Raw genomic sequence first — 56,565 nt, forward strand, 5'->3', positions numbered from 1 at the left:
GAGAAAAACGAGACACACAAAAGAAAACAAACACAAACACCCCCCCCCCCCCCCCCCCCCCCCCCCCCCCCCCCCCCCCCCCCCCCGCGGCGTTGTCACGTCTGCGCGTTCCTCTTACGGCGTCAGAGGGCGTCCCTCTTTACGGCTTTACGGCGTCAGAGGCGGCCGGGGCTCCTGGGCCCGCCGCGGGCCCTGAGGGGTGTCGTCCCGGATGACCTCACCCTGGACGACCTTTCCGTCGGGCCGGTGCATACGGGCCTGCTGGAAGGCGTCCTGGAGGCTGCCGGGAGGGGCCTCGCTCATCCGGCGCTCGGCGACCTTGTCCGCGTACCGGCCGAGGAGGGAGCGGACCGGCGGCACGAGCAGCAGCAGACCGGCCACGTCGGAGATCAGACCCGGGATCATCAGCAGCAGACCGCCGAGCATCAGGAAGCCGTTGCGGTCGCGCGCGCCGGCCCGCTCGGCCGCCGTCGGCGGGACGCCGGCCTGCGCCGCCGCCTGGGCCTGCTGGAAGGTCTCGGAGAGGTTCTTGAAGGCACGGCGCCCGGCCCGCTTGATCACCACGGCGCCGAGGACGGCGCCGCCGACCAGCAGGCCGAAGACCGTCAGCCCGCCGGCCGCATCCGCCACCACCGTGAGCAGCCAGATCTCGAGGACCAGCCAGGCGGCGAGGGCGAGCGGGAGGAACGTACGCGCGCGGGAGCGCTTCGGGGCGAGGGGAGGCGTGGAGCCTGTCGTCATGTCCCCCAGTGTGCCTGGCCCGTCGCAGGAACGTCGTAAAGGGGAGATCAGCCCCGACAGACGGTCTTCAGCTCGTGGACTTGCGGCCGAGGAGCTTGCCGACCTTGTTCGCGCGGGCCGTCAGGCCCCAGCCGGTGACCCGCCAGAGCGCCTCGACGACGATGTTGCGGCTCATCTTGGAGTCGCCGATCTCGCGCTCCACGAAGGTGATGGGGACCTCGACGACATGGAAGCCGGCGGCGACGGCGCGGCGGGCCAGGTCGACCTGGAAGCAGTAGCCGGCCGAGGCCACGTCCTCCAGACCGAGGCCCTCCAGGGTCTCCTTGCGGAAGGCCCGGTAGCCGCCGGTGACGTCGCGGATCGGCACGTCGAGCATGACGCGCGAGTAGAGGCTGCCGCCGCGGGAGATGAACTCGCGGGACTTGGGCCAGTTCACGATGCGGCCGCCGGGGACCCAGCGGGAGCCGAGCACGAGGTCGGCGCCCTTGAGGGCGGTCAGCAGCCGGGGCAGCTCCTCGGGCTGGTGCGAGCCGTCGGCGTCCATCTCGACCAGGACCCCATAGCCGTGCTCGATGCCCCAGCGGAAACCGGCGAGGTAGGCGGCGCCGAGCCCCTCCTTGCCCTTGCGGTGCAGGACGTGGACGTGGTCGTCCTCGGCGGCGAGCTCGTCGGCGAACTTGCCCGTGCCGTCGGGGCTGTTGTCGTCGGCGACGAGGATGTGCGCCTCCGGTACGGCCGCCCGCACGCGCGAGACGATCGGCTTGATGTTCTCCGCCTCGTTGTAGGTCGGAATGATCACCAAGGCTCTGCCGAGCGGGCCGTAACGCCTCTGGCCACCGTCGTTCACTGCTGCCCCTTCGGATACATACGCGAACCCCCACCATAGCGAGCCCTTCCGCCTGCTCGGTCGCGGCGGGGCTGGTTGCGGGCGGAAGTGGGGCCGGTCGGGGCGGAAGCAGCACGGACGGCGCCGCGCACGGCGTGCGGATCGGGGCCCGGCGCCCTTCGGGCCGACCTGGAACCCGCTGGCTGCGGGTCGACCGAGAGCCGTTGTCTACTGAACGTCCGGGCCCCACCCGGGTCGCACCCTCCGCCGGAAAAAACCTTCCCTCGCCCCCGAGGCGCGGGTGCAGAACCTGAGGTTTGAAACCGGTCGGACGTCCTGTGGTGGACGCGGGAGAACCTACCCGCCCCTGACCACAGGCTGTCAACACTCACTTGACCTGCGGAGATGACCGATACTGCCAGGTCAGTGGGGAAGATCCGCAGGTGGCCCACAAGCCGGTTGATCATCGATCGGCGGTACGAAATGTCCCTACATCACTCGTTCGGCCGCGCGAAGACCGTTTGTCCGAATACCACCGTGCGCAGGCAGACCGGAAGGTCACCGCCGGGGGTCAGATCGGGCAGACCGGGCGTCCCGGAGCGCGGATCGGTCGACCAGCGGGCCACCCGGTCGTCCGGGGCCTGGACCACGAGCTCGTCGGCGCGCCAGATCGCATAGTCGGCCGGGGCGCCCGGGACGAGCGTGCCGGCGTCGTCGCGGCCGACGGCCCGCCAGCCGCCCCGCGTGTGGGCGGTGAAGGCGGCGCGGACGGAGATCCGGTGCTCGGGGGTGCGGTGGAAGGCGGCCGCGCGGATGGTGCCCCAGGGGTCCAGCGGGGTGACCGGGCTGTCCGAGCCGAAGGCCAGCGGCACACCGGCGCGGAGCAGGGCGGCGTACGGGTTGAGGGTGCGGGCCCGCTCGGCGCCGAGGCGCTCGGCGTACATGCCGTCCTCGCCGCCCCAGGCCGCGTCGAAGGCCGGCTGGACAGAGGCGGTCAGGCCGAGCTCGGCGAAGGCGGCGATCGTCTCGGGGGTGAGCATCTCGGCGTGCTCGACGCGGTGGCGCGCGGCGCGGATCCGGGCGAGGCCGAGCTTCTCGGAGGCGGCCCGGACGCCGTCGACCACGGCGGTGACGGCGGCGTCGCCGATGGCGTGGAAGCCGGCCTGGAGGCCCGCCTCGGTGGCGGCGACGACATGGGCCGCGATCGCGGCGGCGTCGAGGTGGGAGACGCCGGTGTGGGCGGCGTCCTGATAGGCCTCGTGGAGGCAGGCGGTGTGCGAGCCGAGCGAGCCGTCGGCGAAGAGGTCGCCGGCCGCGCCGACGGCGCCGAGCGCGCGGGCCCGTTCGACGTCGAGGTCGGCCCAGTAGCCGACGACGCGCGGGCCGGGCTCGGAACGGGCGAGGTCGAGCAGCCCGGTGAAGTCGGCCTCGGAGGAGATCTCCGGCCCGCCGCACTCGTGCAGGGTCCCGATGCCGAGCGAGGCGGCGTGCCGGCGGGCCTCGCGCTGGGCCTCGGTGCGCTGCACGGGCGAGAGGGCCGCGTAGGCGGCGGCGCGGACGGCGTGGTGCGCGTCGCCCGTCAGCGGTTCGCCGTCGCGGAAGCCGGTGAGGCCGCGGACGCCGGGGACGAGGTCGAGCAGGGCGGTGGTGACGACGGCCGAGTGGACGTCGATCCGGGTGAGGTAGAGCGGCCGGCCGCCGGTGAGCTCGTCCAGCTCGTCGCGGCGCGGGGCCCGGCGCTCGGGCCAGCGCGCCGCGTCCCAGCCGTGTCCGATGAGGATCCGGTCGGCGGGGCGGGCGGCGGCGTAGCCGCGGATCAGCTCGGCGGCCTCGGCGAGCGAGGCGGCGGAGGACAGGTCGAGGCCCGTCAGCGCGAGACCGGTCGCGGTGGTGTGCACATGGGCGTCGACGAACGCGGGGGTGACGAGCGCGCCTTCGAGGTCGATCACCTCGTCCACGCCGGAGGCGAAGGCGTCGGCCGCCCCCTCCGAGCCCACCCAGGCGACATGTCCCCGCTCCACCACCATGGCGGTCGCGAAGGGGTCGGCGGGGCTGTGGACGTCTCCACCGCGCAGCAGCACGGTGCGGTGTGCGTTCTCTGAGAGGGTCTCGCTCATGCGACCAGGCTAGAGGCGCGGCGGGGCCCGGCCGAACGCCGGGCCCGCGGCCGCGTGGACCGTACGGTTAAACGCGCGGCGGCCTGGCTTCGTACGGGGTCGAGAGGACGACCGTCGTCCGGCTGGAGACGCCCGCCTGGGAGCGGATGCGGCTGAGCAGGTGCTCCAGCTCCAGTGGGGTCGCGACGCGGACCTTGAGGATGTAGTTCTCGTCGCCGGCGACGCTGTGGCAGGCCTCGATCTCGGGGATGTCGGCGAGCCGGTCCGGGGTGTCGTCGGGGGCGCTGGGGTCGAAGGGTTTGACCGAGATGAAGGCGGTCAGCGGCAGACCGACGGCCTCCGGGTCGACGACGGCGGCATAGCCGCGGATGACCCCACGCTGCTCCAGTCGGCGGACGCGCTGATGTACGGCCGAGGTGGACAGGCCGGTGGCCTTGCCCAGGTCGGTGTAGCTCATGCGCCCGTCTCTGACGAGCAACTCGACGATCTGACGATCCAGCTCCTCCATGCGGTCAACCTATTGCCCCGGGGTGCCATAGGCACAGCCGGGGGCCGGTCTCTATAGGCGTCTATGGGCATCCGCGGGGCACCTGCGAGGGGCATGTGACGAACGCCACAGGCTTGCGGGAAGCTCGATCGAGACCTCACGGTTATGCGGGTGGGCGTATGGGAATTGCTTGCTGTGGTCGAGGCCATACGTACTTCGGTCGACCCACCCGAGGGGGAGATTCTCCATGCAGGAGCCTGTTGATTCGGTCGAGACGACCGACGAGCTCGACGCGTACGACACGTTCGAAATGTACCGGGTGATCTGCCCGGACTGCGTCCAGCCGATCGCGCTGCTCGCGGACGAGGACGTACTGCCGGAGCACGCGCTGTGCCCGACGCCCTGGAACCCGTTCGTGCTGACGGTCTGCCCGGGCACCGGTCGGGCCGCCTCGGAGGCGCGCCCCGCCGACGAGACGCTGGAGGTCCAGGAGCAGGACACCGCACTCCTGCTGACGCTGCCTCAGGGTCTGGACTGGCGGACGCAGCCCTTCTCGCACGTCGGCGGTCCGGGCTCGCGTCCCATCAAGGTGCCGCAGATGCGGCGCGCGGCGTAACGACGCCTGTCAGTAGCGCCTACCAGTAGCTTCCCCGCACCATCGCCGCGAGCGTGGCGTGGTGCAGGATCAGGCTGTCGGGATTCTCCGGCACCTGCACCTCTCCGAAGTGCGCCTGGCGGTACGCGACTCTGAGCATGACGATCGCGTGCCGCAGCGCCGCGTAGAGGGTGTGGAACTCCATGTCGCGCGGCGTGTGCCCGGTCAGAGCGGCGTACCGACGCTCGACCGCCTCGCGCCGCAGGAACCCCGGCAGGCCCGGCTGGCCGAAGCTCACGGTCAGATCCTGGAAGAAGCGGTGCAGGTAGACGGTCCAGCCGAGGTCGACCTCGCGCGGGGCGAAGCCGGCCATCTCCCAGTCGAGGACGGCCGCGGGCCGGAAACCGTCGTAGACGATGTTCCCGATGCGCGCGTCGCCCCAGTTGAGGACGGCGGGCCCCTCGTCGGCGGGCCAGTGCGCGTCCAGCCAGTCGAAGGCCGACTCGATGAGCGGGGACGGCGCGAGTCCCCGCACGACCCAGGCGTAGTAGGCGCGTTGGGCGTCGACATGGCGGCGCAGCGGGGTTCCCATCCCCTCGGGAAGCAGGAACTCCGCCTCCTTCGCGGGGAACTGGTCGTGCAGCCGGGCCAGGACGGAGACCGACTCGGCCTCCAGGGAGGCGCGTTCGGCGTCGGTGGCGGAGTGCAGCCAGTTCCCCTCGTACGTATAGGGCATGACGTCCGGCGGGACGCGGCCCTCGGCGCGGGCCATCACGAAGAACGGGGCACCGAGCGGGCCCGGGTCGCTCTCCAGCCACAGGACACGCGGGACGGGGATGTCGGTGTGTTCCCCCACCAGGCGCATCACCCGGTGCTGCCGCTCCATGTCGTAGACCGGGAAGATCGTGTACGCGGCGGGGTCGGCGGCCAGCCGCAGGGCACAGCCGCGCACGGGGGCGTCGGGGTGCTCGATGTCGAAGAGCAGGGTCTCGCTGGACATGCCGTTGGAGCCGGGGACGGCGAGGTCGCCGATTCGGGCGCCGGGCAGATGCCGGTCCAGCCAGACGGTGAGCCGCCGGCCGAGTTCCTCGGGGTCGCGGGTGGAGGTGCGGGGTCTGGGAGCGGTGGCCATGTACGGCCCCTTCCTACTGGGCGGTCGACGTGTAGTCCGTGAAGCCGCTGGGGTCGTGGCGGCCGAAGGAGCCGTGTTCGAAGATCCCGTAGCCGGTGCGGCCTTCGAGGGTGAAGCGGGCGGCGTGGTCGGTGACGCCGTAGGCGGCCATCGGGTGGGCGGCCGGGTCGGAGAGGTCGTAGACCCTGCGGTCGGTCCAGTCGCGGCCCTGCCAGGTGCCGTGCTGCCAGTCGGTGGCGGGCGGGTAGCCGGCGCCGACGGCGAGCGGGGAGGACGCGAGGATCTCGACGTCGACCTCCAGGGGCTTTCCGGACGGGTCGGTGAGATGGACGACGGCCCGTTCGGGGTGGCGGGTGCCGCGGCGGTACGTGATGTCGGTGCGGGGCCAGCCGAGTTGGGCGTCGCGCTGACCGTTCCGTACCAGCAGGGCCTCGTTGAGGGTGCGGTAGCCGTCGGCGTCCTCCTGGGCGATGACCATGAGGAAGCGGTCGTCGAAGCGCATGGGTATCCAGAGCCAGTGGAAGCCCTCGGGGCGGAACTCGTCGGCGCGGCCGGGCTCCTCGCCGGGGATCGGCCGTACGCCCCAGCTGCGGTCGCGGGTGCCGGTCCACTCCCCCGCGGTGACGGGGAACTCCTCGCCGCCGGCCCGGATGGTGCCGGTGCAGTGGCCGGCCTGGACGAAGCGGCGTCCTTCGAGGGTGAGCCGGTCGCCGCGCCGCTGGGTGTGGTGGGGCTCCCAGACAGCCGGGAAGTCACCGGTCCAGGTGAGCGCGAAGGAGAGCCCTCCGGGGTCGGCGGGGTCGGCTTCGCAGCGCAGGGTGAGCGTCTTCAGGGGCTCGTCGACGGTGATGCGGAGCGGGCCGACGGCGAGGTTCATCCGGTCGTCGCCGAGGGCGTCGGAGGCCCGGACGGCGTGGAGCCGGTCGCCCACGCGGAGGGTGGCGTAGGCGTCCACGACTCCGGCGTTGGGGTAGACGCCGAGTCCGGCGATGAGCAGGGCGCGGCCCTGGTGGTCGAAGACATGGAAGATGCACCGGTCGTAGGCGTTGCGGTCGCCGCTGACGTGGTGCTTCATCGAGAGCGGCGCCTGGTGCACGGGATACTCGTCGAGCGCGACGGGCCGGTCCTCTGACACGTGTGACCTCCTGGTCGGCAACGGGATCTGACGGTACGTCAGAGGACCCGCCGGGGGCCAGAGTCGTGCGGAGGCCGATCGAACGCGCGCGAAGGACGTCCGGGGCCCCGGGCCGCCGGCCGCGCAGCACGTCCTGTGCGTCGGCCCGGCCGCCGGGTAGCTCCCGAACGCCTCCTCGAATCCGTCCGGCGGTGACCCCGGCCGGGCGGGCCGCGTTGGGACAGGCATGACCACGCTGTACACCGCCTCCATCGGCAGCGGACGGCGGCGCCTCGCGGAGCCCCGTCGTGAAGAATCGGTTCCGCAGCCGCCGGCGCACGTCTCCGACCCGCCCATCTACAAGGCGCTGATCAGCCAGTGGGCCAGCCACGGCCGGACGCTGCCGGGCCGTACCGACCAGGAGTGGAACCGGCTGACCGCCGCCCCGGTGTGGGCGGACCGGACCGTGCGGGTGAGCGGGGTCAGCGGCACGCTCGTCAGTGGGACTCTGGTCCGACAAGGTGGCGTGCGATGACCATCCGCTGGATCTGATTCGTACCCTCGACGATCTGCAGCGCCTTCGCCTCGCGCATGTACCGCTCGGCGGGGAAGTCCGCGGTGTAGCCGTAGCCGCCGAGCACCTGCACCGCGTCCGTGGTGATTTCCATGGCCGCGTCCGTGCAGAAGAGCTTCGCCATGGCGGCCTGCCGTCCGAAGGGCCGGCCCTCGTCACGCAGCCGCGCCGCCTCCAGGTACAGCGCACGGCCCGCCTCGATCCGGGTGGCCATGTCCGCGAGCAGGAACCGGAGCCCCTCGAAGTCCGCGATCGGCCGGCCGAACTGCCGCCGCTCCCTGGCGTACGGGACAGCGACGTCGAGCGCGGCCTGGGCGACCCCCACGGCGCAGGCCGCGATCCCGAGCCGCCCGGAGTCCAGGGCGGACAGCGCGATCGCGAACCCCTGCCCCTCCTCCCCGATACGGCGCACGTCGGGGACCCGTACCCCGTCGAAGTGGAGCTGGGCGGTGGGCGAACCCTTCATGCCCATCTTCCGCTCGGGCGCGGCCGCACTCAGCCCCTCCGCGTCCCCGGGGACCAGGAACGCGGTGATCCCCTTCGGGCCCTCGCCGCCCGTGCGGGCCATGACCGTGTAGAAGTCGGCGATCCCGCCGTGGGTGGTCCACGCCTTGGTTCCGGTGAGCACCCAGTCGTCGCCGTCCCGTTCGGCCCTGGTCCGCAGCGAGGCCGCGTCGGAACCGGAGGCCGGTTCGGAGAGGCAGTACGCGCCGAGGAGACCGCCGCCCAGCATCGCCGGCAGGTGGGCGGCCCGCTGCTCCTCGGTGCCGAAGTTCGCGAGCGCGTGGCACGACAGCGAGTGGACGCTGACGCCGAGCCCGACGGTGAGGCGGGCGGCGGCGAGCTCTTCGAGGACCTGGAGGTAGACCGCGTAGGGCTGGTCACCGCCGCCGTACGCGGAGTCGTACGGAAGTCCGAGCAGGCCGGAGGAGGAGAGCAGCGCGAAGAGTTCGCGCGGGAAGTGGCCGGCCGCCTCCTCCTCGGCGGCGCGTGGCGCGATCTCCCGTTCGGCGATCTCACGGACCAGGGCAAGCAGTTCCCGGGCCTCCTCGGTGGGCAGCCGGCGTTCGACGGTGTGCGGGGCGCGGTCTGGCATGGGCGGGCGCCCTCCTCCCTCTCAGGGCCCTCTCGGGCGCTGCGGCGCTGCGACGGTGCGCGCGGGGTGGTGCGGCACGGCCGGCGGTCACTGCTGCGCCGATGCTGCCCCCGGCGGTTCACGCGCGGGGGCGCCCGGCGCCCGTGGCGCGGGGAGTATGCCCATTCGGCGGCGCCCGGCCACCCGGGGCGGCGCCTCAGCGGATGCCGACGGCCTCCAGGGCCTTGCGCTGGGCGGGGGTCGGGCGGTCCGGGAAGTAGAGGTAGCAGACCCCTCCTGTTCCGGAGACCACCTTGCCGCCGGCGTTGTACCGCTTCGTCCGCAGCCAGATGTTCTCCCACTCGCGTCGCCGGTAGACCCGGCGCACGGCCTCGTTGCTGGGTGAGGCGGGGTCGTTGGCGATCACGTCGCCTTCCGGGGTGAAGCCGATCACGGTCATCAGGTGGCCGGAGGTGCCGTAGCCGGCGCCCGTCAGTTCCTCCTTGCGGAAGGACTGCGACGTGATGGCCGCAATGCCCGCCCCGATCAGGGTCTCCAGTTCCGAGAGCGAGCGCAGCCGGGTCACGACGGCGTTCATGCCGGGGTAGGTGGCGGCGTAGGCGGCGTTGAAGGGCCAGTTGCCGCAGCCCTTGTACTGGTGGTCGAACGTGAAGCGGGCGGCGTGGCAGACCTGGGGGTCGGCGAAGGCCGGGTTCACCCAGGCGAGGTCCTCGGCGCTCGGCCGGCGCCCCCAGTACTCGACGATCATCTGCGAGGAGGTCGGGCTGCACCAGGCCTCGCCGCCGTTGTCGTACTCCGGGTACTGGCCGACGTGGGTGTTCTGCGAGTAGCGCGGCACGGTCAGTTCGCGGGCGAGGCCGGGCGTGGAGGCGGGGACGGTGAAGCGGTCGGGGATGTCGGAGGCCATCGCGCCGAGCCGCCACACGACGGGCGTGAGCACGGTGCCGGGCGTGCGGTACAGGGTCAGCCGCAGCTGGTACGCGGCCAGGCGCAGCCCGCTCGCGGGGTCGTCGACGGCGAACGTGTCGGTCCAGATCGAGCTCCTGCCGTCGCTCTGGTCGTCGACCGAGGTGCGCCGGATGTCGCCGTCGCCGGCCGCCCAGCGGCCCATCACGTACCAGGGGGTGGCGGTGGCGTCGTTGTAGGTGCCGCGCAGCTCGATCTGGATCCAGGTGCCGGGCGGGGTGTCGGCGTTCCAGGAGGCGACGACCTCGGTGGCGGGGACGGTCGAGGTGTGGACCGGGGAGGTCCAGCTCGCGTACTCCCAGGTGGAGGTCGTGCCGGTGTGCGGGTCGGTGTAGTCGGTGACCCCTACGGGCGTACCGATCACCAGGCCGGGCCGGTAACCGGGGACGGCCCGGGTGCCGGTGCGGTCACCGCCGCGCCAGTCGGTGAAGGAGACCCAGAAGCGGTTGTCGACGAGCGCGGGTTCCGGCGCGTGACCGTAGTCGTCCGCGGTGTCGTTCGCGGCGGCGGCCGGCGCGGTGGATGCCATGGCCGTGCCGGCGACGGCGGCGAGGGCCGCGGCGAGGACGGTTCTGCGCGGGGTGGAGTTGGTCATGAGCGGTGACGACCTCCAGTCGAGAGCGGCGAATGACGACGACGGACGCGCGAGCGTGGACCACTATCGCGGCTCGCGGAGCGCTTCGGCCAGCGATTCGACACGCGTCGGCGCACCAATATGGGTCTCTACCAATGACATCGCCACGCCCCTGACCTGCGGCGCCTCCGCGCGGAATCGTTACGCTTGCCCCATGACCCACGGGACTTGCGGGAAGACCGGCCTCGACCGCGCCGCCGACGCGCTGCGCGGCCTGCCGCCCTCCTGCGGACCGGTCCGGCTGATCGCGGTCGACGGTCACGCGGGCTCGGGCAAGTCGACCTTCGCCGCGCGCCTCGCCGCCCGGCTGGTCGCGCCCGTCCTCCACCTCGACGACCTCGCCAGCCACGAGGAGATGTTCGCGTGGACGGAGCGGGTGCGGGACCAGGTGATCGGGCCCCTCTCCCGGGGCGAGGTCGCGCGCTATCACCCGTACGACTGGAATCTGCGGACCTTCGTGGCACCCCGGGAGCTGCCGCCCGCTCAGGTCGTCCTGATCGAGGGGGTCGGCGCGGGAAGGCGCGCTCTGCGGCCGTTTCTCGCCGCGCTGCTCTGGATGGAACGGGGCCCCGAGGAGTCCTGGATGCGGGGCCGGCACCGGGACGGACCTGCCCTGTCGGAGTTCTGGGAGGACTGGACGGTGGCGGAGACTCGCCATTTCTCCGCGGACCCTTCGCGCCCCTTCGCCGACGCGCTGGTACGGGAGTGTCCAGAGGGGTACGAGTGGCTTCCCGGGCCCTCAGTGAAAGCGGGCCCGAACCAGATCATTACGGAACGTGATGGCTCGCAAGCACGGAAATGAGTCGCCGGAATCCCACTTCCGCAAGTGCCTCAACTCGGCTTGACCCAAGGGGCGTACAGGTCCTACGTTCTCAATGTGCGGCTTTCCGAAGCCGCCGCGGACACGAAGCCCCCGGTTGTTCCCCCGTGATCGGGGGCTTCGTTCTGCCCTGATCATCCCTTTCTCAGGCCCGTCGCCGACCGTGGTGCTTACCCAGGGTTACGGCCACCGGATCATGTGCTTCTCCTTCGTCGCGCCCCCTCTGCGCAGGTACGATGCCCTTCGGTGGGGTCAATTCCCGTCCACGAGAAGGCGGTTCTGTACGGCTTCCGGCGGGCACCCGCCCGCCGGGACAGCAACGGGGGCACGTTTTGTGGGGGACCCGATGGACATCGGCACGCAGGGCGGACAGGCCCCGGCCGAGCTCGCCTGGCTGCGGGGAGTCGACGCCTACACGATGGGCGCCTATCCGCAGGCGGAGGAAGAGTTCCGGACGGCGGTACGGACCGATCCCGGCATGGCGGACGCCTGGCTCGGACTGCACGCGCTACGGGTGGACACCACCACCGCGCTGCTCCGGATGTACCGCAACCGCGACCGGTTCGGCGAACAGCGCGCCCGCCACCGCCGGACCCTGAACTCCTGGTACTGGCTGGGCTGGTGGGTCCAGCCCGTCCTGGAGAGCCCGCGCGACCTGCTCCTCGCGCACGCCTCGCACTGGCTCGACGGCCGCCATGTGCCGGAGCTGGACCGGGCGTTGGCCGGACTGCCGCCCGTCGACACCGATCCCCAGGTGCGCTTCCTGCACGCCTGCCGGTCCTATCTCGTCAAGGACTGGGACCAGTTGGTCCGGTACACCGAGACCCTGGTCGACGATCCCCTGCTCGGCATCGAGGCCGGACTCTTCGGCGGGATGGCCCGGGTCCGGCTGGAGATGTACAGCCAGGCGGAGCCGCTGCTTTCGGCGGCCCTGATGCGCTGCCGCAGCGAGCAGCCGCAGCGCAAGGAGCTGCGCTACTGGCTGGCCAGGGCCCACGAGGGCACCGGGCGGAGCGCCGCCGCCCTGCCGCTCTACCGGGCGGTGCACCGGATCGACCCGGCGTTCATGGACACGGCCGCCCGGCTGGCGGCGATCACCGAATACGACGGGTTCGAGGGACCGGACGACACGACGGGGCTCGCCACGGTCGCGCTGAGCGGGGTCGGACAGGACACCGCCGCAGCCGCCGACGCGACGCAGACCGACCTCGACGGGCCGGCCTCCGACGGGCTCCGCCTCGGCACGGAGCCGGGGGCCCCGACCGCTCCCGCCGGACCGCCCGAGCCGCCGGACGTCGTACGCCAGAAGGCGTCCCTGCCCGTGCAGCCGACGCCGCCGCCCTTCCCCGCCAGCCCCACCGACCCCGCCCTGCTCGCCGAGGCGCTCGCGGAGCTGGAGCGCATGGTCGGGATGGAGCCGGTGAAGCGGCAGGTCAAGGCGTTGTCGGCGCAGTTGGAGATGGCCCGGCTGCGAGCCGGACAGGGACTCCCCGTCCAGCCGCCGAAACGTCACTTTGTCTTCTCCGGCCCCTCCGGCACCGGGAAGACCACCGTCGCCCGCATCCTCGGCCGCGTCTTCTACGCGCTCGGGCTGTTGGGCGGCGACCATCTGGTGGAGGCCCAACGGGCCGATCTCGTGGGCGAGTTCCTGGGCCAGACCGCCGTCAAGGCGAACGAGCTGATCGACTCGGCGATCGGCGGGGTCCTCTTCGTGGACGAGGCGTACTCGCTCTCCAACACCGGCTACAGCAAGGGCGACGCCTACGGCGACGAGGCGCTCCAGGTGCTCCTCAAGCGCGCCGAGGACAACCGGGACCACCTGGTGGTGATCCTGGCCGGCTACCCGGAGGGCATGGACCGGCTGCTCGCCACCAACCCGGGGCTCTCCTCCCGCTTCACGACCCGGGTCGACTTCCCCTCGTACCGCCCGCTCGAACTCACCGCCATCGGCGAGGTGCTCGCGGCGGCGAACGGGGACGGCTGGGACGAGGAGGCGCTGGACGAGCTGCGCTCGATCAGCGGCCATGTCGTGGACCAGGGGTGGATCGACGAGCTGGGCAACGGGCGCTTTCTGCGCACGCTGTACGAGAAGTCGTGCGCGTACCGGGACCTCCGGCTGTCCGGCTACCCGGGCACCCCGACCCGCGAGGACCTGGCCACCTTGCGCCTCGCGGATCTGATGCAGGCGTACGGGGAGGTCCTCTCGGGGCGCCGAGGGCCGCAGGAGCCCGGGGGCCTGTGACGCGCAGGCGGCCGGTCCGGTGGGTGGCGCGGAAGCGGGCCGGGTGCGGCCCGGGGGTGGTTGTGCCCACCCGTCCCGCCCTGCGGGACGATTGCCCACAACCACCCCTGGCGTCAGGCTGTCAGTGCCTGCTCCACCGATGCCGAAGGCACCGGTGCCCTGTGCGCCGGGTCCCGGACCTCGCCCACCAGCATTTCCAGGACGTCCTCCAGGGCCACCAGGCCGAGCACCCGGCCCGAGCCGTCCGCGACCTGGGCGAGGTGGGTCGCTGCGCGGCGCATCACGGTGAGTGCGTCGTCGAGCGGCAGCTCGGCGCGGAGCGTCGCCATGGGGCGCCAGACGTGCTGCGGCACCGCCCGCTCCCGCTCCTCCAGGTCCAGGACGTCCTTGACGTGCACGAACCCCATGAACGTCCCGCCCCCCTCGGCGCACACCGGGAAGCGCGAGTAGCCCGTGCGGACCGTGAGCTCCTCGATCTCCCGGGGCGTCACCGACGGCGTGACCGTCACCAGCGCCGACCGGGCGATGAGGACGTCCGTGACCGTGCGGCTGCCCAGCTCCAGCGCGTCCTCCAGGCGCTCCTGCTCGACCGGGTCGAGCAGTCCGGCCTGGCCCGCGTCCTCCACGAGCCGGCCGAGCTGGGTGCTGGTGAAGACCGCCTCCACCTCGTCCTTCGGCTCGACGCCGAACGCCCGCAGCACCAGCCGGGCGCACGCGCCGAGCGCACGCGTGACCGGCCGGCACAGCCGGGCGAAGCCGACCAGGGCCGGGCTGAGCCAGAGCGCGGTCCGCTCCGGCGCGGCCATCGCCAGGTTCTTCGGGACCATCTCGCCGATGACGAGATGGAGGAAGACGACCGCAGCGAGGGCCACGACGTATCCCAGTGGATGGATGAGCCCGGCCGGCACGCCGACGGCGTGGAAGACCGGTTCGAGGAGGCGCGCCACCGTCGGCTCGGCGACCGCGCCCAGGGTGAGAGAGCAGACCGTGATGCCGAACTGGGCGGCCGCCATCATCTGTGGCAGGTTCTCCAGGCCGTACAGGACCTGTCGCGCCCGCTTGCCACCGAGCGGCTCGATCTGGCTGCGGCGTACGGAGACGAGCGCGAACTCGGCTCCGACGAAGAAGCCGTTGGCCACCACGAGCAGGACGGCGAACAGCAGTTGGAGCAGGCTCATCGGACCGCCTCCGGCACCGGGGGGACCTCGGCGGTCCTGACGATCCGCACGCGCTCGGCGCGATAGCGGTCGACCTGCCGCACCAGGAGCCGCCAGCCGGGCAGTTCGGCCCGGTCGCCGGGGGCCGGGATGCGGCCGAGGAGATCGGCGACGAGTCCGGCGACGGTCTCGTACGGCCCGTCGGGCACGTCGAGTCCTATCCGATGCAGGGTGTGCACCCGGCAGGAGCCGTCGGCCTCCCAGGCGGGGTTGCCGTCCTCGGCGGCCACGGCGGTCAGCTCGGGCCGCTCGTCGGCGGCGGTGTCGTGCTCGTCGCGGACCTCGCCGACGAGTTCCTCCACGATGTCCTCCAGGGTGACGACCCCGGCCGTGCCGCCGTACTCGTCGACGACGACGGCGATCGGCTGCTCGCGCCGCAGCCGCTCCAGGAGCGCCTGGGCCGGCAGGGTCTCGGGGACGAGCAGCGGCGGGACGGCGATGTGGACGACCGTCGTGCGCTGCCGCTCCTCGGGCCGCACGGCGAGCGCGTCCTTGAGGTGGACCATGCCGACGATCTCGTCGATGCGCTCGCGGTAGACGGGGAACCGCGAAAGTCCCGTCGCCCGGGTGAGGTTGAGGACGTCGGCAGCGGTGGCGTCCGACTGCAGTGCGCTCATCCGCACGCGCGGTGTCATGGCCTGCTGCGCGGTGAGTCCGCCGAGCGTCAGGGTCCGTACGAAGAGGTCGGCGGTGTCCTGTTCCAGCGCGCCCGCCCGGGCCGAGTGCCGGGCCAGCGCGACCAGCTCGCCGGGGGTACGGACGGAGTCGAGCTCCTCGGTCGGCTCGACGCCCATGAGCCGGACCAGCCGGTTGGCGACCCGGTTCAGCAGGGCGATGACGGGGCGGAAGAGGGACGAGAAGAGGTGCTGCGGCCCGGCCACGAACCGCGCCACCTGGAGCGGCCGGGAGACCGCCCAGTTCTTGGGGACGAGTTCGCCGACCACCATCTGGACGGCGGAGGCGAGCAGCATCCCGATCGCCACCGCGACGCCGGAGACGGCGCCCTCGGGCAGTCCGGTGGCGGTGAGCGGGCCGTCGAGGAGCTGGGCGAGCGCGGGCTCGGCGAGCATGCCGACGACGAGGGAGGTGATCGTGATGCCGAGCTGGGTGCCGGAGAGCTGGAAGGACAGCTCGCCGAGCGCCTTGACGACCGTGCCGGCGCGCCGGTCTCCGGCGGCCGCGGCCCGTTCGGCCTCGGGGCGTTCCACGGTGACGAGGCCGAATTCGGCCGCCACGAAGAAGCCGTTGGCGAGGATCAGAAGGAAGGCTGCGGCGAGCAGCAGAAGGGGGATGATCATGCCGCCGCCTCCGCGGAGGGGGCGGCGCAGGTACTACCGGACGATCCGTCCATTGCCGGAGGGAGTCACTCCTCGGGTCGCAGGGTGGCCCCGCGGGCCGCGGCAGCGGCCCTGCACATGCGAGGCGGTGGTGCCACGCGGCACCACCGCCTCCAGAGTAGTCACGCGGACCGTGCGTGGGGCAGGGGGTCGGCCCCGTATGGGGGACCAATGGCCCCCATGGGGTTCAGCCCGCGTCCGGTCCGGTGCCGCGGCTGTCCGCCAGGGCGCGCAGGGCGCGGGCGTCGCGGATGGCCTGCTCCTTGGCGATGCCGGGCTGGATGCCGAGCGTGGGCAGGCTGGTGCCGTCGCTCAGGTCCAGGAAGACCCAGGGGTCGCCGGGGCGCAGGTTGACCCGCAGGATCTCCGCCCACTCCAGCCGGCGGGTGCGGGTGATGTTGACGACCGTGACCCCGCTCTCGTCGGCGACGACCTTGGGGCGGCTCAGCATCGCGAGGACGCCGAGGAAGAGCGCCGCGGTGAAGATGAAGCTGATCCGCTCCCCCGTGCCGAGCTTCTCCAGCATCAGCGCGACGGCGGTGATGACGGCGAACATCACCGCCCCGACCGTCAGCAGGACCGCTCGGGTGCGGCCCGGCCGGAAGGTGACCGGGAGGGTGGGCGTCGGGGAGTCGGACATCGGTGTTCCTCGGTACGTCGGAGCGTGCGCGGCCGTCAGAGACGGCAGGCGTGGATGGCCGTCGTCAGGATGGCGCGGGCACCCAGCTCGTACAGGTCGTCCATGATCCGCTGGGCCTCCTTGGCCGGGACCATGGCCCGGACCGCGACCCAGCCCTCGTTGTGGAGGGGCGAGATCGTGGGCGACTCCAGGCCCGGGGTGAGGGCGACGGCCTGCTCCAGGTGTTCGGCGCGGCAGTCGTAGTCCATCATCACGTAGCTGCGGGCCACCAGGACGCCCTGGAGGCGGCGCAGGAACGTCTGGACCTGGGCGTCCTCGGTGTCGGCGCCGTTGCGACGGATGACGACGGCCTCGGACTTGAGGATCGGCTCGCCGATGACCTCCAGGCCGGCGTTGCGCAGGCTGGTGCCGGTCTCGACGACGTCCGCGATGACCTGGGCGACACCGAGCTGGATGGCGGTCTCGACGGCGCCGTCGAGGTGGACGACGGAGGCGTCGATGCCCTGGTCGGCGAGGTGCTTGGCGACGATGCCCTCGTAGGAGGTGGCGATCGTCATGCCGTGGAAGTCCTCGGGGCCCTTCGCGGTGCCGGGCTTGGTGGCGTAGCGGAAGGTCGACCGGCCGAAGTTCAGCGGGAGGATCTCCTCGGCGTTGGCCCCGGAGTCGAGCAGCAGGTCACGGCCGGTGATGCCGATGTCCAGCTTGCCGGAGGCCACGTAGATCGCGATGTCCTTCGGGCGCAGGTAGAAGAACTCGACCTCGTTCTCGGGGTCGATGACCACGAGCTCCTTGGACTCCTTGCGCTGGCGGTAGCCGGCCTCATGGAGCATCGCCGACGCAGGTCCGGACAGTGAACCCTTGTTGGGGACGGCGATGCGCAGCATGGGGAGAGCTTCCTTTGTCTGGGGAGTTTCGGGGAGGGGGGTGGTTCGTGCGCTCAGAGGTGCTCAGAGATGGGCGTAGACGTCGTCGAGCGAGATCCCGCGGGCGACCATCATCACCTGGACGTGGTACAGCAGCTGCGAGATCTCCTCGGCGGCGGCTTCCTTGCCCTCGTACTCGGCGGCCATCCAGACCTCGGCGGCCTCCTCGACGACCTTCTTGCCGATCGCATGGACGCCCTTGTCCACCAGTTCCGCGGTGCGGGAGGTGGCGGGGTCGCCGTTCTCGGCCTTGAGCTTGAGCTCGGCGAAGAGCTCTTCGAAGGTTTTGTTCGCCATGATGGTCCTAAGAGTACGGGGTAAGGGTCGCGTACTTAGCGCCAGGGTTCGCTGACCGTGCGCAGCGTGGTCGCGGTGGCGACAGCGGCGGTGACGGCCTCGTGGCCCTTGTCCTCGCTGGAGCCTTCGAGGCCCGCCCGGTCGAGGGCCTGCTCCTCGTTGTCCACGGTCAGGACGCCGAAGCCGACGGGTACGCCGGTGTCGATCGAGACCTGGGTGAGGCCGTGGGTGACGCCCTGGCACACGTACTCGAAGTGCGGCGTTCCGCCGCGGATGACGACGCCGAGCGCCACGATGGCATCGTAGCCGCGCCCGGCGAGGACCTTCGCCACCACCGGCAGCTCGAAGCTGCCGGGGACGCGCAGCACGGTCGGCTCGTCGATGCCGAGCTCGTGCAGGGCCCGCAGCGCGCCGTCGACGAGTCCGTCCATGATCTTCTCGTGCCACTGTGCCGCGATCACGGCCACCCGCAGGTCGCCGCAGTTCTTCACGCTGAGGACGGGTGCGCCCTTGCCGCTCATGTCTCTCCTTGCTCGGTATTCGATGAACTACTGGTTCGCGCAGGTGGACGCGGTGCTCGCGTCCAGCCACGGCAGGTCGTGGCCCATCCGGTCCCGCTTGGTGCGCAGGTAGTGGAGGTTGTGCTCGCCCGCCTGGACCGGCATGGGTTCGCGGCCCTCGACCTTCAGGCCGTGCCGGGTGAGGGCGTCGATCTTGTCGGGGTTGTTGGTCATCAGCCGGAGGCTGCGGACGCCGAGGTCGACGAGGATCTGCGCGCCGGCCGCGTAGTCGCGGGCGTCGGCGGGCAGGCCCAGCTCCAGGTTGGCGTCCAGGGTGTCGCGGCCGCGCTCCTGGAGTTCGTACGCGCGCAGCTTGGACAGCAGGCCGATGCCCCGGCCCTCGTGGCCGCGGAGGTAGACCACGACGCCGCGGCCCGCCTCGGTGACGCGGTCCATGGAGGCCTCCAGCTGCGGGCCGCAGTCGCAGCGCAGCGAGTGGAAGATGTCGCCGGTCAGGCACTCGGAGTGGACCCGGACGAGGACGTCCTCGCCGTCGCCGATCTCGCCGTGGACGAGGGCGACGTGCTCGACGCCGTCGACCGTGGAGCGGTAGCCGTACGCGGTGAACTCGCCGTGGGCCGTGGGCAGCCGGACCTCGGCCTCGCGGCGGACGGTGGGCTCCCCGGAGCGGCGGTAGGCGATCAGGTCCTCGATGGAGATGATCGTCAGGCCGTGCTTGCGGGCGAACGGGACGAGTTCGGGCAGCCGCAGCATCACGCCGTCCTCGCCCGCGATCTCCACGATCGCGCCGGCCGGGCGCAGGCCCGCGAGGCGGGCGAGGTCGACCGCGGCCTCGGTGTGGCCGTTGCGGGCCAGGACGCCGCCGGGCTTGGCGCGCAGCGGGAAGATGTGGCCGGGGCGGACGAAGTCGGACGGCTCGTGCTCGCCGCTCGCGAGCATCTGCAGGGTGGTGGCGCGGTCGGCGGCGGAGATGCCGGTGGTGACGCCGTGGGCGGGTGCCGCGTCGACGGAGACGGTGAAGGCCGTCCGCATCGACTCGGTGTTGTGCTCGACCATCTGCGGGAGCTGGAGCCGCTCCAGCTCCTCGCCCTCCATGGGCGCGCAGATCAGGCCGCGGCACTCGCTCATCATGAAGGCGACGATCTCGGGGGTGGCCTTCTCGGCGGCGATGACGAGGTCGCCCTCGTTCTCGCGGTCCTCGTCGTCCACGACGACGACGGGGCGGCCCGCGGCGATGTCACGGATGGCCTGCTCGACGGGGTCGAGGGCAAGGTCGGTGACGTCCCAGAGGGCGTTCAGAGGCGTTGCGGGGAGCGCGTCGGGCAGGGCGGTGGCGGGCAGGGCGGTGGCGGGCGACGGGCGGGAGCTCATGCGTGTGCTCCTTCCAGAGCGACGGGAGTCGTACGCGTCCGGAGCCACCAGTCGCGCATGCCCCAGATGACGAGGGCGAAGTAGATGACGTAGACCAGGCCGGAGAAGGCCAGGCCGCTGCTGAAGGCGAGGGGGACGCCGACGAGGTCGACGAGGAGCCAGGCGAACCAGAACTCGATCAGGCCACGGGCCTGGGCGACCATCGCGACGAGCGTGCCGACGAAGATGTACGCGTCGGCCCAGGGGCTCCAGGAGAGCGACGGGTAGAGCGTGAAGAGGCCGCCGACCGCGAGGGTGCCGAGGACGGCGCCGGCCAGGAGCACACCGCGCTCCTTCCAGCTCGCGAAGCGGACGGCGATGGAGCCGTCCTGGGCCTGCTGCTTCCCGCGGTTCCACTGCCACCAGCCCCACGCGGCGACGCCGATGACCAGGAGCTGCTTGCCGACTCCGCCGCTGAGGTGGGCGGAGGCGTAGGCGCCGACGAGGATGACGCCGGAGAGCAGCTGCGCGGGCCAGGTGAGTATGGAGCGGCGCCAGCCGAGCGCGAGGGCGATCAGACCGATCGTGTTGCCGATCATGTCGGACCACATGATGTGCTGGTCGAGGACGGTGAACGCTTCGGAGTTGAGCCAGTTCACTTGACGTTCTCCCGGGCGTTGGGGCCGAGCAGCCGCTCGACGTACTTGGCGATGACGTCCACTTCGAGGTTGACCGGGTCGCCGGCCTGCTTGAGGCCGAGCGTGGTCAGCGCGAGGGTGGTGGGGATGAGGCTGATGGTGAACCAGTCGTCGGCGGCCTCGACGACGGTGAGGCTGACGCCGTCGACCGTGATCGAGCCCTTCTCGACGACGTACCGCGAGAGGTGCGCGGGCAGGGCGACCTTGACGATCTCCCAGTTCTCGGAGGGGGTCCGGTCGAGGATCGTGCCCGTACCGTCGACGTGGCCCTGGACGATATGTCCGCCGAGGCGGTCGCCGACGGCCATGGGCCGCTCCAGGTTGACGCGGGAGCCGACGTCGAGCGCGCCGAGAGAGGACCGCTTGAGGGTTTCGGCCATCACGTCGGCGGTGAACTCGCCGTCGCCATGCTCGACGACCGTGAGACAGACACCGTTGACGGCGATGGAGTCGCCGTGCTTGGCGCCTTCCGTGACCAGGGGGCCACGCAGGCGGAAGCGGGACGCGTCGGCCAGCTTCTCGACGGCGGTGACCTCGCCCAGTTCTTCGACGATTCCGGTGAACACGGTCAGGCTCCCTTGAGGGTCGCGGTGATACGGAGATCGGATCCCATACGCACGGTCTCGGTGACGTCGAGCCGCAACGCTTCGGTGAGGGTGGTGATTCCGGCGTCGGCGAGGGCGTTCGGGCCCGCGCCGAGGAGTACGGGGGCGAGATAGCCGACGACCCGGTCGACGGCTCCCGCGGCGACGAAGGCGCCGGCCAGGGTCGGGCCGCCTTCGAGGAGTACGGAGCGGACGCCGCGCTCGTGCAGCGCGTCCAGGAGCGCCGGGACGGACAGGCCGCGGTCCGCCCTGGGGAGCCGTACGACGTCGGTGAGTGAGGTCTCGGCGTCCTCGGCGATCGCGATCAGGGTGGGCGCGGCGTCGTCCAGGACCCTGGCCCCCGGCTTCACGGCGCTCGCCTCGGTGTCGACGACCACGCGGAGCGGCTGGACGGCGGCAGCGTCTGTGTCTGCGACGACTCGTACCGCCAGATGGGGGTCGTCGGCGCGGGCCGTGCCGGAGCCGACCACGACGGCGTCGGCCTCGGCGCGCAGCCGGTGGACGTCGGCGCGGGACTCGGCGGAGGTGATCCAGCGGGAGGTCCCGTCGGCGGCGGCGATCCGGCCGTCGAGGGTGGCGGCGTACTTCCAGAGCACGAAGGGGCGGCCCAGGCGTACGGAGGTGAGCCAGGCGATGTTGCCCTCTTCGGCCTCGTCCGCGAGCAGGCCCCCGAGAACCTCGATCCCGGCGGCGCGCAGGGTGTCCGCACCGCCCGTGGCCTGCGGGTTCGGGTCGCCGACCGCGTACACGACGCGGCTGACGCCGGCCTCGACGAGCGCCTGGGCGCAGGGGCCGGTGCGGCCGGTGTGGTTGCAGGGTTCGAGAGTGACGTAGGCGGTTCCGCCGCGGGCGAGGACGCCGGCCTCGCGCAGGGCGTGGACCTCGGCGTGCGGTCCGCCGGCGCGCTGGTGGTAGCCGGCGCCCACCTGGTGTCCGGAGGCGTCGAGGACGACGCAGCCGACGACCGGGTTGGGGCTCGTGGAGCCGAGGCCGCGGGCGGCGAGCGCGATGGCGCGTCGCATGGCGGTGATGTCGGCCGGGTCTGCCACCGGGTCCTCCTGCCTCTTCGGGCACGGACTCCGGGGCCTGTCGATGACGACAGGAGCGGGTACGACGCTTCGCACAGGGATGCCGAGGCCGGACACACCGGTCGCCGACGAGGGCGACCAGCGGCGATACGGCCGAAGCTCCCCCTTGAAGGGTCGCCCGCCGCGCACTGCCTCCCATCCGGACTTTCACCGTCGGTCCAGGAATCTCACCTGGTCAACCGGCCGCTGGCTGCGGACGGGTCGCGGACTATACCGCCGGTTCGGAATTACACCGACCCCGGAGTGCGCTGCTGCTGATACAGGGCCAGTGTGCCACGGCCGGTCCTCGGCCATGCGGGCGATGCCCTGTGGGCTGGCTCACAGATTGCCATGAACCCCTCAGGAACTCTTCACTTGGTCCAGACCTATTGACGCACTGGTCTAGTCCTCTTAATCTCCGTGTCACCTCCGAGGTACGGCCCGCCGGTGTGCGCACTCCACGGGCCCAACACGACCCACCCCTTTGTTCGTTGTGTTCTGCCGACCTCCCTTGGAGGAACCGATCGTGTTGTCCCCCACGAAGACGAGGGCCTCCCTGCTCGCGTCCGGCGCGGCCGTCGCCGGGCTGCTGATCAGCTCCCTCGCGGGCGGTGTCTCGCACGCCGCCGACAACGAGAGCTGTCGCCCGGACGGGCTGTTCAAGACCCCGGGCGTCGACGTCCCGTACTGCTCGGTCTACGACACCGAGGGCCGCGAGAAGATGGGCGCGGACCACCAGCGCCGGGTCATCGGCTACTTCACCGGCTGGCGCACCGGCAAGAACGGCGAGCCTGCCTATCTCGCCAACAACATCCCGTGGGACAAGATCACCCACATCAACTACGCCTTCGGACACATCGGTTCCGACAACAGGCTGTCGGTCGGGACGGACGGGCCGGACAACGCGGCCACCGGGATGACCTGGCCCGGTGTCGCGGGCGCGGAGATGGACCCGGCGTACACCTACAAGGGCCACTTCAACCTGCTGAACAAGTTCAAGAAGCAGCATCCGGACGTCAAGACGCTGATCTCGGTCGGCGGCTGGGCGGAGACCGGCGGCTACTTCGACGACAACGGCACCCGGGTGAACTCCGGCGGCTTCTACTCGATGGCCACCAACGCCGACGGGTCGGTCAACCAGGCCGGGATCGACACGTTCGCGGACTCGGCCGTCGCCTTCATCAAGAAGTACGGCTTCAACGGCGTCGACATCGACTACGAGTACCCGACGACGATGAAGGACGCGGGCAACCCGCTGGACTGGCAGCTCTCCAACGCCCGCCGCGCGGGCCTGGTCAAGGCCTACGACGTCCTGATGAAGACGCTGCGCGAGAAGCTCGACCGGGCCGGCGCCGCCGACGGCAGGCACTACCTGCTGACCGTCGCCGCGCCCTCCTCCGGCTACCTGCTGCGCGGCATGGAGACCTTCCAGATGCAGAAGTATCTGGACTACGTCAACATCATGTCCTACGACCTGCACGGGGCCTGGAACGAGTACGTCGGCCCCAACGCCTCGCTCTTCGACGACGGCAAGGACGCCGAGCTGGCCGCCGCAGGCGTCTACGGCTCCTCGCAGTACGGCGGCATCGGCTACCTCAACACCGACTGGGCGTACCACTACTTCCGCGGTTCGATGCCGGCCGGCCGGATCAACATCGGCCTGCCATACTACACCCGCGGCCACAAGAACGTGCAGGGCGGCACCGACGGGCTGTGGGGCAAGGCGTCCGCGACGACCTGCCCGGCGGGCTCGGGCCTGACCAAGTGCGGTGACGGCGCCGTCGGCATCGACAACCTGTGGCACGACAAGGACACCGACGGCGCCGAGTCGCCGGCCGGCTCCAACCCGATGTGGCACGCCAAGAACCTGGAGAAGGGGATCGTCGGCGACTACGTCACGCGGTACGGCTTCCCCGCGAACGCCACGCTGACCGGCACGTACGCCCGCAAGTACGACGCGACGCTGGTCGCCCCGTGGCTGTGGAACGCCGAGAAGAAGGTCTTCCTGTCCACGGAGGACGAGCAGTCGGTGGCCGCCAAGGCCGACTACGTGGTCAGCAAGGGCATCGGCGGCACGATGGTCTGGGAGATGGCCGGTGACTACGCCTGGAACGCCGCCAAGGGCCAGTACGAGATGGGCTCCACGCTCACCTCGCTGATGTACGACAAGTTCAGGTCGGCCAGCCCGTACGGGGCGAAGAAGTCGAACGCCACGCTGCCGACGCAGGCCGTGAACGTGGGCGTGGAGTTCACCGAGTTCAAGCTGGGCGACTCCAACTACCCGATCACGCCCAAGCTGAGGATCACCAACAACACGGCCACCGCGCTTCCGGGCGGCACGGAGTTCCAGTTCGACTACGCGACCGCGGCGCCGGGCAACGCCTCCGACCAGTCCGGCTTCGGTACGAAGGTGATCAGCAGCGACCACACGGGCAGCAACGTGGGCGGGCTGAAAGGCGACTTCCACCGGGTGTCGCTGAAGCTGCCGAGCTGGCAGTCGCTCGCCCCGGGCGCGACGGTGGACCTGGCGTTCAACTACTACCTGCCGGTCTCGACGCCGTCGAACTGGACGGTCACCATCGGCGGCACCACGTACGCGCTCGCCGGTGACCTGGCGCGCGGTACGACGGTGGTGGAGCCGGGCGGCTCGACCCCGACGCCGACGCCGACGCCGACGCCGACGCCGACGCCGACGACCCCCACGCCGACGCCGACCGGCCCGACGCCGACCCCGACTCCCACGCCGACGGGTGGCACCTGCACCGCTCCGGCGTACGTGGCCGGCACGGTCTACACCGGCGGCAGCCTCGTCTCCCACAAGGGCCACACCTGGAAGGCCCAGTGGTGGACCCAGAACGAGGAGCCGGGCACGACCGGCGAGTGGGGCGTCTGGAAGGACCAGGGCGCCTGCTGACGCGCTGACCTCCCTCCGCAGAACGCCCGGCGGCGGAACTCACGGCCCTTGCCGCCGCCGGGTCCTCACCTCCTTCGCCGCGGCCCGCACGTGCGGGCCGCGGCGAAGGCGTTCACGCTGGAGACATGACGACCCTTCTGGTGACCGGAGGCACGGGGACGCTCGGCCACCCCGTCTGCGAGCGGCTGCGCGCGGCCGGACACGAGGTGCGCGTCCTGAGCCGGCACGCCCCGCCCTTCGCGGTCGATCTGCGCCGGGGCGGGCCGCTTCTGGACCGGGCGGTCCGGAACGTGGACGCGATCGTCCACTGCACGAACATCCTGCGGGGCGACGACCAGGCCGTCCGCAACCTCCTCGACGCCGCGCGCCGGGCGGAGGTCCCGCACCTGGTCTACATCTCGATCGTGGGGGTGGACCGGGTCCCGCTGCCCTACTACAAGGCCAAGTACGCGGCGGAGCGGCTGATCCAGCAGTCGGGCATCGACTGGACGCTCCTGCGGACCACGCAGTACCACGACCTGATCCTGCGGCTCCTGGAGGGCCTGGCGAAGCCGCCGGTGATGCTCGTCCCGAAGGACGTACGGGACCAGCCGATGGACGTCACCGAGGCCGCCGCGCGCCTCGCGGAGCTGGCGACGGCCGCCCCGGCGGGCCGGGTGGCGGACATGGGCGGCCCCGAGATCCGGACCTTCGCCGAGCTGGCGGGCGCGTATCTGAAGGCGAGCGGAAAGCGCCGCCGCGTCGTCGAGGTCCCCCTCCCGGGCAAGGCCTACCGCGGCCTGCGCGACGGCGGCCACCTGGCTCCCGAGCAGGCGGTGGGCCGGGTGACGTTCGACGAGTTCCTGACGGCCCGGTTCGGAGCGGGGGCGGAATCGGACGCGTAGGGCTGCTCGGCAGGGGGCCGTCCCGCGACCGGCAGGTGTCGTGGGCGCCCGGGCCGGCGGGGCCGGGCTGCTCGGCGGTCCGGCGCGTGGGCGGCCGGGCGGTTCGGCGGGCCGGCGGCCCGGCGGCCTGGCGGGCAGGCGGCGCGGCGGCCTGGCGGGCAGGCGGGCAGGCGGCCCGGCGGCCAGGCGGGCCGGCGGCCAGGCGGCGCGGCGGTCGCGCAGGCTGGCGGCGCGCAGGCGGGTGGTGGCTACGGGAAGAGCGCGTCCTGGGCCGCGTCGCGGGCGGCCAGCAGGGCGCCGCGGAGGACTGCCGTGTCGCCGAGGGTGGTGGCGCGGACTTCCGTACGGAGCGGGGAGAGCGCGGCGAGTTCGGTCTCGACGCGGGCGGCGAGGGCCGGGCCGCCGAGGTGGCCCGTCTCGCCGCCGAGGACCAGGCAGCCCGGGTCCAGGACCGAGGCCACGGCCGCCGCCCCGACGGCGAGGCGGCGGGCCAGGGTGTCGAGGAAGGGGCCGTGGCCCGAGGCGAGCGCGTCGGCCGGGTCCAGGCCGTGCTCCACGGCGAGGGCCTCCACCGCCGCCGCGCAGGCCAGCTCGTGGAAGCCGCCCTCGCAGCCGTTCGCCGACGGCAGCCCGGAGGTGCCGGGCACCGGCAGGAAGCCGAGTTCGCCCGCCCCGCCCGAGGCCCCTCGGCGCAGCCGGCCGTCCAGGACGACGGCCGCGCCGACGCCCTGGCCCAGCCAGAGCAGTACGAACGTGTCACGGTCGCGGGCCGCGCCGACCCGCTGCTCCGCGACGGCCGCGAGGTTGGTCTCGTTCTCGACGAGCACGGTCGCCGGCAGCCGTTCCTGGAGCGCGGCCATCAGCCGCCGGTGCCACTCGGGCAGCCCCGTCGAGTCCCGCAGCTCCCCCGTGGCCGGGTCGATCAGCCCAGGCGCGCCGACGACGACGCTGTGGAGCCGCTCCGCGCCGGCCGCCTTCGCGGTCCGCTCCAGGAGCGCGACGGCCTGCTCGACGGCGGGTCCGGTCCCGTCCTCCCCGCCGATCGGGGCCGAGGCCTCGGCGAGCGTGGTGCCGAGCAGGTCGGCGACGGTGAGCGAGACGGAGTGCGTGCGGACGTCGAGCGCGGCGAGATGGGCGCGGTCGGCGACGATCCCGTACAGCTTGGCGTTGGGGCCGCGACGCTCCGCGCCGGACTCCCCCACGACCCGGACGAGTCCCGAGCCCTGGAGCCGTTCGACGAGGTCGGCGACGGTGGGGCGGGAGAGTCCGGTCAGCGTCTTCAGCTGAGTCGCCGTCAACGGCCCCTCGTCCTGGAGCAGTCGCAGGGCGAGCCGGTCGTTGATGGCCCGGGCGGTGCTCGGGGATGCGGCCATGCCGGGATCCTCTCAGACGCGTGCCGACGTCAGACGTGTGCCGACGCTCTCGGCCAACCCACCCCACTATTTATCAGGCAGGGTTCCTGATAGTTTACCGCCCACCAGACCGAGGGAGGGCTCATGGCGGGCGAGACCGTCTTCAGTACCGAGCGACTGCGGCGGGCCCGGTTCGCCGTCGCCGCCGTCTTCTGCGTCCACGGCGCCGTCACCGGCAGCTTCGCCACCCGCATCCCGTGGATCCAGGACCACGCGGGCGTGAGCGCGGGCCAGCTCGGCCTCGCCCTCGCGTTCCCCGCCATCGGCGCCTCGCTCGCGATGCCGCTGGCCGGCGCGATCAGCCACCGCTTCGGGGCCCGTACGGCGCTGCGTGCACTGCTCGCACTCTGGACCGTGTCCCTCACGTTGCCGGCCCTCGCCCCGAACATCTACGGGCTGTGCGCGGCGCTCCTCGTCTTCGGCGCCACGGCCGGCATGTCCGACGTGGCGATGAACGCTCTCGGCGTCGAGACCGAGAACCGCCTCGGCAAGTCGATCATGTCGAGCCTGCACGGCATGTGGAGCGCGGGCGCGCTCCTCGGCTCCGCCGCCGGCACCGTCGCCGCCCACCTCGGCGGGGACGCGCGCCTCCACCATCTGATCGCGGCACTGGCCCTGACCGCACTCGGCCTGGTCTTCTGCCAGGGCGTGCTCGATCTGCAGAGCGCCCCCGAGGAGGAGGCGCCGCCGCGCTTCTCGCTGCCGCCGAAGTCGGCTCTGGTCATCGGCGCGATCGGGTTCTGCGGCGTGTTCGCGGAGGGCGCGAGCCTGGACTGGTCGGCGGTCTACCTGCGGGACGAGCTCGGCTCCTCGGCCGGTGTCGCGGCGGCCTCCACCACGGCCTTCGCGCTGACCATGGCCGTCGCCCGGCTGGTCGGCGACCGGGTGGTGGACCGGTTCGGCGCGGTACGGACGGTACGGGTCGGCGGCGTCGCGGCGACCGTCGGCGGCCTGCTCGTGGTCCTCGCCCCGCACGCCGTCGTGGCGATGGCCGGTTTCGGACTCATCGGCCTCGGGGTGGCCGTCGTCGTACCGCTGGCCTTCGCCGCGGCCGGGCGCAGCGGCCCGAACCCGAGCCAGGCCATCGCGGGCGTCGCCACCATCACGTACACCTCGGGGCTCATCGCCCCCTCGGCGATCGGCGGCATCGCCGACGCGACCTCGCTCATGTTCTCCTTCGGCCTGGTCACGCTGCTCGCCTTCGGCCTGGTGATCGGAGCGGGGGTGCTCCGCCCCGGGTCCCGGGCGACGGCTCCGGCCGCGAGCGGAAGCCGTGCGACCAGCTCGGGGCCGGTGGCGTAGACACCAGCAGGAGCGGCAGGAGACGCGTGCAGCACGGAGCAGGAGCCCGCCACCAAGTCGCAGATGGTTCGCCCGTTCTGGGGAAGCCCGGCCGGGGGAGTTCCCTCCCGGGCCCGGCTGCTGGGACGCTGCCCCCATGGCGCAGACCACGCAGATCGGGCAGTTCACCGCGGTCGACCCGGTGGTCGAGCGGATGCGTACCATCCGCTCGGCCTGGCATCCGGCCGACGGTGTCGCCGTCTTCAACAGGGTCTATCTGACCGTGACCGAGGAGATCGGCCACGCCATCGACGCCGGCACCTTCGCCGACCGCCGAGCCGCCGCGACCCTCGACGTCCGGTTCGCCGAGCGCTATCTCGCGGTCGTCGACGCCGTCGCCACCGGCTGCCCCGCCCCGGCCTGCTGGCGGCCGCTGTTCCACTACCGGCGCCACCCCGGCGTACGGCCGTTGCAGTTCGCGCTGGCCGGGATCAACGCGCACATCGGCCACGACCTGGCGCTCGCCGTGGTCGACAGCTGCCGGGCGCTCGACTGCGCGCCGCGGGATCTCGAGGACGAGTTCGACCGGGTCGGCGACATCCTGCTCCTCCTTGAGGAGCGGATCCGCGAGGAACTGATGCCGGGCCCGGACCTCCTGGAGATCGCGGACCCGTTGACGCATCTGCTGGGCTGCTGGAGCCTGGACCGGGCCCGTGACGGGGCCTGGCTCGCGGCCCGCTCGCTCTGGCAGCTTCGTGAACTGCCCGAGCTGGCCGAGGAGTTCACCGAACGCCTCGACCGGTCGGTGGGCCTGGTGGGGCGGATGCTGCTCACCCCGCTCGCCCACCCCTAGGGCTCAGTCCTCCGGGAGCTCCACCGGCGCGATCTCGTCGTACACGTCGCCCGGGCCCGGGTTGGTGGCGTCGGTCGAGCCGCCGAAGTGGTGCATCACGCCCCACACCGCGTTGAGCGCGGTCTGCACGGCGCCCTCGGCCCAGCCGGCCGTCCAGGAGATGTCGTCACCGGCGAGGAAGATGCCCCGCTTGTCCTCGGGCAGCCGGTCCTGCATGAAGTGCGTGAACAGACGGCGCTGGTAGCGGTAGTGGCCCGGCAGGTTCGCCTTGAAGGCGCCCATGAAGTAGGGCTCGTTCTCCCAGGAGACCGTCACCGGGTTGCCGATGATGTGCTTCCGGATGTCGACCTTCGGGTAGATCTCGCCGAGCGACTTCAGCATGACCTCCATCCGCTCGTTCGCGGACAGCGGCAGCCACTTCAGGCTGTCGTCGCACCAGGTGTACGAGAGGCAGATGACGGCCGGCTTGTCCGGGCCGTCATCCAGGAGGTATGTGCCGCGGGTCATCCGGTCGGTCAGCGTCATCGACATGACGTCCCGGCCGGTCTCCTCGTCCTTGTCCAGCCAGAACGGCCGGTCCACCGGCACGAAGAGCTTCGAGCTCTCCATGTAGTGGGTGCGCTCGATCGCCGTCCAGTGGTCGATCGGGAAGAGCGAGTCGTCGCAGGCGATCTTGGAGAGCAGCATCCAGGACTGGGCGGTGAAGATCGCCGCCTGGTACGTACGGATGTCGCCGGAGGCGTCGGTGACAGTGATCCGGTTGCCGGCGGTGCGGTTCAGCCGGGTCACGGCGGGCTTCGGGTCACCCTCGTGCAGGGACTTCAGGGAGGTGCCCTGCGCCCAGTGGACGATCTTCTCCGGCTCGCGCTCCCACAGGCGCAGCGGCAGCTGCTGCGAGCCGCCCACGATGCCGCGGTGGTGGTCGTCGGCCTCGGTGTAGACGACCCGGAGGATCTCCAGGATGGAGTTGGGGAAGTCGGTGTCCCAGCCGCCGGTGCCGAAGCCGACCTGGCCGAAGATCTCGCGGTGCCGGAAGGACTTGAACGCTTCCGACTCGCACAGGAAGCCGTAGAAGGTCTGGTTGTCGAGCTTCTCGACCAGCTTCGACCAGATCTCGCGGATGCGCGGGACGTCGCGCTCACGCATGGCCTGGTTCATGTCGGAGAAGTCGGCGCCCTCGTCCAGGCAGGCGTTCCACGCGTTCATCACGTCGCGGTAGACCTGCGGGAGGTCGTCGACGGTCTGCGCGTAGTGCGACTCGCCCTTGAGGTCGACGACGGTCGACGGGGTGGACTCGGCGAGCGGGTTGGGGAACGGCTGCGTCTCCAGGCCCACCAGGTCGATGTAGTGCTGGAACGCGGTGGAGGAGGGCGGGAAGCGCATCGCGCCCATCTCCGCCGTCAGCCCCTCGGTGCCGGTGCCCTCGAAGCCGACGGTGCGCAGCCGGCCGCCGATCTGGTCGGCCTCGTAGACGACGGGCTTGAGGCCCATCTTCATCAGCTCGTACGCGGCGATGATGCCGGAGAGCCCGCCGCCGATGACGGCGACCTCGGTGCCGTGCTCGGTCGCGGGTATCTGGCCGAGCCCGGCCGGGTGGGCCAGGAAGTCGTCGTACGCGTACGGGAAGTCCGGACCGAACATGGTGATCGGCGGCTGCGCGTCGGTGTGCTGGACGGCGGTGGGCACCGTGGACGTCATGGGGTACGGACTCCTTGCACGGAAAGAACGGGGAGGTTCGGGGAGAGGGGGCGGCTCAGACGAGGGAGCCGTAGAGGCCGGGGCGCCGGTCGCGGAGGTACGGGTTGTCCTTGCGCGAGGCCGCGAGGTGGGCGGGGTCGACGTCGCCGAGGACGAGGTCCTCGCCGCGGCCGGCCCGCGCCCGGGCGGTGCCGTCGGGGCCGGCGAGCGTGGAGAGGCCGACGAACTCGAAGTCGCCCTCGGGCCCGGTCCGGTTGGCGTACGCGATGTAGAGCTGGTTCTCGAAGGCGCGCACGGGGACGACGGCCTCGGCGACGACCTCTGCGGGGTGCATGAGCGCGGTCGGTACGAGGAGGAGGTCCGTACCGGCCAGGGCCTGCGCCCGCACGTTCTCGGGGAACTCGACGTCGTAGCAGATCATCAGGCCGACCGTGAGGCCGCCGAGCTCCGCCTGGACGACGGCGTCCTCGCCGGGCGTGAACCAGTGGTGCTCGAAGTCGCCGTAGAGGTGGGTCTTGCGGTAGCCCGCGAGCGTGGCGCCGTCGGCGCCGATGAGCTGGGCGGAGTTGTACAGGACCCCGTGCCGCTCGGTGTCCCGCTCCGGGTAGCCGTAGCCGATGGCCAGGCCGTGGCGGACGGCGAGGGCCGCGACCGCGCGGGCGGAGGGGCCGTCGGCCGGTTCGGCCAGGCGCGCCATGTCGGCGCCGATCGCGTACCCGGTGAGGAAGAGCTCGGGGGCGAGCAGCAGCCCGGCGCCGGCGGCGGCCGCGCGGGCGGCGGCCTCGTCGAGGACCTTGAGATTGCCGGCCACGTCGCCGAGCTCGCCGGAGCTCTGGAGCAGGGCGGTGCGCAGCGCGGGCATGGGCCATCCTCGGGGGGTCGGACTACAAGGGGAAGACGTAAAAAACGGTACGGTTTCGCGCTCGGCCGGGACAAGACGGGAGCGTTGCGGACCGACCGTCGAACCGTTGCGCGCTCCGAGGCCATGGCGGCGATTCGTTGCATACGGCTCCTACCGGGGTCGTACGGCTCCCCCGCCGCCCGGCGGAGAACGGGACCGTCCCGTGGTCCGACGTCCCGGGGCTGCCCGGACGGAAGAGTGGTGGTCGTCCGGTTGACCTGCCGAAAGGACCGCCATGAACCGCCGTACGAAGATCGTCTCGCTGGCCGCCGCCCTGCTGATCACGGCCGGGGCCGCGGGCTCGGCCGTCGCCTCGGGGGACGGTGAGGGCGGCAGCCGCGAGGCGGCGGCGCTGACCGGCAGCGCGAAGCTCTACCGGCCGGCCGGGGACGACATCACGTTCAGCTTCGACGCCCACCTGGCGAGGGACGTGCCACCGTGGGAGGCGACAGGCACCTTCCGCTTCAGCCACTACAAGGGCGAGTTCGCGGCAGCGGCCGAAGTGAAGGTCGACTGCCTGGTCACGGGCGGCAAGGTCGCCGTGGTGACGGGCGTGATCACGCGCGGGGAGGGGCTGCTCGCCCCGGCGGTCGGCGAGCGCGTCGGCATCTCCGTGCACGACACGGGCAAGGGCCGGGACCGCCTGGGCTACAGCTGGCTGGCCTCCAACAACCCGCTGGAGGACGAGGTGCCGAAGTGCACCAGCGCCGCCCCGTTCGAGCGGACGAAGGAGGGCACCGGCGATCTCACGGTGCTGCCGTGGCAGTTCGCATACCCCACCGAGTAGTCCACAGACCGCCCCACGGGGGTGGGCGGTCGAAGGGCGGTGCGGGAACCACGGCCCGCACCGCCCTTCTGAGTCCTGCCGCCCGCCAGGGCTATGCCGGCGAGCCGGAGGAGAAGCGCCGCAGCAGCGGCGAGAGCACCAGGACGGACTTGGTGCGCTCCACGAACGGCTCGCCCGCGATGCGCTCCAGGACGCGCTCGAAGTGGCGCATGTCGGAGGCGAAGACCTGCACGACGGCGTCCGCGTCGCCGGTGACGGTCGACGCGGACACCACCTCGGGGTACCGCTCCAGGCCTCGCCGGATGTCGTCCGGCGAGGTGTTGTGGCGACAGTAGATCTCGACGAACCCCTCGGTCTCCCAGCCGAGCGCCGCCGGGTCCACCCGTACGGTGAAGCCGGTGATGGCGCCCTCGGCCCGCAGCCGGTCCACGCGCCGCTTGACGGCGGGCGCGGACAGGCCGACGAGCGAGCCGATGTCGGCGTACGAGCGGCGGGCGTCCTCCGCGAGGGCGTGGACGATGCGTTCGTCGAGGTCGTTGAGTCGCACTACGGGTGGATCACTTCTCTGCGTCGGTGGCCACGGCGTCGGTGGCCAGGCGGGAGCGGCGCATGCCGTACAGGAAGTAGAACACGAGGCCCGCGGCCATCCAGCAACCGAAGACCACCCAGGTGACCGAGTCCAGGCTGAACATGTTGTACACGCAGAACAGGAAGCCGAGGATCGGGAAGGTCCAGCCGAGCGGCACGCGGAAGGTGCGGTCCAGCGTCGGGCGGGTGCTGCGCAGCACGATCACCGCGATGTTGACCAGGGCGAAGGCGAACAGGGTGCCGATGCTGGTGGCGTCGACGAGCTTGCCCAGCGGGATGACGGAGGCGAGGGCGCCGCAGAACAGCGACACGATGACGGTGTTCACGCGCGGGGTGCCGGTCTTGCCGCTGACCCTGCCGAAGACCTTGGGCACGAGGCCGTCGCGGGACATCGCGAAGAGCACACGGGTCTGGCCGTAGAGGACGGTCAGCACGACGCTGGCGATCGAGATGACGGCACCGGCGGCGAGCAGGGTGCCCCAGAAGGCCTGGCCGCTGACGTCGTTCATGATCGCGGCGAGAGAGGCCTCGGAGCCCTCGAAGTCCTTCCAGTTCCACGCGCCGACGGCGACGGCCGCGACCAGGACGTAGAGGACGGTGACGATGAGGAGCGACAGCATGATCGCGCGGGGCAGGTCGCGCTTCGGGTCCTTCGCCTCCTCACCGGCGGTGGAGGCGGCGTCGAAGCCGATGTACGAGAAGAAGAGGCTCGCCCCGGCGGCGCTGACGCCGGCCATGCCGAGCGGCATGAAGTCGGCGTAGTTGCCGGACTTGAAGCCCATGAAGCCGATGGCGCAGAAGAGCACGAGCGCGGCGATCTTCACGAACACCATGATGGTGTTGACGAGGGCGGACTCGCGGGCGCCGCCGAGCAGGAAGACCATCGCGAGCAGGACGACGATCAGACCCGGCAGGTTGATGATGCCGCCCTCGCCGGGCGCCGAGGAGAGCACGTCGGGGATGGTGACGCCGATCGTGCCGTCGAGCAGCTCGTTGAGGTACTCGCCCCAGCCGACCGCCACGGCGGCGACGGACACGCCGTACTCCAGGACCAGGCACCAGCCGCAGACCCAGGCGACGAGTTCACCCATCGTTGCGTACGCATACGAGTACGAGGATCCGGCGACCGGTATCGAGCCCGCCAGCTCGGCGTACGAGAGGGCGGAGAAGAGAGCCGTGAGACCGGCGATGACGAAGGCGACCGTGACCGCCGGGCCGGCCTTCGGAACAGCGTCGCCGAGGACGACGAAGATGCCCGTGCCGAGCGTGGCGCCGATGCTGATCATGGTCAGCTGCCACATCGAGAGCGTGCGGCGGAGCGCGCCGCCCTCGCCCTGGCCACCCTCTGCGACCAGGTGTTCTACCGGCTTACGCCGGGTCAGGGCGGAGAGCCCGGAGGACTTGGGGACGGTCGGCTCGGTGGCCGGCGGGGCTGCGCCTTGATCCAGCACTGAGGGGGCTCCTTGATCGCTGCCTGTCGGAATGCTTCGGAACACGACGACCGCGGCGGAGCGCGAGCACAGCAATTGAAGCCCGCGAGGATGGGGGACCGCCGAGCAGGCGGTCGCCGCCACTCCTGGTACGAGGCATGAGCCTAAGCCTTCACGCTTCGCGTCCGTAATGCAGGGTTGTTGCGCACCTGCGGAAGATCATTGCGCACTTGCCGTGCAGACGGGGAAACATTGCGCTCCGCCGCATGAATCGGCACATCGGGGTGTGAAGCACCTCCGGCGCGCGCATGGACTTCTCATGCCGGATGACTCACTCTGCGAGCCCTCTGCGTTCCCTCGACAGGTGGAGGTATCGGTGGGCTGGCTCGACCCGGGACCCTTTCTGCGCGGTACGGCGTGGCTCGACGGGGGACGCGCGGTGCGCGCCGATCCGGCCGATCTGGACCGGCTCCCCTGGGACACCGTCGAGCGGTCCGCCCTGCCCATCGGGGTGAGGGTGGAGTTCACGGCCACGCCGGGCGCGCGGGCGGTCGGGCTGCGCTATCGGACGGCCGTGCCGGGATCCCTGCCGCACTGCTTCGCGCTCTGGCGGGGCGGGCGGTGCGTGGGCGAGAGCTTCACGGCCCCGGCGGAGGAGGCGACGGTCGAGCTCGAACTCCCGCCCGACGGGGGGACGTTCACAGTCCACCTGCCGGAGAGCCAGGCGCCTGTGGTGCTCGGGCTGCGAGCGCGGGGCGGCTCCCTCTCCCCCGCCCCTCGGCGCCCGCGCTGGCTGGTGCACGGCGATTCGATCACCGAAGGCTGGTGGTCGACGCGGCCGGCCCACTCCTGGCCGGCGACGGCAGGCCGGACGCTCGGCCTGGACACCGTCAACCTCGGCTTCGCGGGCGGGGCGCGCGGCGAACTTCCCCTCGCCGAGCAGCTCGCAAGCCTCCCCGGCGAGCTCGTCACTCTCGCCTTCGGCACCAACTGCTGGTCCAGGGCGCCCTGTTCGGCCGGCTGGCTGTACGAGACGGTGCGGGCCTACGTGGGCCTGGTGCGGCGGGGTCATCCGGACGCCCCGCTGCTGATCCTCTCCCCCGTGCTGCGCCCTGAGGCCGAGACCGCCCCCAACGCTCTGGGGGCCACGCTGAAGGACCTGCGCGCGGCCATGGAGCATGCGGGACACGACCTGGCGGCGGAGGGCGACGGGCGGCTTCTGGTGCTCTCGGGCCTCCCCCTGCTCGGCCCCGAGGACCTGGCGGACGGGCTGCACCCCGACGACCGGGGCCACGCCCGGATGGCGGCGGCGGTCGCGGAGGCGCTGCGCCCGTACGTACGCCGGTGAGGACGGCCCGAGTACGGCGAAGGCCCCCGCGAGTCGCCTCGCGGGGGCCTTGGTGGGACAGTGCGCCGGACTAGCTCCAGCTGGCGTGCAGCGGCTTGCCCTCGGCGTAACCGGCGGCGCTCTGGATGCCGACCACGGCCTTCTCCTGGAACTCGGCCAGCGAGGCCGCGCCCGCGTAGGTGCAGGAGGAGCGGACGCCCGCGATGATCGAGTCGATCAGGTCCTCGACGCCCGGGCGGGCCGGGTCGAGGAACATGCGGGAGGTCGAGATGCCCTCCTCGAAGAGACCCTTGCGGGCCCGGTCGTACGCGGACTCCTCGCTCGTGCGGTTCCTGACCGCGCGGGCCGAGGCCATGCCGAAGGACTCCTTGTACGCACGGCCCTGGGCGTCGTGCTGGAGGTCGCCCGGGGACTCGTACGTACCGGCGAACCACGAGCCGATCATGACGTTGGACGCGCCCGCGGCGAGCGCCATGGCGACGTCGCGCGGGTGACGGACACCGCCGTCGGCCCAGACGTGCTTGCCGTACTTCTTCGCCTCGGCGGCGCACTCCAGGACGGCGGAGAACTGCGGGCGGCCGACACCGGTCATCATGCGCGTGGTGCACATGGCGCCGGGGCCCACGCCGACCTTGATGATGTCCGCGCCCGCCTCGACGAGGTCGCGCACACCCTCGGCGGCGACGATGTTGCCGGCGACGATCGGGACCTGCGGGTCGAGGGCGCGCACGGCCTTGATCGCGGCGATCATCGACTCCTGGTGACCGTGCGCCGTGTCGATCACGAGCGTGTCCACGCCCGCGTCGAGGAGCTGCTTGGCCTTGCCCACGAAGTCGCCGTTGATGCCGACCGCGGCCGCGATGCGCAGCTTGCCGTCGGCGTCGGTGGCGGGGGTGTACAGGGTCGCGCGGAGCGCACCCTTGCGGGTCAGGATGCCGACCAGGCGGCCGTCCTTGTCCACGGCCGGCGCGTAGCGGCGGTTGGCGTGGTCGAGCGTGTTGAACGCGTCGCGCGGGTCGATGTCGGCGTCGAGGAGCAGCAGGTCCCTCGACATGACCTCGGAGAGCTGGGTGAAGCGGTCCACGCCGGACAGGTCCGCGTCGGTGACGACACCGATCGGACGGCGGTCCTCGTCGACGACGACACCGGCGTCGTGCGCCCGCTTGGGCAGCAGCGAGAGCGCGTCGGCGACGGTCTGGTGCTCCTCCAGGACGATGGGCGTGTCGAGGACGTGGTGGCGGCTCTTCACCCACGAGATGACGTCGGTGACGACCTCGATCGGAATGTCCTGAGGGATGACGACGAGGCCACCGCGGCGGGCGACCGTCTCGGCCATACGGCGGCCGGCGATCGCGGTCATGTTGGCGACGACCAGCGGGATCGTCGTACCGGAACCGTCCGGCGAGGCGAGGTCCACGGCCTGGCGGGAACCCACGGCCGAGCGGCTCGGCACCATGAAGACATCGTCGTACGTCAGGTCGTAGGGCGGCTTGACGTCATTGAGGAAACGCACGTGCTGACATCCCAGTCGTTCGGATCGGCCCCTAGGCATTTCAGCCAGGGGAAAAAGCACGTAGTTCATTGTCCCACGGCGATACGAATACCAGTCCCAGGCGATTCATCCGAGGCTTGCGGGACCACTCTTGTGGGATCACACGAAGACAGCCTCAGGAGGGGCTATCGAGCGCCACGTCGACGTCCTCGGTCTCCGTCCAGAAGCTGTCGTCCGCGTCCTGGAGCCGCGCGGCCGCGTGCCTCATGTGAAGGAGCGCCGCGTCCCGGGCCGCTTCGGCGTCGCCGGACTCGACGGCGGCCAGGATCGCGTGGTGCTCCTGGCGGACGTCCTCGATGAAGTCGTCGCGGCGCGCCTCGTTGGCGCGCGTGACCCGGATGCCGCTGCGCAGCACCTCGCCGAGGTACCGCACCGTGGAGACCATCACCGCGTTGCCGGTCGACTCGGCGATGGACTGGTGGAAGGAGAGGTCCTCGTCCACGCCGTCGCCGCCGGCCCCGACCGCCGTGTCGATCGCGGCCAGGGCCTCTCGCATCCGGGTGATGTCGGCGGGCGTGGCGCGGGCCGCCGCGAGCGCCGCCGCCTCGCCCTCCATGGCACGGCGCACCTCGACGATCTGGAGCACCTTGGTCTTGGTGGCGGCGGCCTCGGACTCCAGGTCGAGCGGCCGGGTGCGGCGCGGCAGCACGAACACGCCGAGGCCCTGGCGCGGTTCGACGAGCCCGGCGTTGCGCAGCCTGGAGACGGCCTCGCGCACGACCGTGCGACTGACGCCGAGCTGCTTGACCAGCTCGACCTCGGTCGGCAGTTTGCCGCCCTCGGCGATGCGTCCGGACTCGATCTCTTCCGCGAGCACCGCCGCCACTCGGTCCGCGAGCCGGACCGGACCGCTCACCTTGGAAAACATGGTCATCAGTCTATCGGCGCGGAGCCCCGCCCCGCGGCTGAGCGGGTACGCCGGCCGCGATCGCGTCGGCGTGGTCGGCGACGTAGTCCCGGATCACCGACGCGAAGTCGGGGTCGGGCTCGAGGCCGAGCGCCGCGGCGCGCGCGTTGTCGAAGGCGGCGGGCCACGAGCCCACGATGTTCTCGATCGCGGGATCGGGGGCGATCGTCACCAGGTCGGCGACGGCGTCGCCGGCCACCCGGCGCAGCGTGGCCAGCATGTCGGCGACCGTGACGGTGAGCGCCGGGAGGTTGACCGGCAGGAAGCCGTCGAGCCGCCCCGGGCCCGTACCGCGCTCGGCCTGCGCGACGCGGAGGATGCCCTCCACCGTGCGGCGCGGCGAGGCCAGGGCGACCCGCAGCTCGGGGCCGACCGGGCAGATCGCCGGAACTCCCGCGAGCGGCTCGCGGACGATGCCGGACAGGAAGCCGGAGGCGGCCGCGTTCGGCTTGCCCGGCCGGACGGACACGGTCATCAGCCGGGTGACGCGGCCGTCGACGTAGCCCCGGCGGGTGTACTCCGCGACCAGCTGCTCGCACACGAACTTCTGGACCCCGTAGCTGGACCGCGGGGTGGGCAGGGTCGCTTCCGAGACCACCGCCGGCAGCGGCAGCGCCGGATCGGAGCCGTAGACGGCGACGCTGCTGGAGAACACCAGCACGGCCGTCGGCCCGCCTGCCGCCGACTGGGCGCGGGCGGCTTCGAGCAGGGCGCGGGTCGTGTCGACGTTGGCGCCCATGCCGAGGTCGAAGTCGGCCTCGCACTCGGACGAGACGGCGGAGGCGAGATGGACGATCACGTCGACCGGCTTCGCGAACAGCTCGTCGAGGCTGTCGGTGAGGTCGCCCCGCACGACGTCGACGAGGGGGTCGGCCGCCTCCGGCGAGGCGTCGGGCACGAACCGGTCGGCGAGCACGAGCCGCTCGATGGGCGTACCGCGGAAGGTCCGCGTGTCGAGCAGAGCGCGGGCGACCTGCCGGCCGAGGAAGCCGAAGCCACCCGTGATGACGATCCTCATGCGTTGTCTCCTCGGTGGTCGTTTCCGCGGTACTCGTTCAGCCAGCCGAGACCCTCGCTCGTGCCGGCGCGGGGGCGGTACTCGCAGCCGATCCACCCCTCGAAGCCCGACTCGTCGATGACGCCGAACAGATGGCGGATGTCGAGCTCGCCCCGATCGGGTTCGTGGCGGTCGGGGACGCCGGCGATCTGGAGGTGGCCGACCCGGCCGGTGGGCAGGTCGCGGCGCAGGGTGGTGGTCAGGTCGCCCTCGACGATCTGGCAGTGGTACAGGTCGAGTTGGACCTTGAGGTTGGGGGCGCCCACCTCCCGTACCACGGCATGGGCCTCGGCCTGCCGGCTGAGGAAGTAGCCGGGCATGTCACGGCCGTTGATCGGTTCGATCAGGATGTCGACGCCCGACGCGGCGGCCCGTTCGGCGGCCGCGGCGAGGTTGGCGACGTAGGTGTGGTGGTGCTCGGCGAGCTCGGCCGGGGTCGCGTCGGGCCGTACGAGTCCGGCCATGACGTGCACGCGCGGGCAGTCGAGCGCCGCCGCGTACTCCAGCGCCCGGTCGATCCCGGCGAGCGTCTCCTTCTCGCGCCCGGGCAGCGCGGCGGTCCCGCGCTCGCCCGCGTCCCAGTCACCGGGGGGCGCGTTGAAGAGCACCTGCCGCAGACCGTTGTCGTCGAGGCGGCGGCGCAGTTCGCCCGCGTCGTACGCGTACGGGAAGAGGTACTCGACGGCCTCGAAGCCGTCCGCCGAGGCCGCGGCGAAGCGGTCGGGGAAGTCGTGCTCGGTGTACATCATGGACAGGTTCGCGGCGAACCTCGGCATGGTGACTCCTGGGGGTCCTGTGGGGGGCCGGATCCGATCCCGGAGGGGGTGGGACCGGATCCGGCCGGTGGGACGGGCGCGGGCCCGTCAGCGGTTGACGACCTGCTTGTTCGTGGTCAGCACCGCGACGGCGCCGACGACGAGGCTGAGCGCCAGGACGTACATGGGGATCGACGTGGAGCCGGTGGCGTCCTTGAGCGCGCCGATCATGTACGGGCTGACGAAGCCGGCGAGGTTGCCCACCGAGTTGATCACGGCGAGACCTGCCGCGGCGGCGGTGCCGCCGAGGAACGCGGTGGGAAGCGACCAGAAGAGCGGCGCGCAGGTGAGCACACCGGCCGCGGCGAAGGAGAGCGCGACCAGGGACAGGACGGTGGACCCGGACCAGCTCGCGGCGAGCGAGAACCCGACGGCGCCCATGAGGCTCGGGATCACCAGGTGCCAGCGGCGCTCGCGGCGCTTGTCCGCCGAGCGGCCGAAGAGGTTCATCGCGACGAGGGCGGCGAGGAACGGTACGGCGCTGAGGACGCCGATCGCGAGGTTGCCCTTGATGCCGGTCGACTGGACGAAGGTGGGCATCCAGAAGGTCAGCGCGTACTGGCCCATCACGAAGCAGAAGTAGATGAGGCACATGAGCCACACCTTGGGCTCGCGGAAGGCGTCCAGGACCCGGCCGTGCACCGGCTTGTGGGCGGAATCCTCGGCGATCGCCCGCTCGACGATCTGCTTCTCCTCCTCGCTGAGCCACTTCGCGTCGCGCACGCCGTTGTCGAGGTAGAACAGGCAGGCCACGCCGATGACGAGCGCGGGGACGGCCTCCAGGAGGAACATCCACTGCCAGCCCTGCCAGCCGTTGACGCCCTGGAACCGGTCCATGATCCAGCCGGACAGCGGGTTGCCGAAGATGCCGGCGACCGGGATGGCCGACATGAACAGGGCGATGACGCGGGCGCGGCGGTGGGAGGGGAACCAGTACGTGCAGTAGAGGATCACGCCCGGGTAGAAGCCCGCCTCGGCGGCGCCGAGCAGGAAGCGGAGCACGTAGAACGTCGTCTCGTTCGAGACGAACATGAACCCGGCCGAGACCACGCCCCAGGTGATCATGATGCGGGCGATCCAGGTACGGGCGCCGATGCGCTGCAGCATCAGGTTCGAGGGGACCTCGAAGAGGAAGTAGCCGATGAAGAACAGGCCGGCGCCGAGGCCGTACGCGGCCTCGCTGAACCCGAGGTCCTCGGACATCTGCAGCTTCGCGAAGCCGACGTTGACGCGGTCCAGGTAGGAGAAGACGTAGCAGAGGATGAGGAAGGGGACGATGCGGCGCACGACCTTGCGGAAGACGGCGTTCTCGCGGGCGAGGTCGGGGGCCTCTGCCGTCGTCGCGGATATGGACATACGGAATCCTTCGTAAGCGGCTCAGGGGATTCTCTGACGGGGTGGGGCGCTGGTCACCACGCTGCTCGGAACGTGGACTTCAGTTCGTCGATCGCGTGACCGGGCAGTGGCTCAGGGCGACGGTCGGTCAGGAGCCAGAGGCGTGCCGTCTCCTCGAGTTCTTCGAGGACGGCGAGGGCGGTGGCCGCGTCCGGACCCCAGACGACGGGGCCAAGACGGTCGAGCAGTACGGCCCTGATGGGGGTTCCGTGCTCGGCGCGGTCGGCGATGGCGGCGGCCACCAGGTCGGCCACGCGCGGGTCGCCGGGCCGGTGGTAGGGGATGAGCGGGACGTGCCCGACCTTCATCACGTAGTACGGAGTGAGGGGCGGGAGCACGTCGTCCGGGCTCCACACGCCGGCCAGGGTGAGGCCGACGAGGTGCGTGGAGTGGGTGTGGAGGACGAAGCGGGCCGTGGGGTCGGCCGCGTAGATGCGCCGGTGCAGGGTGAGGGTCTTGCTGGCGCGGTCGCCCGCGATCTGCTCCCCGTCGGCGCCGACCAGCGCGAGCCGGTCGGGGTCGAGGAAGCCGAGGGCGGCGTCGGTGGGGGTGATGAGATGGCCGTCGCCGACACGGGCACTGATGTTGCCGGCGCTGGCGTGCACGTAACCACGGGCGAAGAGGCTCGTGCCGACGCGGACGATCTCGGCGCGCGCCGCGTCGACGGCGTCGTCGGTCGGAAGCCCGGTCACGCGGCGTCCTCCCCGTCCAGGAGGGCGAAGGCGTCGGTGAAGAAGCCGGGGCCGCCGAAGTTGCCGGACTTGAGGGTGATGTGGAGCGTGTCCCCGGAGGGGAGGGCGGCGGCGCACCACGGCACACCGGGGTCGATCTGCGGGCCGATGCGCAGCCCGGTGAGGCCGAGGGCCTGGACGACGGCACCGGAAGTCTCGCCGCCGGCCACGACGAGCCGCCGGACACCGCGCTCCACGAGGCCCTGGGCGACCCGGGCCAGGGTCCGCTCCACGAGCTCCCCCGCCTCGGCGGCGCCGAGCCGGCCCTGGACGGTCCGGACGGTGTCGGGTGTCTCGGTGGAGTAGACGAGGACCGGCCCGTCGGCCAGGTGCGCCTCTGCGAAGGCCAGCGCCTGCCCGACGACGTCCTCGTCGGCCGCGATGCGCAGCGGGTCCACGCTGAACGCGGGACGGCCGCTCTTCAGGAACTCCAGGACCTGGCCGTTGGTGGCCTCGGAGACCGATCCGGAGACGACGGCCCGGTGCCCGCTCGACGGCGGGAGCTGTGCGGCGGCGGGCGACGGCCGGAAGCCCCAGTTCGCGGGCAGGCCGATCGCGAGGCCGGACCCGGCGGTCACCAGCGGCAGGTCCTTCACCGCCGCGCCCAGGCGTACCAGGTCGTCGTTGGAGACGGCGTCGACGATCGCCGTGGCGGCGCCGTTCGCGCGCAGCTCGCCGATGCGGGCCCGGATCGCCTCGGCGTCGTCGGCGACGACCGTGTGGTCGATCAGGCCGACCGGCCGGGTGGTCTGCGCGCCGAGCACGGAGACGAGGTCGGAGTCGGTCATCGGGGTGAGCGGGTGGTTCCGCATCCCGCTCGCGCTGAGCAGGACGTCCCCGACGAAGAGGTGGCCCTTGAAGACGGTGCGCCCGTTGTCGGGGAAGGCTGGGGTGGCGACGGTGAAGTCGGTGCCGAGCGCGTCCATCAGGGCCTCGGTGACCGGCCCGATGTTGCCGGCCGGCGTCGAGTCGAAGGTGGAGCAGTACTTGAAGTAGATCTGCTCGGCGCCGGCGGCGCGCAGCCAGGCGAGCGCCCGCAGCGAGGCGTCGACGGCCTCGGCGGCCGGGACCGTCCGCGACTTGAGGGCGATGACGACGGCATCGGCGTCCACGCCGCGAGCGGTTCCGGCGGGCGGTACGTCGATCAGCTGGACGACGCGCATGCCCGCGCGCACCAGGTTGTTGGCCAGGTCCGTGGCGCCGGTGAAGTCGTCGGCGATGCAGCCGAGCCGGATGGTTCGGACGGTCATGTCAGCCCTCCGCCTTCGGCAGGTCGACGCCCGGGAAGATCTTGATGACGGCGCTGTCGTCCTCGCGGCCGAAGCCGGCCGCCGACGCCTGCAGGAACATCTGGTGCGCCGTGGCGGCGAGCGGGAGCGGGAACCGCTCCGGGCGGGCGGCGTCGAGGACGAGCCCGAGGTCCTTGACGAAGATGTCGACCGCGGACAGCGGCGTGTAGTCGCCGGCCAGGACGTGCGCCATGCGGTTCTCGAACATCCACGAGTTGCCCGCGCTGTGCGTGATGACCTCGTAGAGCGCCTCGGCCGGGACGCCCGCCTTGATGCCGAGGGCCATCGCCTCGGCCGCGGCGGCGATGTGCACGCCGGCGAGGAGCTGGTTCACGATCTTGACCTTCGAGCCGAGTCCGGCGCGGTCGCCCAGGCGGTAGACCGTGCTGCTCATGGCCTCCAGGAAGGGGTCGGCGAGCTCGTACGCCGCGGCGGATCCTGAGGTCATCATGGTCAGCTCGCCGGTGGCGGCGCGGGCGGCGCCGCCGGAGATCGGGGCGTCCAGGTAGAGCACCCCCTGCTCGGCGAGGCGTCCCTCGAGCTCCTCGGACCAGCCGGGGTCGACGGTGGAGCACATCACGAACACGGCGCCCGGGCGCAGCCGGTCGGCGGCCCCGTCGGTGCCGAACAGCACCGACTCGACCTGCGCCGCGTTGACCACCACGCCGACGAGGACGTCCACGGCGGCCGCCAGCTCACCGGTGGTCGCGTAGGCCGTTCCGCCGTCCCGGGCGAAGCCCTCGGCCACCTCCGGCCGCAGGTCGTGGACCGCCACGTCGTGGCCCGCCGCCCGCAGGCTGCGGGCCATCCCCAGGCCCATGGCCCCGAGTCCCACCACGCCGACGCGCGGACGTGCCGCCCTGTCCGTGCTGCCCTGGTCGCTCATGCTCTACCTCGTCTCGCTGTGCCTCCGGGGCGCAAACCCGATGGCGTGATCGGGTCATATGATGACCTGAGGACGTGGACGAGTCCACTGTGATACCCGTCACATCATGCGAAGTTCGCCCAGCGGCAACAGAAAAGCGGCGGTACGCCTGCTAGAGGCATACCGCCGCCGAAGTACGGGGCGTCCCGGGTCGAGCGGGGTCGCGGTCGGACGGTCAGATGTGGTCGGACGGTCAGACGGCGAGACGTGGTCAGACGGTCAGACGTGGTCGGACGGTCAGACGTGGTCGGACGGTTCAGATGCCGTCCGGGTCCTTGCGCTCGAGCGCCGGCCGCGGGCCCGGTGCCGACTCGGTGAGGAGGTAGTCCGCCGCCGCCCGGTCGGTCACGAGGCTGGTGACGAGCCCGGAGCGGAGCACCGCGCCGATCGCCGCCGCCTTGCGCTGGCCGCCCGCGATCGCGACCACCTCGGGGATCCGGCGCAGCCGGTCCGCCTCGACCGTGATGCAGCGCTCGCCCAGGTCGCGGCCCACCCGGCGCCCCTCGGCGTCGAAGAGGTGCGCGGACATCTCGGCGGCGACGCCGAGGGAGGCGTAGTGCGCGCGCTCCTCGTCCGTGAGCATGTCGTGCACGGTCGAGATGCCCGGCTCCCAGGAGCCGATGGACACACAGGCGACGGTGACCTTGTCGAAGTACTCGAAGGCGCGCGCGATGCCCGTCTGGTTGCGCAGCGCGGCCGCCGTGGCGGGGTCGGGCAGGAGCATCGGCGCGTAGATGGGGTGCGCCTCACCGCCGGAGACCTGGGCGGCACGCCGTACCGCCTCGACCGAGCCGCGCTCGGCGGTCCCGGCGTCGTACACGCCGGTGAGCTGGACGACCGTGCACGGGGGCAGCCGGTCGAGGGCGGCCGCCATGTGGATGGTCGAGCGGCCCCAGGCCAGGCCCAGGACATCGCCCTCGTTGACCAGCTCGCCGAGCAGGTCGGCCGCGACCTCGCCGAGGTTCTCCGGGTCCGGCGACTCGTCCTCGCCCTCCGCCGGGGACTCGACGACGACGGCGTGGCGGAGCCCGTAGCGGGCGCGGAGCGCGTCCGAGCGCTCGGCGTCCAGCTCGGCCGGGACGCGGATCTCGATCCGTACGAGGTCGCGTTCGAGCGCGGTCTCCAGGACCCGGGCCACCTTGAAGCGGCTCACGCCGAACTCCTCGGCGATCTGGATCTTGGACTTGCCCTCGAGGTAGAAGCGACGCGCCATGGCCGCCGCCTGCACCAGCTCCGCGGGTCCCATCCGCAGGGCTGACCGTCCCGCCGAGATTCCCGCCACCGCGATCTCCTTAGCTCTGTTCACGTACCGCTGCTCATGTGCCGCTGACGTCGTACTGCTGTCGTGCTGCTGTCGTTCACACTCTGGACTCGCTGTTCATCCTGTCAGATCCAGCGGGTCCTGAACGGTCCTGTCGGCGCTCCGACCGACCGCGTTCATCTACTGGAGGTTCAGTGGCCACACGCCCACGCCGCCGTGGCGGTCGCGGACTCGGCCTTGGCGCGGAGGGAGCGGACGGCCTCGGCCGGATCCTGGGCGCCGTAGACCGCCGACCCGGCGACGAAGACGTCGGCGCCGGCCTCGGCGCACCGCTCGATGGTGGATTCGGCCACCCCGCCGTCGACCTGCAGCCACAGCTCCAGACCGTGCTTGGAGATGAGTTCACGGGTGCGGCGGATCTTGGGGAGCATGATGTCGAGGAAGGCCTGCCCGCCGAAGCCCGGCTCGACGGTCATGATCAGCAGCATGTCGAGCTCGGGGAGCAGGTCCTCGTACGGCTCGATGGGCGTCGCAGGCTTCAGCGCCATCGAGGCGCGCGCCCCCTTCGCCCGGATCTCGCGCGCCAGCCGCACGGGGGCAGCGGCCGCCTCGACGTGGAAGGTGACGGACCCGGCGCCGGCCTCCACGTACTGCGGGGCCCAGCGGTCGGGGTCCTCGATCATGAGGTGGCAGTCCAGCGGGGTGTCCGTGGCCCGGGCGAGCGACTCGACGATGGGCACGCCGAGGGTCAGGTTGGGCACGAAGTGGTTGTCCATCACATCGACATGCAGCCAGTCGGCGCCGTCGACGGCCTTCGCCTCCTCGGCGAGGCGGGCGAAGTCTGCGGACAGGATGCTGGGGTTGATCTGCGCCATGAGCCAAGCCTGCCATGTTCTTGGGCACTTCTTTGCCGCGGTCCGGTTTCGGACCGGGATCCGCACGGGTTCGGTACCGATTCGGACCGGATTCGGCCCCGGCCCGGGGTGGTCGCGCGGAGCCGCGGGGTGCCTCCGGCCTGGGGCTCGGCGGCCGGATCGCGCCGGAGCCCGGCCGGACGGCCGGACCCCCGATCCGCTGTCCACATGCCGGACGGTCGGCGGGAGCTCGCCGCGCTGTGGCTCCGGAGGTACGGGGCAGGCTCCGGCTCAGGCTTACGGCGCAGGCTCTGGTTCCCGCCCCGGCTCGGGCCTTACGGCGCAGGCTCTGGTTCCCGCCCCGGCTCGGGCGGTACGGCGCAGGCTCCGGCACCGGCTCCGGCTCCGGCGGTACGGCTCCGGCTCCGGCTCATGACGTGCGGCGCGCGCTCCGACTCAGGACGTGCGGCGCAGGAGGGCCAGGTACATCGCGTCCGTGCCGTGCAGGTGTGGCCACAGCTGGACGTCCGGGCCCTCGCCGAGCGCGGGGACGCCGGGCATCAGCGGGCGGACGTCGATCCACTCCGCCTCGACCGCCGGGCCGCCGCGGCCCTTGAGGACGTCCTCGACGACGATGCGGGTCTCGGCCAGGTGCGGCGAGCAGGTCGCGTACCCGACGACGCCCCCGACGCGGACCGCCGACAGCGCCTCGCGCAGCAGTCCGCGCTGGAGCGGGGCGAAGCCGTCCATGTCTTCGGGGCGGCGGCGCCAGCGGGCCTCGGGGCGGCGGCGCAGCGCGCCGAGGCCCGAGCAGGGCACGTCCATGAGGACCCGGTCGAAGGAGCCGGGCCGCCACGGCGGGCGGGTGCCGTCGGCGGCGATGACCTGGTACGGGCCGGGGTTGCCGGCCAGCGCGCGCTCGACCAGGCGGGCGCGGTGGGGCTGCTTCTCGGAGGCGAGGAGGGCGGCTCCGCGCTCCGCGGCCAGGGCGCCGAGCAGGGCCGCCTTGCCGCCGGGGCCGGCGCAGCCGTCGAGCCAACGCTCGTCGCGGCCCTCCAGGGGCGCGTTGGCGAGCGCGATGGCGACCAGTTGACTGCCCTCGTCCTGGACGCCGGCCCGCCCATCCTTCACGGCCTCGATGGCCCCGGGTTCGCCGCCCTCAGCCATCCGTACCGCGTACGGCGACCAGCGGCCGGGCAGCGTGTCCTCGCCGGTGAGTTCGTCGGTGGTGGCGCGCCCCGGCCAGGCGACGAGCGTGACCTCGGGCCGCTCGTTGTCGGCCTCCAGGAGATCCTCGATCCCGGCCCGGCCGCCGCCGAGGGCGTCCCAGAGCGCCGAGACGACCCAGCGGGGGTGCGAGTGGACGACCGCGAGATGGTCCTCGGCGTCGTCCTCATAGGGCGGGGCGACCTGCTCCACCCACGTGTCGAGGTCGTGCTGCGAGATCTTCCGCAGCACGGCGTTCACGAACTTGGCCCGCCCGTCCCCGAGCACGACCCGCGCCAGCTCGACGCTGGCGGAGACGGCCGCGTGCGTCGGGATGCGCGTGCCGAGGAGCTGGTGCGCGCCGAGCGAGAGCACGTCGAGGACCGGCGGGTCGACCTCGCGCAGCGGCCGGTCGATGCAGGCCGAGACGATGGCGTCGTACGTCCCCTGCCGCCGCAGCGTCCCGTACACGAGCTCGGTCGCGAGCGCCGCGTCGCGGCTGTCGAAGTCGCCCTTCTCCCGGGCCTTCTTGAGCAGCGGCGGCAGCACGAGGTTCGCGTACGCGTCCCGCTCGTCGACCGCCCTGAGCGCCTCGAAGGCGAGGATCCGGACGGGATCCTTCTTGGGGCGCCGGTAGGGCTTGGGGGGACGGCGATGTGCCTGCTCGCTCAAAGGTGCTCCGCGTGAGGAATGAACTGGTGGAGAGAGGTCGAACCCTCTCAGCCTACGTCCGCGGCGCCCGCACGCGGAAAATGCCGCTGGACGAGGGGACCGGCGGGCCACTGCCACCGCCGCCGTCGGCTTCGAAGGCGACGAGCACGGAAGGCTCCTCCCCGAGCAGACGCGTGACCTACGTGCTCTGCTCCGGCGTCGGCGCGCGGAACACGGCGTCCATGAACATCGTCGGACAGCGCAGGCACGCCACGTCAGTACGCGAGGTCGTGCCCGGCCGCGAGGCGGAGCCGGGAGCCGTCGTGGTCGACGACCTCCCCGTCCCACCAGTTGCCCGCCGGGAGCCGGAGCGCGTCGTACGCACGGCCCCCGGCGGAGGGCTCACGCGCCGCCCACCCGCTCACCGGGCGCGATCCGCACGCCCCGGGCCCAGTCGGCGGCCTTCATCGGCTTCTTGCCCTGGGGCTGGACCCAGAGCAGCTCGACGGCGTGCGAGCCGGTGCCGACGTACACGTTGTTCTTGCCCGCCGCGAGCTCGCCGGGCGCGAGGTCCGTACGATCCGGGACGAGCGCCGCCTGGATCAGCTTGAGGCGCTCGCCGCGGAACACGGTCCAGGCGCCGGGGGCGGGCGTGCAGCCGCGCACCACGCGGTCCACGCGCAGCGCCGGGGCCTTCCAGTCCACGTGCGCGTCCTCGACCTGGATCTTGGGCGCCAGGGTGATGCCTTCGGTCGGCTGCGGGACGGCCTTCAGGGTGCCGTCCTCGATGCCGTCCATGGTCGCGGAGAGCAGCCCCGCGCCCGCGAAGGCGAGCCGGGTGAGCAGATCACCGGCGGTGTCGGTGGGACGGACGTCCTCCGTGATCACGCCGTAGACCGGGCCGGAGTCGAGACCCTCCTCGATCTGGAACGTCGACGCGCCCGTCACCTCGTCGCCCGCCATCACGGCGTGCTGCACGGGCGCCGCGCCGCGCCAGGCGGGCAGCAGCGAGAAGTGCAGGTTGACCCAGCCGTGGGTGGGGATGTCGAGGGCGACCTTGGGGATCAGCGCGCCGTAGGCGACGACCGGGCAGCAGTCCGGGGCGATCTCGCGCAGCCGCGCGAGGAACGCCTCGTCACGCGGCCTCGCGGGCTTGAGGATCTCGATGCCGGCCTCCTCCGCCCGCTCGGCGACCGGGCTCGCCACCAGGCGCCGGCCGCGGCCGGCGGGGGCGTCGGGGCGGGTGACGACGGCGGCCACCTCGTGCCGGCCGGAGGCGAGCAGGGCGTCCAGGGCGGGTACGGCGACCTCGGGGGTGCCTGCGAAGACCAGCTTCACTAGGGGAAACCTCGCATCTCGGGGCGGTGGCGGGCAGCGCACCAGTCTAGAGGCCGGGGCACGAGGGGGCGTACGTGAGCATGAGCGCCCCGCGCATATGCGTGTACGCCCCCGCAGCGTGACCCAACCACGGGTAGCGCGTTGGTCAAGAGAGATTGACCGAAACGGGCCCGCCCTCCTCGTCGTGGCCCGACCCTTTTCCACGCCGGTTCGAGAGGCTTTCACATGGCCGACCACGCAACCCACGACGCCCAAGCCCGGGCAAGTCTGCATCTGTTGGTGCGGGACATCGAGCGGGTCCGGCGGCAGGTGGACGCACTGCGCACGCTCACGGCCCAGTTGGGCAATGTCTACCGCCCGCGCCGCTCCGGCCCGTCCACGGGCTTCGTCGTCTACGGGCGGGCGCCCGCCCCGACCGTCCGGCTCGCCCAGGAGCTGCGGGACAGCGTCGAGACGCTGGTGACGGCGGCCGTCGACTTCGACCGCTCGCTCGGGTTCTCGTGGGACGCTGTGGGCTCGGCGCTCGGGGTCACGAAGCAGGCCGTCCACCGCCGCTACGGCGCCCGCCGCGCGCCCCAGCCGGGTGTCGTCGTGGAGCAGGAGCGCGCGGCGGAGCCGGGCACGACCCGGACGCTTCCGGTGGTCCCCCCGGCCCGCACGATGCCGCCACAGCCCACCCCCGCGACCCAGTCCCTCCGCGAGGACCCCCGCCCCGCGGCCCTCCCAGGCCCCCGCAACGGCTGACGCGACGCCGCGGCGACGTTCTGCGGGGACCGGTCCCCCTGTCGGCCGTTCCGCAGGGCGGTACCCCACCCCAACCACCCCGGCTGCGGGCCGCCGGTCCACAGCGCGGTACCCCACCCCAACCACCCCGGTTCCGGGCCGCCGGTCCGCAGGGCGGTACCCCACCCCAACCACCCCGGTTCCGGGCCGCCGGTCCGCAGGGCGGTACCCCACCCCAACCACCCCGGTTGCGGGGCGCCTGGTCCGCAGGGCGGTACCCCACCCCAAACACCCCGGTTGTGGGCAATCGTTCCGCAGGGCGGAACGGGTGGGCACAACCCACGACGGCGCCGCACCCCTGGGCACCGCCAGGCACCGGGAGCCTGGGCCCGGCAAGGGCGCCGTCCCGTGTGCCCACCCGTCCCGCCCCAGCGGGACGAATGCCCACAACGGGGTGGGGTGGGGTGCGGGACGATTGCCCACACGAGGGGGGTGGGGTGCCCCACACGGAGTGCCCACACGAAAAGCGGGGTGCGGGGCGGGCGCCGCCCTGCCGGGCCGGGCGTCCGCGTCGGAGCGGCGGTCAGCCGATGTCCGGGGGGTCCACGCGGACGCGGACCGGGTCTCCCCCGCCCCTGGCCAGCCGCGCCGCCTGGGCCGCCTTCAGAGCCGCGGCCAGCGCCGCGCCGTTGCCCGGCGGGACGCGGACCAGGGCCCGTTCCCACTGCTCGCCCGGCGGGGCGTCCCCCGGCCGCCGCGGCCCGCCCGGCCGTACGACGGGGAGCGGCACCGGCCCCAACACCTCCGCGTCGCCCGGCAGTTCGGCAGCGCCGAGGAACGCCTCGACCGCCTCCGGCGGGCCGGAGACCGCGGCCATCCGGGACACCGGCGGGAAGCCCAGCTCCGCCCGCTCCGCGAGCTCGCGCTGCGCGTGGCCGACCGGGTCCCACCGCACCAGCGCCTGCACCGGCCGCAGTGTGGGTTCGGCGACCACGACGACAACCCCGCCCTCCCCCTGCCCCCGCACCAGCGAGGCCGCGTCTATCCAGCGCCGCAGCGCCTCCTCGCCCGCGCGCAGGTCGGGGCGGCCGAGCATCGCCCAGCCGTCGAGGAGCAGCGCGGCCGCGTAACCGCCCTCCGCGACCGGCTCGGCGCCCGGCGTGGACACGACCAGCGCGGGCCGCCCGGGCACGGTGTCCAGAACGTGGTCCCGCCCCGACGTCCGTACCGGCACCGCCGGAAACGCGCGCCCCAGCTCCTCCGCCGTCCGGCGCGCGCCCACGATCTGGGCCCGCAGCCGCGTGGAACCGCACTCCACGCAGTGCCAGTCCGGCGCGCCCCGCCCGCACCAGCCGCACCGCAGCTCAGCCTGCTCGGGCGCCTCCAGGGGCCCGGCGCAGTGCCGGCAGCGGGCGGGCGTCCGGCAGCGCTCGCACGCCAGCCTCGGTACGTAACCCCGCCTCGGCACCTGGACGAGCACCGGGCCGGTCTTCAGGCCTTCCCGTACGGTCTCCCAGGCCAGCGACGGCAGCCGCGCGGCCCGGGCCGCCTCGTCGCGGGCGAGCAGCTCGTCGCCCACGGTCCGTACGAGCGGGGCGGCGACCCGCACCTGATCGCGGCCGGCCAGCAGGGGCGAGGCCCAGCCCGACTCCACGAGCTGCGCGGCCTCGACCGTGCAGCTCGTCGAACCGAGCAGGAACCCGCACCGGTCGTGCGCGGCACGCAGCAGCAGGACATCGCGCGCGTGCGGCTGCGGGGCGTGCAGCTCGCTGTGGCTGCCGTCGCCGTCGTCCCAGATGGCGACGAGCCCGAGGTCGGCGACGGGCGCGAACATCGCCGCCCGCGTGCCGACGACCGCCCGCACGGAGCCCCGCCGTACCGCAAGCCACTGGGCGTACCGCTTCTCCGGCCCGGCCTCTGCGGTGAGCAGGGCGTGCCGCCCCGGCCCCAGGAGGGCCGTCAGCGCCGCGTCCACGCGCCCGGCGGCCCGCCCGTCGGGTACGACGACCAGCGCGCCGCGCCCGGAGGCGAGCGTGGCGCCCACTGCCCGGGCCAGCTCCTCGGCCCAGTAAGGCCCCGGCAGCGCGTTCCACACCGCCCGCGGCGTCCCGCCCCCGGCCAGGGCCTCCAGGAAGGCCGGCCCCCGCTCGTACCGCGCCCAGCTGCCCGCCTCCGGCACTGGGGGCGGGGGCAGCGGCGCCGGGGACGCCTTCCCCTCCGCCCGCGCGCTGCGGGGCGGAATCGCGAGCTGGAGCACGTCCGCGAGGCTTCCCGCGTACCGGTCGGCCACCGCCCGCGCGAGCCCGAGCAGCTCGGCGCTGAGCACCGGCTCGGGCGAGACGACGTCCGCGAGCGCGGCCAGCGCCCCCTTGTAGTCCGATTCGGCGCGCCGCTCCACGAGGAACCCGTCGATCAGCCGACCGCCCTCGCGCCGCCCGTCCCTGACCTGATGCGCCCCGGCCCCGAACCGCACGCGCACCCGCACCCCGGGCTGCGCGACGGCGTCCAGCTCCTCCGGCACGGCGTAGTCGAAGAACTGGTCGAGATGCAGCACGCCCTTGTTGACCACCACCCGCGCGACCGGCAGCTCCTTGGCCAGCGCGGCCCCCCGCCAGGTCCGCGGCTTGGCCCGCGGCACCTTCGCCTTGCGCACGGACTCCCGAATGAGCGCGAGCTGCTCGTGCGGCTCACCGGCCGCACCCTTGGGCGTCTCGTTCTCGCTGCTCACAGCCCCATACCTACCAGACCGCACTGACAGCCGGACGTGGCCGGGCATACGCGAAAGCCCGGCTCCCCCACAGGGTGCCGGGCTTCGTCGCGTTCAACCGTCGCTTACAGGCCCGCGGCCGTGCGCAGCGCGTCCACGCGGTCCGTGCGCTCCCAGGTGAAGTCGGGGAGCTCGCGGCCGAAGTGGCCGTACGCCGCGGTCTGGGCGTAGATCGGGCGCAGCAGGTCGAGGTCGCGGATGATCGCCGCCGGACGGAGGTCGAAGACCTCGCCGATGGCGTTCTCGATCTTCTCGGTCTCGATCGTGTTCGTGCCGAAGGTCTCCACGAAGAGACCGACCGGCTCCGCCTTGCCGATCGCGTACGCGACCTGGACCTCGCAGCGCGAGGCGAGGCCGGCGGCCACGACGTTCTTGGCGACCCAGCGCATGGCGTAGGCGGCCGAGCGGTCGACCTTCGACGGGTCCTTGCCGGAGAACGCACCGCCGCCGTGGCGGGCCATCCCGCCGTACGTGTCGATGATGATCTTGCGGCCGGTGAGGCCGGCGTCGCCCATCGGGCCGCCGATCTCGAAGCGGCCGGTCGGGTTGACCAGCAGGCGGTAGCCGTCGGTGTCCAGCTTGATGCCGTCCTCGACGAGCTGCTTCAGGACGTGCTCGACGACGAACTCGCGGATGTCGGGCGAGAGCAGCGACTCCAGGTCGATGTCCGAGGCGTGCTGCGAGGAGACCACGACCGTGTCGAGACGGACGGCCTTGTCGCCGTCGTATTCGATGGTGACCTGGGTCTTGCCGTCGGGGCGCAGGTACGGGATGGTCCCGTTCTTGCGGACCTCGGTGAGGCGGCGGGAGAGCCGGTGCGCGAGGTAGATCGGGAGCGGCATGAGCTCCGGGGTCTCGTCCGACGCGTAGCCGAACATCAGGCCCTGGTCGCCGGCGCCCTGCTTGTCCAGCTCGTCGTCATCGCCCTCGACGCGGTTCTCGTACGCCGTGTCGACGCCCTGCGCGATGTCCGGGGACTGCGACCCGATGGAGACCGAGACGCCGCAGGACGCGCCGTCGAAGCCCTTCTTCGAGGAGTCGTACCCGATCTCGAGGATCTTGTTCCGGACGAGGGTGGGGATGTCGGCCCACGCCTTCGTCGTGACCTCACCGGCGACGTGCACGAGGCCGGTGGTGATCAGCGTCTCGACGGCGACGCGGGAGGTGGGGTCCTCGCGGAGGAGTGCGTCGAGAATGGTGTCGCTGATCTGGTCAGCGATCTTGTCGGGGTGACCTTCGGTGACGGACTCCGAAGTGAACAGACGACGGGACACAATGCTCCCTGTGGTTGCAGCGGCTGCTGGCTCAACAATGTCGGACGGTTTGGGGGGCTGCGCCCCGCGTCGTACCAGGGACAGTCTATCGGGCGTGGTCGGCCATTGGACCAGGTGTCTCGCAAGGTGGGAGCCGTACGCTCACCGGATCCGGCCAGGCCCGCCTCTCATTTCCCGGAATCCTCCGTGGCAACGGACCGCAGGCGGGGTGCCACGAGGTCCCAGACCGTCTCGGCGAGGGCTTCCTTCGGTCCGTACGGTACGGGCGTGTCGGCGCCGTCGGCCGCGAGGATCACGGCCTCGTTCTCCTCGGAGCCGAAGGTCTTGCGCTCGCCCACCTCGTTGACCACGAGCAGGTCGCAGCCCTTGCGGCGGAGCTTCTCGCGGCCGTTGGCGATGACGTCGTCCGTCTCCGCGGCGAAGCCCACGATCACCTGGCCGGGCAGGGCCCGGTCGGCAGAGATCTCGGCGAGGATGTCGGGGTTGCGGACCAGTTCGACGACCGGCGCCTCGACGTCGTCCCGCTTCTTGATCTTGCCGCTGGCGTAGACGGCGGGGCGGAAGTCGGCGACGGCGGCGGCCATGACCACGGCGTCGGCGTCGGCCGCGGCCTTGAGGACGGCCTCGCGCAGCTGGACCGCCGTACCGACATGGACGACGTCGACCCCGGCCGGGTCGGGGATGCCGGTGTTGGCCTCGACCAGGGTGACCCGGGCGCCCCGGGCGGCGGCGGCCTTGGCCAGCGCGTAGCCCTGCTTGCCGGAGGAGCGGTTGCCCAGGTAGCGGACCGGGTCGAGGGGCTCGCGGGTGCCGCCCGCGCTGACCACGACATGGCGCCCGACGAGGTCGGGCGCGGCGGTGCCCCTGGCCAGGACGCGGCGGCAGACGTCGAAGATCTCGGCGGGATCCGGCAGCCGGCCCTTGCCGGTGTCGACGCCGGTCAGCCGGCCGACGGCGGGCTCGATGACGACGGCGCCGCGCCGCCGCAGCGTGGCCACGTTCTCCTGGGTGGCCGGGTGCTCCCACATCTCGGTGTGCATCGCCGGGGCGAAGACGACCGGACAGCGGGCGGTGAGCAGGGTGTTCGTGAGGAGGTCGTCGGCGAGGCCGTGGGCGGCCTTGGCGAGCATGTCGGCGGTGGCGGGGGCCACGACGACGAGGTCGGCGCCCTGTCCGATCCGTACGTGCGGGACCTCGTGGACGGACTCCCACACCTCGCTCGAGACGGGGTTGCCGGAGAGGGCCGACCAGGTGGCGGCGCCGACGAAGTTCAGGGCGGAGGCGGTCGGCACGACGCGTACGTCGTGGCCGGACTCGGTCAGCCGCCGGAGCAGCTCACAGGCCTTGTACGCGGCGATGCCGCCGCTGACGCCCAGAACGACCTTCGGCTTGGTCACCACTGCCACTCCCCGCCTCGAATCCGTGCTCGGATGCGTACCTGGATGCGTACTCGGATGCGTACGACTCCATGAGACACCACAGGCCCGGCGGATGTTCCGCCGGGCCTGAGGTGAGAAACGTTACGTGCTGACGTGCTTACTGGGCCGGGCCCTCGATGGCCTCGGAGGTCAGCAGACCCGCGTTGATCTCGCGCAGGGCGATCGAGAGCGGCTTCTCGTGGACGTGGGTGTCGACGAGCGGACCGACGTACTCGAGCAGGCCCTCGCCGAGCTGCGAGTAGTACGCGTTGATCTGACGCGCGCGCTTGGCCGCGTAGATCACGAG

Annotated in this window: 51 protein-coding genes and 1 riboswitch (1 of these 52 running past the window's edge); of the genes, 11 read left to right on the top strand and 40 right to left on the bottom strand. The window is 72.2% G+C overall.

From position 1 onward, the window contains the following. Positions 1-147: 147 nt before the first annotated feature. The 4 genes from fxsA to ACZ4VI_RS09375 all read right to left on the bottom strand — a co-directional run bounded on the left by fxsA (position 148) and on the right by ACZ4VI_RS09375 (position 4,192). Positions 148-741, bottom strand: coding sequence for an FxsA family membrane protein (gene fxsA, locus ACZ4VI_RS09360; RefSeq protein ID WP_467998163.1), 594 nt, complete (start codon positions 739-741; stop codon positions 148-150). 67 nt (positions 742-808) lie between these two features. Beyond that, positions 809-1,588 (bottom strand): polyprenol monophosphomannose synthase, encoded by a 780-nt coding sequence (locus tag ACZ4VI_RS09365; RefSeq protein WP_467998165.1) that lies wholly within the window; start codon positions 1,586-1,588, stop codon positions 809-811. A 473-nt stretch (positions 1,589-2,061) separates the two neighbouring features. After that, positions 2,062-3,684 carry an amidohydrolase gene (locus ACZ4VI_RS09370; RefSeq protein ID WP_467998167.1) on the bottom strand — a complete coding sequence of 541 codons (1,623 nt, stop codon included), beginning with the start codon at positions 3,682-3,684 and terminating at the stop codon, positions 2,062-2,064. A 67-nt stretch (positions 3,685-3,751) separates the two neighbouring features. After that, entirely contained in the window at positions 3,752-4,192 is a 441-nt protein-coding gene (locus tag ACZ4VI_RS09375) for an Lrp/AsnC family transcriptional regulator (protein ID WP_137990589.1), read from the bottom strand. A 226-nt stretch (positions 4,193-4,418) separates the two neighbouring features. On the opposite strand from ACZ4VI_RS09375, the gene ACZ4VI_RS09380 reads away from it, so the two are divergent. After that, complete coding sequence (locus tag ACZ4VI_RS09380) at positions 4,419-4,787, top strand: hypothetical protein (RefSeq protein WP_355111655.1); 369 nt, start codon at positions 4,419-4,421, stop codon at positions 4,785-4,787. A gap of 19 nt (positions 4,788-4,806) precedes the next feature. On the opposite strand, the gene ACZ4VI_RS09385 is transcribed toward ACZ4VI_RS09380, so the two are convergent. After that, positions 4,807-5,898 (bottom strand): phosphotransferase family protein, encoded by a 1,092-nt coding sequence (locus ACZ4VI_RS09385; RefSeq protein ID WP_467998169.1) that lies wholly within the window; start codon positions 5,896-5,898, stop codon positions 4,807-4,809. Between the two features lie 13 nt (positions 5,899-5,911). Further along, positions 5,912-7,033, bottom strand: a complete 1,122-nt coding sequence (locus tag ACZ4VI_RS09390; protein WP_467998171.1) for an Rv3169 family protein — start codon at positions 7,031-7,033, stop codon at positions 5,912-5,914. Between the two features lie 226 nt (positions 7,034-7,259). Here ACZ4VI_RS09390 and ACZ4VI_RS09395 point away from each other — a divergent pair, with 226 nt between their 5' ends. Next, positions 7,260-7,547, top strand: a complete 288-nt coding sequence (locus tag ACZ4VI_RS09395) for a hypothetical protein (RefSeq protein ID WP_467998173.1) — start codon at positions 7,260-7,262, stop codon at positions 7,545-7,547. Here the strand turns inward: ACZ4VI_RS09395 and ACZ4VI_RS09400 are convergent. Together ACZ4VI_RS09400 and ACZ4VI_RS09405 are read right to left on the bottom strand one after the other, a co-directional pair. After that, positions 7,510-8,682 (bottom strand): acyl-CoA dehydrogenase family protein, encoded by a 1,173-nt coding sequence (locus tag ACZ4VI_RS09400; RefSeq protein WP_467998175.1) that lies wholly within the window; start codon positions 8,680-8,682, stop codon positions 7,510-7,512. The genes ACZ4VI_RS09395 and ACZ4VI_RS09400 overlap by 38 nt on opposite strands. Before the next feature lie 196 nt (positions 8,683-8,878). Then, complete coding sequence (locus ACZ4VI_RS09405; protein WP_467998177.1) at positions 8,879-10,243, bottom strand: C39 family peptidase; 1,365 nt, start codon at positions 10,241-10,243, stop codon at positions 8,879-8,881. Positions 10,244-10,436: 193 nt separating this feature from the next. Between ACZ4VI_RS09405 and ACZ4VI_RS09410 the strand changes: the two genes are divergently transcribed. Further along, the gene (locus ACZ4VI_RS09410) at positions 10,437-11,084 is read left to right on the top strand and encodes a uridine kinase family protein (protein ID WP_467998179.1); all 648 of its coding nucleotides are present in this window, start codon (positions 10,437-10,439) and stop codon (positions 11,082-11,084) included. A 364-nt stretch (positions 11,085-11,448) separates the two neighbouring features. Continuing rightward, on the top strand, positions 11,449-13,344 hold the full coding sequence (locus tag ACZ4VI_RS09415; RefSeq protein WP_467998181.1) for an AAA family ATPase: 1,896 nt from the start codon (positions 11,449-11,451) through the stop codon (positions 13,342-13,344). A 113-nt stretch (positions 13,345-13,457) separates the two neighbouring features. Here the strand turns inward: ACZ4VI_RS09415 and ACZ4VI_RS09420 are convergent, their stop codons facing one another. The 10 genes from ACZ4VI_RS09420 to ribD all read right to left on the bottom strand — a co-directional run bounded on the left by ACZ4VI_RS09420 (position 13,458) and on the right by ribD (position 21,981). Then, a complete protein-coding gene (locus tag ACZ4VI_RS09420) occupies positions 13,458-14,522 on the bottom strand; it encodes a hemolysin family protein (RefSeq protein ID WP_467998183.1) in 1,065 nt (354 codons plus the stop codon). After that, positions 14,519-15,859 (bottom strand): hemolysin family protein, encoded by a 1,341-nt coding sequence (locus ACZ4VI_RS09425; protein ID WP_467998185.1) that lies wholly within the window; start codon positions 15,857-15,859, stop codon positions 14,519-14,521. Before ACZ4VI_RS09425 ends, ACZ4VI_RS09420 begins: the two co-directional genes overlap by 4 nt. Positions 15,860-16,085: 226 nt before the next feature. Next, on the bottom strand, positions 16,086-16,538 hold the full coding sequence (locus tag ACZ4VI_RS09430; protein WP_467998187.1) for a PH domain-containing protein: 453 nt from the start codon (positions 16,536-16,538) through the stop codon (positions 16,086-16,088). A 35-nt stretch (positions 16,539-16,573) separates the two neighbouring features. Beyond that, positions 16,574-17,422, bottom strand: coding sequence for an ATP phosphoribosyltransferase (gene hisG / locus ACZ4VI_RS09435; protein ID WP_467998189.1), 849 nt, complete (start codon positions 17,420-17,422; stop codon positions 16,574-16,576). Between the two features lie 63 nt (positions 17,423-17,485). Continuing rightward, positions 17,486-17,758, bottom strand: coding sequence for a phosphoribosyl-ATP diphosphatase (locus ACZ4VI_RS09440; RefSeq protein WP_053643769.1), 273 nt, complete (start codon positions 17,756-17,758; stop codon positions 17,486-17,488). A 35-nt stretch (positions 17,759-17,793) separates the two neighbouring features. After that, positions 17,794-18,279 (bottom strand): 6,7-dimethyl-8-ribityllumazine synthase, encoded by a 486-nt coding sequence (gene ribH / locus ACZ4VI_RS09445; protein ID WP_352186594.1) that lies wholly within the window; start codon positions 18,277-18,279, stop codon positions 17,794-17,796. 27 nt (positions 18,280-18,306) lie between these two features. Next, a complete protein-coding gene (locus ACZ4VI_RS09450) occupies positions 18,307-19,650 on the bottom strand; it encodes a bifunctional 3,4-dihydroxy-2-butanone-4-phosphate synthase/GTP cyclohydrolase II (RefSeq protein ID WP_467998191.1) in 1,344 nt (447 codons plus the stop codon). Further along, the gene (locus ACZ4VI_RS09455) at positions 19,647-20,240 is read right to left on the bottom strand and encodes a nicotinamide mononucleotide transporter family protein (protein WP_467998815.1); all 594 of its coding nucleotides are present in this window, start codon (positions 20,238-20,240) and stop codon (positions 19,647-19,649) included. Before ACZ4VI_RS09455 ends, ACZ4VI_RS09450 begins: the two co-directional genes overlap by 4 nt. A gap of 44 nt (positions 20,241-20,284) precedes the next feature. Beyond that, positions 20,285-20,893: a riboflavin synthase gene (locus ACZ4VI_RS09460; protein ID WP_467998193.1), complete on the bottom strand. Its 609-nt coding sequence runs from the start codon at positions 20,891-20,893 to the stop codon at positions 20,285-20,287. A 2-nt stretch (positions 20,894-20,895) separates the two neighbouring features. Next, on the bottom strand, positions 20,896-21,981 hold the full coding sequence (ribD, locus tag ACZ4VI_RS09465) for a bifunctional diaminohydroxyphosphoribosylaminopyrimidine deaminase/5-amino-6-(5-phosphoribosylamino)uracil reductase RibD (RefSeq protein WP_467998195.1): 1,086 nt from the start codon (positions 21,979-21,981) through the stop codon (positions 20,896-20,898). A 160-nt stretch (positions 21,982-22,141) separates the two neighbouring features. Further along, positions 22,142-22,271: riboswitch (FMN riboswitch) on the bottom strand. Between the two features lie 254 nt (positions 22,272-22,525). Here ribD and ACZ4VI_RS09470 point away from each other — a divergent pair. After that, positions 22,526-24,913, top strand: a complete 2,388-nt coding sequence (locus ACZ4VI_RS09470; protein WP_467998196.1) for a chitinase C-terminal domain-containing protein — start codon at positions 22,526-22,528, stop codon at positions 24,911-24,913. Positions 24,914-25,038: 125 nt separating this feature from the next. Beyond that, on the top strand, positions 25,039-25,797 hold the full coding sequence (locus ACZ4VI_RS09475; RefSeq protein WP_467998198.1) for an SDR family oxidoreductase: 759 nt from the start codon (positions 25,039-25,041) through the stop codon (positions 25,795-25,797). A gap of 248 nt (positions 25,798-26,045) precedes the next feature. On the opposite strand, the gene ACZ4VI_RS09480 is transcribed toward ACZ4VI_RS09475, so the two are convergent. Beyond that, positions 26,046-27,170: an ROK family transcriptional regulator gene (locus ACZ4VI_RS09480; protein ID WP_467998200.1), complete on the bottom strand. Its 1,125-nt coding sequence runs from the start codon at positions 27,168-27,170 to the stop codon at positions 26,046-26,048. Positions 27,171-27,293: 123 nt separating this feature from the next. Between ACZ4VI_RS09480 and ACZ4VI_RS09485 the strand changes: the two genes are divergently transcribed. Together ACZ4VI_RS09485 and ACZ4VI_RS09490 are read left to right on the top strand one after the other, a co-directional pair. Further along, complete coding sequence (locus tag ACZ4VI_RS09485) at positions 27,294-28,511, top strand: MFS transporter (RefSeq protein ID WP_467998202.1); 1,218 nt, start codon at positions 27,294-27,296, stop codon at positions 28,509-28,511. Between the two features lie 136 nt (positions 28,512-28,647). Further along, positions 28,648-29,343 (top strand): DUF5995 family protein, encoded by a 696-nt coding sequence (locus ACZ4VI_RS09490; RefSeq protein ID WP_467998203.1) that lies wholly within the window; start codon positions 28,648-28,650, stop codon positions 29,341-29,343. A 3-nt stretch (positions 29,344-29,346) separates the two neighbouring features. On the opposite strand, the gene ACZ4VI_RS09495 is transcribed toward ACZ4VI_RS09490, so the two are convergent. Together ACZ4VI_RS09495 and ACZ4VI_RS09500 are read right to left on the bottom strand one after the other, a co-directional pair. Beyond that, on the bottom strand, positions 29,347-31,041 hold the full coding sequence (locus ACZ4VI_RS09495; RefSeq protein WP_467998205.1) for a flavin monoamine oxidase family protein: 1,695 nt from the start codon (positions 31,039-31,041) through the stop codon (positions 29,347-29,349). A gap of 55 nt (positions 31,042-31,096) precedes the next feature. Then, a complete protein-coding gene (locus ACZ4VI_RS09500; RefSeq protein WP_467998206.1) occupies positions 31,097-31,903 on the bottom strand; it encodes a carbon-nitrogen hydrolase family protein in 807 nt (268 codons plus the stop codon). A 274-nt stretch (positions 31,904-32,177) separates the two neighbouring features. On the opposite strand from ACZ4VI_RS09500, the gene ACZ4VI_RS09505 reads away from it, so the two are divergent. Continuing rightward, positions 32,178-32,729: a Repetin gene (locus ACZ4VI_RS09505; protein ID WP_467998208.1), complete on the top strand. Its 552-nt coding sequence runs from the start codon at positions 32,178-32,180 to the stop codon at positions 32,727-32,729. Between the two features lie 91 nt (positions 32,730-32,820). Here the strand turns inward: ACZ4VI_RS09505 and ACZ4VI_RS09510 are convergent, their stop codons facing one another. Both ACZ4VI_RS09510 and ACZ4VI_RS09515 read right to left on the bottom strand, forming a co-directional pair. Next, positions 32,821-33,276 (bottom strand): Lrp/AsnC family transcriptional regulator, encoded by a 456-nt coding sequence (locus tag ACZ4VI_RS09510; RefSeq protein WP_015032260.1) that lies wholly within the window; start codon positions 33,274-33,276, stop codon positions 32,821-32,823. Between the two features lie 10 nt (positions 33,277-33,286). Continuing rightward, positions 33,287-34,768, bottom strand: a complete 1,482-nt coding sequence (locus ACZ4VI_RS09515) for an amino acid permease (RefSeq protein WP_467998209.1) — start codon at positions 34,766-34,768, stop codon at positions 33,287-33,289. 355 nt (positions 34,769-35,123) lie between these two features. Between ACZ4VI_RS09515 and ACZ4VI_RS09520 the strand changes: the two genes are divergently transcribed. Continuing rightward, positions 35,124-36,095 (top strand): GDSL-type esterase/lipase family protein, encoded by a 972-nt coding sequence (locus ACZ4VI_RS09520; RefSeq protein WP_467998817.1) that lies wholly within the window; start codon positions 35,124-35,126, stop codon positions 36,093-36,095. A gap of 70 nt (positions 36,096-36,165) precedes the next feature. Here ACZ4VI_RS09520 and ACZ4VI_RS09525 read toward each other — a convergent pair whose 3' ends face one another. The 13 genes from ACZ4VI_RS09525 to fmt form a co-directional block, all read right to left on the bottom strand. Further along, positions 36,166-37,608: a GuaB1 family IMP dehydrogenase-related protein gene (locus tag ACZ4VI_RS09525; RefSeq protein WP_467998211.1), complete on the bottom strand. Its 1,443-nt coding sequence runs from the start codon at positions 37,606-37,608 to the stop codon at positions 36,166-36,168. Positions 37,609-37,762: 154 nt separating this feature from the next. After that, complete coding sequence (locus ACZ4VI_RS09530) at positions 37,763-38,515, bottom strand: FadR/GntR family transcriptional regulator (protein WP_467998213.1); 753 nt, start codon at positions 38,513-38,515, stop codon at positions 37,763-37,765. A 10-nt stretch (positions 38,516-38,525) separates the two neighbouring features. Further along, on the bottom strand, positions 38,526-39,572 hold the full coding sequence (gene denD, locus ACZ4VI_RS09535) for a D-erythronate dehydrogenase (protein ID WP_467998215.1): 1,047 nt from the start codon (positions 39,570-39,572) through the stop codon (positions 38,526-38,528). Continuing rightward, positions 39,569-40,387 (bottom strand): 2-oxo-tetronate isomerase, encoded by an 819-nt coding sequence (gene otnI, locus ACZ4VI_RS09540; protein ID WP_467998217.1) that lies wholly within the window; start codon positions 40,385-40,387, stop codon positions 39,569-39,571. The genes denD and otnI overlap by 4 nt, the downstream gene beginning before the upstream one ends. 87 nt (positions 40,388-40,474) lie before the next feature. After that, on the bottom strand, positions 40,475-41,782 hold the full coding sequence (locus ACZ4VI_RS09545) for an MFS transporter (protein WP_467998219.1): 1,308 nt from the start codon (positions 41,780-41,782) through the stop codon (positions 40,475-40,477). Between the two features lie 53 nt (positions 41,783-41,835). Beyond that, positions 41,836-42,513 carry a class II aldolase/adducin family protein gene (locus tag ACZ4VI_RS09550; protein ID WP_467998221.1) on the bottom strand — a complete coding sequence of 226 codons (678 nt, stop codon included), beginning with the start codon at positions 42,511-42,513 and terminating at the stop codon, positions 41,836-41,838. Then, entirely contained in the window at positions 42,510-43,802 is a 1,293-nt protein-coding gene (otnK, locus tag ACZ4VI_RS09555) for a 3-oxo-tetronate kinase (RefSeq protein ID WP_467998223.1), read from the bottom strand. The genes ACZ4VI_RS09550 and otnK overlap by 4 nt, the downstream gene beginning before the upstream one ends. 1 nt (position 43,803) lies before the next feature. Beyond that, on the bottom strand, positions 43,804-44,727 hold the full coding sequence (gene ltnD, locus ACZ4VI_RS09560; RefSeq protein WP_467998225.1) for an L-threonate dehydrogenase: 924 nt from the start codon (positions 44,725-44,727) through the stop codon (positions 43,804-43,806). A 295-nt stretch (positions 44,728-45,022) separates the two neighbouring features. Further along, positions 45,023-46,039: a sugar-binding transcriptional regulator gene (locus tag ACZ4VI_RS09565; RefSeq protein ID WP_467998819.1), complete on the bottom strand. Its 1,017-nt coding sequence runs from the start codon at positions 46,037-46,039 to the stop codon at positions 45,023-45,025. Positions 46,040-46,218: 179 nt separating this feature from the next. Continuing rightward, positions 46,219-46,902: a ribulose-phosphate 3-epimerase gene (gene rpe, locus ACZ4VI_RS09570; RefSeq protein ID WP_467998227.1), complete on the bottom strand. Its 684-nt coding sequence runs from the start codon at positions 46,900-46,902 to the stop codon at positions 46,219-46,221. A gap of 435 nt (positions 46,903-47,337) precedes the next feature. Next, on the bottom strand, positions 47,338-48,759 hold the full coding sequence (locus ACZ4VI_RS09575) for an RsmB/NOP family class I SAM-dependent RNA methyltransferase (protein WP_467998228.1): 1,422 nt from the start codon (positions 48,757-48,759) through the stop codon (positions 47,338-47,340). 254 nt (positions 48,760-49,013) lie between these two features. Continuing rightward, positions 49,014-49,163 carry a hypothetical protein gene (locus tag ACZ4VI_RS09580; RefSeq protein WP_467998230.1) on the bottom strand — a complete coding sequence of 50 codons (150 nt, stop codon included), beginning with the start codon at positions 49,161-49,163 and terminating at the stop codon, positions 49,014-49,016. Continuing rightward, positions 49,141-50,076, bottom strand: a complete 936-nt coding sequence (gene fmt / locus ACZ4VI_RS09585) for a methionyl-tRNA formyltransferase (protein WP_467998232.1) — start codon at positions 50,074-50,076, stop codon at positions 49,141-49,143. Before fmt ends, ACZ4VI_RS09580 begins: the two co-directional genes overlap by 23 nt. A gap of 225 nt (positions 50,077-50,301) precedes the next feature. Here fmt and ACZ4VI_RS09590 point away from each other — a divergent pair, with 225 nt between their 5' ends. After that, entirely contained in the window at positions 50,302-50,820 is a 519-nt protein-coding gene (locus ACZ4VI_RS09590; protein WP_467998234.1) for a hypothetical protein, read from the top strand. A 562-nt stretch (positions 50,821-51,382) separates the two neighbouring features. Here ACZ4VI_RS09590 and ACZ4VI_RS09595 read toward each other — a convergent pair. The 4 genes from ACZ4VI_RS09595 to rpoZ all read right to left on the bottom strand — a co-directional run. Continuing rightward, positions 51,383-53,527 carry a primosomal protein N' gene (locus ACZ4VI_RS09595; RefSeq protein WP_467998235.1) on the bottom strand — a complete coding sequence of 715 codons (2,145 nt, stop codon included), beginning with the start codon at positions 53,525-53,527 and terminating at the stop codon, positions 51,383-51,385. Positions 53,528-53,631: 104 nt separating this feature from the next. Further along, complete coding sequence (gene metK / locus ACZ4VI_RS09600; RefSeq protein ID WP_467998236.1) at positions 53,632-54,840, bottom strand: methionine adenosyltransferase; 1,209 nt, start codon at positions 54,838-54,840, stop codon at positions 53,632-53,634. A gap of 167 nt (positions 54,841-55,007) precedes the next feature. Then, positions 55,008-56,237 (bottom strand): bifunctional phosphopantothenoylcysteine decarboxylase/phosphopantothenate--cysteine ligase CoaBC, encoded by a 1,230-nt coding sequence (coaBC, locus tag ACZ4VI_RS09605; RefSeq protein WP_467998238.1) that lies wholly within the window; start codon positions 56,235-56,237, stop codon positions 55,008-55,010. Positions 56,238-56,376: 139 nt separating this feature from the next. Continuing rightward, positions 56,377-56,565, bottom strand: the 3' portion of a protein-coding gene (rpoZ, locus tag ACZ4VI_RS09610) for a DNA-directed RNA polymerase subunit omega (protein WP_005319902.1). The gene runs 84 nt beyond the window's last position; only the last 189 of its 273 coding nucleotides appear in the window; its start codon lies off the right edge, out of view; the stop codon is at positions 56,377-56,379.

This window comes from Streptomyces sp. NPDC029169 (assembly GCF_055563935.1).

Excerpts from the sequence above, each read along its gene's own strand:
- fxsA (WP_467998163.1), bottom strand. The coding sequence starts at position 741 with ATGACGACAGGCTCCACGCCTCCCCTCGCCCCGAAGCGCTCCCGCGCG.
- ACZ4VI_RS09370 (WP_467998167.1), bottom strand. The coding sequence starts at position 3,684 with ATGAGCGAGACCCTCTCAGAGAACGCACACCGCACCGTGCTGCTGCGC.
- ACZ4VI_RS09375 (WP_137990589.1), bottom strand. The coding sequence starts at position 4,192 with ATGGAGGAGCTGGATCGTCAGATCGTCGAGTTGCTCGTCAGAGACGGG.
- ACZ4VI_RS09380 (WP_355111655.1), top strand. The coding sequence starts at position 4,419 with ATGCAGGAGCCTGTTGATTCGGTCGAGACGACCGACGAGCTCGACGCG.
- ACZ4VI_RS09385 (WP_467998169.1), bottom strand. The coding sequence starts at position 5,898 with ATGGCCACCGCTCCCAGACCCCGCACCTCCACCCGCGACCCCGAGGAA.
- ACZ4VI_RS09395 (WP_467998173.1), top strand. The coding sequence starts at position 7,260 with ATGACCACGCTGTACACCGCCTCCATCGGCAGCGGACGGCGGCGCCTC.
- ACZ4VI_RS09400 (WP_467998175.1), bottom strand. The coding sequence starts at position 8,682 with ATGCCAGACCGCGCCCCGCACACCGTCGAACGCCGGCTGCCCACCGAG.
- ACZ4VI_RS09405 (WP_467998177.1), bottom strand. The coding sequence starts at position 10,243 with ATGACCAACTCCACCCCGCGCAGAACCGTCCTCGCCGCGGCCCTCGCC.
- ACZ4VI_RS09410 (WP_467998179.1), top strand. The coding sequence starts at position 10,437 with ATGACCCACGGGACTTGCGGGAAGACCGGCCTCGACCGCGCCGCCGAC.
- ACZ4VI_RS09415 (WP_467998181.1), top strand. The coding sequence starts at position 11,449 with ATGGACATCGGCACGCAGGGCGGACAGGCCCCGGCCGAGCTCGCCTGG.
- ACZ4VI_RS09420 (WP_467998183.1), bottom strand. The coding sequence starts at position 14,522 with ATGAGCCTGCTCCAACTGCTGTTCGCCGTCCTGCTCGTGGTGGCCAAC.
- ACZ4VI_RS09425 (WP_467998185.1), bottom strand. The coding sequence starts at position 15,859 with ATGATCATCCCCCTTCTGCTGCTCGCCGCAGCCTTCCTTCTGATCCTC.
- ACZ4VI_RS09430 (WP_467998187.1), bottom strand. The coding sequence starts at position 16,538 with ATGTCCGACTCCCCGACGCCCACCCTCCCGGTCACCTTCCGGCCGGGC.
- hisG (WP_467998189.1), bottom strand. The coding sequence starts at position 17,422 with ATGCTGCGCATCGCCGTCCCCAACAAGGGTTCACTGTCCGGACCTGCG.
- ACZ4VI_RS09440 (WP_053643769.1), bottom strand. The coding sequence starts at position 17,758 with ATGGCGAACAAAACCTTCGAAGAGCTCTTCGCCGAGCTCAAGCTCAAG.
- ribH (WP_352186594.1), bottom strand. The coding sequence starts at position 18,279 with ATGAGCGGCAAGGGCGCACCCGTCCTCAGCGTGAAGAACTGCGGCGAC.
- ACZ4VI_RS09450 (WP_467998191.1), bottom strand. The coding sequence starts at position 19,650 with ATGAGCTCCCGCCCGTCGCCCGCCACCGCCCTGCCCGCCACCGCCCTG.
- ACZ4VI_RS09455 (WP_467998815.1), bottom strand. The coding sequence starts at position 20,240 with ATGTGGTCCGACATGATCGGCAACACGATCGGTCTGATCGCCCTCGCG.
- ACZ4VI_RS09475 (WP_467998198.1), top strand. The coding sequence starts at position 25,039 with ATGACGACCCTTCTGGTGACCGGAGGCACGGGGACGCTCGGCCACCCC.
- ACZ4VI_RS09480 (WP_467998200.1), bottom strand. The coding sequence starts at position 27,170 with ATGGCCGCATCCCCGAGCACCGCCCGGGCCATCAACGACCGGCTCGCC.
- ACZ4VI_RS09485 (WP_467998202.1), top strand. The coding sequence starts at position 27,294 with ATGGCGGGCGAGACCGTCTTCAGTACCGAGCGACTGCGGCGGGCCCGG.
- ACZ4VI_RS09490 (WP_467998203.1), top strand. The coding sequence starts at position 28,648 with ATGGCGCAGACCACGCAGATCGGGCAGTTCACCGCGGTCGACCCGGTG.
- ACZ4VI_RS09495 (WP_467998205.1), bottom strand. The coding sequence starts at position 31,041 with ATGACGTCCACGGTGCCCACCGCCGTCCAGCACACCGACGCGCAGCCG.
- ACZ4VI_RS09500 (WP_467998206.1), bottom strand. The coding sequence starts at position 31,903 with ATGCCCGCGCTGCGCACCGCCCTGCTCCAGAGCTCCGGCGAGCTCGGC.
- ACZ4VI_RS09505 (WP_467998208.1), top strand. The coding sequence starts at position 32,178 with ATGAACCGCCGTACGAAGATCGTCTCGCTGGCCGCCGCCCTGCTGATC.
- ACZ4VI_RS09530 (WP_467998213.1), bottom strand. The coding sequence starts at position 38,515 with ATGTTTTCCAAGGTGAGCGGTCCGGTCCGGCTCGCGGACCGAGTGGCG.
- denD (WP_467998215.1), bottom strand. The coding sequence starts at position 39,572 with ATGAGGATCGTCATCACGGGTGGCTTCGGCTTCCTCGGCCGGCAGGTC.
- otnI (WP_467998217.1), bottom strand. The coding sequence starts at position 40,387 with ATGCCGAGGTTCGCCGCGAACCTGTCCATGATGTACACCGAGCACGAC.
- ACZ4VI_RS09545 (WP_467998219.1), bottom strand. The coding sequence starts at position 41,782 with ATGTCCATATCCGCGACGACGGCAGAGGCCCCCGACCTCGCCCGCGAG.
- otnK (WP_467998223.1), bottom strand. The coding sequence starts at position 43,802 with ATGACCGTCCGAACCATCCGGCTCGGCTGCATCGCCGACGACTTCACC.
- ltnD (WP_467998225.1), bottom strand. The coding sequence starts at position 44,727 with ATGAGCGACCAGGGCAGCACGGACAGGGCGGCACGTCCGCGCGTCGGC.
- rpe (WP_467998227.1), bottom strand. The coding sequence starts at position 46,902 with ATGGCGCAGATCAACCCCAGCATCCTGTCCGCAGACTTCGCCCGCCTC.
- ACZ4VI_RS09590 (WP_467998234.1), top strand. The coding sequence starts at position 50,302 with ATGGCCGACCACGCAACCCACGACGCCCAAGCCCGGGCAAGTCTGCAT.